Raw genomic sequence first — 55,258 nt, 5'->3', positions numbered from 1 at the left:
GGCACGGTGCCCCCGGACCTCAGCGGCGGGCCATGTACAGGCCGAAGGCCTTGTGCAGCACCTTGTTCACCGGGTAGTCCCACTCGCCGACGTACTCGGCGGCCCGCCCGCCGGTGCCGGCCTTGAAGCGGAGCAGGCCCATCAGATGGTTACTCTCGTCGAGGGTGTCGGTGATGCCGCGCAGGTCGTAGACGGCCGCGCCGCGTTCGTGCGCGTCGCTCATCATCCGCCACTGGATCGCGTTGTTCGGCTGCACCTCGCGCCGGCGGCTGGTGGAGGCGCCGTAGGAGTACCAGACGTGGGTCCCCACCGTCAGCATCGTCGCCGCGGAGAGCACCTCCCCGTCGTGGTGCGCGAGGTAGAGCCGCATCCGGTCGGGGTCCTCGGCGCGCAGTGCGGTCCACATGCGCTGGAAGTAGTCGAGCGGGCGGGGGATGAAGCGGTCGCGCACGGCCGTTTCGCGGTACAGCTCGTAGAACGCCGAGAGGTCGTCGAGGCCGCCTTCGACGACCTTGACGCCCGCCTTCTCGGCCTTCTTGATGTTGCGCCGCCACTGCTGGTTCAGCCCGCCGCGGATCTCATCGAGCGACAGCCCGGCGAAGGGCACCTGGAAGACGTAACGGGGCTGCCCGGCGCTGAAACCGTCCGTGCCGCCGTCGTCGCCCTGCTGCCAGCCGAGACCACGGAGTTGGTCCACCAGCTCGGCGGCCCCCGGCTCGATCACGTCCGGCTGCACGTCGCGCAGCCGGCGCGCGGCCGGGTCGGGGACGGCGTCCTTCACGGTCTGGGCCTCCCAGCGGCGGGCGACCACCGGCGGGCCCATCCGCACAGTGAACGCGCCCCGCGCCTTGACGTGCGCCACCAGCGGGTCCAGCCAAGGGCGCAGATCGCCCTCGTGCCAGGGGATGACCGGGCCCTCCGGCAGATAGGCCAGATACCGCTTCACGCGGGGGATCGGGCGGTACAGGACCAGCGCGGCGCCGACGATCCGCTCCGCCTCGAACCAGCCGATGCTCTCCGCCCGCCAGTCGGGTTTCACCTCGCCCCACGAAGGGACCTGCATATGGCTCACGGAACTCCGGCCGGCGACAAACGCCAGGTGCTGTTCGCGCGTGATGACCTCGACCCGCAGCGGCATGCGGTACTCCGTTCGTTGTCCGATTCGTCAGCCTAACGACGACAGGCCGGGCCGTAGTTGACCTCAACCGCGCTTGACGTCACAGGGTGGCTGGCACGGGCGCGCCACAGGGGAGCGCCGGTGAGGAGAGCAGCCATGAGCGCGCAGTTCGTGTCCCGGCCCGATTTCACCCGTGCGGACGCGGGAATCGTCAAGGCCAGTACCTGGGACGTCGGCACGCCCGAGCGGCAGCGGCAGGCCGTCGAGGCCATCCGGCGGGCCTGGGGGAGCCGTCCGTGGCCGCAACCGGGGCCGCTCTCCTACACCGTCGGCGTCGGGGAGGACGGCAGAACGCTCCTCCACTACTCGCAGTGGACGGACGAGGAGAGCTACCGGGCCTTCGTCCGGGCCGGCCGGGACGAGCGCAATTCCGATATCGACGAGGCCGTGCCGGGCATCGAGCGCATCGGACTGCATACGTACGAGCTGTACCGCTCCACCTCGCTCGACGGACCTGACACGGCCGAACCCGGATGCGTCGTGATCGTGGACGTCGAGTTCGAAGCGGCGGACAAGGCCCGGCAACGCGACTGGGTGGACGGTGTCTTCGAGGCGCTCGGCACGGACCCGGCGCCCGCGGCCGGCGGCATCGCCGGGCACTTCCATGTGAGCACCGACGGCACCCGGGTGCTCAACTACGCGGAATGGGTGAGCGTCCAGGCGCACATCGACGCGCTGGCCGCCCCGGGGAACGGGGTCGGTTCGCGGACACCGCAGTGGGAGCGGGTGCGGAACTACCCCGGGGTGACCGGCGGGGGTGTGCACCGCTACACCCCCGCGCTCAGTCTGCGACCGGGGGCCCGGGAACGTTGATCAGGCCCGGTCCCCGGCCTGCCGCCCGGGCTCCGCGGCCGGGCCGCGTACGTCCTGCCCGGGTTCCGGGCGGCGTACGGCGAAATGCGTCTACGCTTGGGCCGCCCGACCCCGTACGCGCCAGGAGCCGTGGCCCCGGCGGCGTACGCCCCGTACGTTCCTAGGAGACCTCCCTGATGTCCGCAGAGCGCCCCACCCTGCCCCCGGTACGGCTGCACACCGAGGCGGAGCTGGCACGGGACGCGCTTGCCGCGCCGCTGCTCGCCCGCGCCGCCCGGCTCGCCCGCTGGGCCGGGCCCGGCACCAGGGTCGGTGCCGGTGGCGAACTCGTCGAGGCGCAGCTGCCCGCGGCTGCCGAGCACCTCGGCCTCACCCCGGACGAGGACGGCGCTGCGGAGGCCAGCGAGGCCTGGCGGCTCGCGGTCGACACCGGGCTCGTCGAGGTCGAGGACCCGGAGGTGGACGAGGAGACGGAGCCGGGCGCGCAGGAGGAGGGCTTCGGCGAGGAGGCCGAGGGCACCGTCACCGCGGGCGAGAACCTGGCGCTGCTGACCGGCGGTTCGCCGGGGGACGTCCTGGCGATCTGGCTCGACGGCCTGGAGGCCGCGCACGCCGACGCCACCGCCCCCTTCTTCGACGACTTCGCCGACCTCGTGGGCGAGGACGGGTCGATCGACTTCGACGCCCTGGACTGGGACCCGGAGACCGAGGCCGAATTCCTCGACGGGGTGCTCGGCAACCTCTATCTGCTCACCGTCGGCGACAGCGCCGCAGGCGACGCCCCCGTGCCGCTGCCCGCGCTCGCCGCCTCGATGATCGTGCCCGACGACATGGGCGAGCCCACCGACGACATCCTGGAGCAGGTGTCGGAGGCGATGATGCGTCTCGACGAGCAGTTCCGGGTCCTGGAGCCCATCGGCATCGTCGAGTACCGGCCGGTCGACGAGGCGCTGCTGGCCGAGGAGGGCGAGCAGGCCACCCCGCCCGCCGACGACGAGGACGTCACCCGGTACGGAATGGTGAAGCTGACCCCGCTCGGGCTGTACGGCATCCGGGCCCGGATGCTGGACGCGGGCGTGGCTGCCCCGGCGGTCGGGGACCTCGCGGACAAGGGGGCCGACGCCCTGCTCGGCGGTATCGCGTACTACCCGGAGGAGGCGGCCCGCAGCGAGGTCGGGCTGTGGCTCGCCGGACGGGCCGCCGGTGGCGCCGCCACCGAGCTCCTGGACGCCGCGCGCGGCGAGGACCCGCAGGCACCGCTGCGCCGGCTGCACTGCCAGCAGGCGCTGGCCCTGGTCGGCGCGGACGCCGAACCCGCGGTGCGGGCCGTGCTCGACGACGGGGAGCTGGGCGGCCTCGCCCGGGTCTGGCTCGCGGAGCTGGGCGCCGCCGACGTGCCCGCGCCCCCGGAGTCGATGATCTTCTGGCTCGCCGTCGACACGATCGCGGCGCAGTTGGAGGCGGACGGTGATCTGGACGAGCTCCAGGGTCTGGTCGAGGGGCTGTCCGGCCAGCACAGCGGCTTCTTCGACGAGGTGTGGCGGGTGGAGCACCCGGCGACGGCGGACGTCCTGGAGGCGATCGGCCGGCTGCACAGCGACAAGAAGCAGGCGAAGGACGCCCGCAAGGCCGCCTTCAAGGCGCGGTCCCGGAGCGGCTCGGGCAACTGAGGGCGGTGGCGCCCGCCGTGTGCCGAGGCCGCGTCAGCCGCGACGAGGGCGGTAATTCGTACGAGTGATCCGGCCGGTCCGGTCCGGTATCCCCCCTGAGGGGGGCGCGGCGGTGGGCACCGGCCCGCCGGAGGCCCGGAACCGGCCGGTGCCGTCCCGTCGCACGGGCCGGTGGGGCCCTGTCGCACGGGCCGGTGGGCCGGAGCGGGCGCGCCCTGTCGGAAAGGGATAAGCGCCACATCCCGGGGGCCTCGTGGACGCCGCGCTCCGGCGCGGCGCCCTTGCCGTGAGCGGGTCGGGAGGCCCGCGGGCCGCGGAATCGCTGATTACGAATCCGGCATCAGTGGGGCCCCAGGAGCGGTCGGGCATGGCGTCGGGCGCCCCCAGGGCGCATACTCAATGTAATGAAACAGTCAGCCGGATCCCGGCGTCACCTGCCTTCCAGTCCCTTCAACCGCCCGGCCCAGGCGGCCCCACCGGTCGAATTGTTCGATGTGGGCGACAGGGTGTCGCACGACCAGTTCGGACTCGGCCGAGTCCTTGCTGTCGAGGGCGACAACGACGCAGTGCTCATCGACTTCTCGGGGCGACAGGGGAGGATCCTGAGCCCGTACTCCAAGCTGACCAAGCTCTGAGAGAAGCGACGAGCACGCGCCGCGTCCGCCGTTTCTTGTCCGCCGACGGACTTCAGGGGCACCCGAGACCAGCCGGGTGCCCCTGAAGCCGTTCGACGGTGCTAGAGCGACTGGGCGGCGGGCTTGACCATGCCGCGGACGGTGCGCGACTTCACGAAGTCACCTACGGCGGTCATCTCCCACTCGCCGGAGAACTGCCTGATCAGCTTGGCCATGATCACGCCGGTCTGCGGCTCGGCGCTCGTCAGGTCGAAGCGGACCAGCTCGTCGCCGGTGGCCGCGTCGATCAGGCGGCAGTAGGCCTTGGCCACCTCGGTGAACTTCTGGCCGGTGAACGAGTTGACCGTGAAGACCAGACCGGTGGCCTCCGGCGGGATCCGGCCCAGATCGACGACGATCACCTCGTCGTCCCCGGCGCCCTCGCCCGTGAGGTTGTCGCCCGAGTGCTTGATGGCGCCGTTCAGGATGGAGAGCTTGCCGAAGTAGCAGCTGTCCAGGTGGTCGCGGTCGGGTCCGTAGGCGATCACCGACGCGTCCAGGTCGATGTCCTTGCCCCGGAACGCGGGCTCCCAGCCGAGGCCCATCTTGACCTGGGAGAGCAGCGGGCGCCCGCCCTTGACCAGCGACACCGTCTGGTTCTTCTGCAGGTTGACGCGGCCCTTGTCCAGGTTGATCCGGCCGGTGGCGGCGGGCGGGGCCGGCGGCGCGGCGGGCGCCGGAGGGGCGGAGATCCGCGGGTCCACCGGAGCGGCGGCCGGTGCCGGGGGTGCTGCCGGCACCGGAGGCGCCACCGCGGCGGGGGCGGCGGGCTCCTCCTCGACCGAGACACCGAAGTCGGTGGCGATGCCCGCCAGGCCGTTGGCGTACCCCTGGCCGACCGCGCGGGCCTTCCACGCGCCGCCCCTGCGGTACACCTCGATGACCACGAGTGCGGTCTCCGTGCCCAGCTGGGGCGGGGTGAAGGTGGCCAGCGCGCTGCCGTCGTCCGCGTTGCGCACGGTGGCGGTGGGCTCGATGCCCTGGAAGGTCTGACCCGCTCCGTCCGGGCTCGCGGTGACGACGATCTTCTCGATGCCGGGCGGCACGGCAGCGGTGTCCACCACGATCGCGTCGGGCGCGGTGCCGCCGCCGGAGCGGTAGGTCACACCCGGGCCGATGGGCTGGTTGTAGAAGATGAAGTCGTCGTCGGAGCGCACTTTGCCGTCGACGGTGAGCAGCAGGCCCGAAACGTCGAGCCGCACCGGGGCGGCGACGTCCACCGCCACGCGGGAGGCGGTGAGAGGGATGTTCGAGCCGGGTGTCATAGCGGTCATGCACGGGGTAACGAACGACCCGGCTTTGCCGTTCCCTTACCTTCGGGCCGCTTCGCCCGTACGGCGGCGGTGCCGGCTCCGTCCGGGGATGTCAGCTCATTTCAGCGGTTTCTGGGGTGGTTGCGGGCGGTGCGCTCGTTGCCGTGCTTGTACGCCCCGGTCCAGCGGGCCATCACCAGCTGGGCATCGCCCGATCCCACCTCCGCGAGGAACTTCTCCGCCCGGCCGCCGCGCAGGGTGCCCGCGGGGCGGCCGTGGTGGGTGATGGTGACGCTGTCGTCGCCGTGCTGCTCGTACCGGAATCCGGAAGGTCTCGCCATACCCGGCATCATGCCCGGCCCGGACCGGTGCGCGGGCGGAATATTCGCCGCGCTCAGTACGGCCAGATCGGCGGTTCGGTGCAGAAGTGGCCGCCGAGGTGCGCGTGGTCCGGGTTGTCCGGGGCGAGTTCGCCCTGTTCGGCGATGAGCTTCGCCGCGTACGGCTCCGAGTCGTCCCTCGGCTCGTAGCCGAGTGAGCGCGCCGATGTCAGGTCCCACCACAGCCGGGTGTTGTCGGACGAGCCGTGGATGACGGTGTGTCCGACGTTCTCGGCGGTGAGCGCGGCGTCGAGGAGCCGGGCGCCGTCGCCGGGGCTCATCCAGACGGAGAGCATCCGTACGGATGTCGGCTCCGGGAAGCAGGAGCCGATGCGCACCGAGACCGTCTCCAGCCCGTGCCGGTCCCAGTAGAGCTGGGCGAGGTCCTCCCCGAAGGACTTGGAGAGGCCGTAGAAGGTGTCCGGGCGGCGCGGGGTGTCGATCGGGATCAGCGGATCGCCGGGCAGCGGGCGGGGCGTGAAGCCGACGGCGTGGTTGGAGGAGGCGAAGACGATCCGGCGCACGCCCTCCGCGAGCGCCGCCTCGTACAGGTTGTACGTGCCCTCGATGTTCGCCCGGAGAATCTTGTCGAACGAGGCTTCCAGGGAGATCCCCGCAAGGTGGATGATCGCGTCGACACCTCGCACGGCCTCGCGCAGTGCCTCCTTGTCGCCGAGGTCGGCGGTGATCGCGTCCGGCTCGCCCTCGACGGGCACCATGTCGAAGAGGCGGAGCTCGTAGCCGTGGGCGGGAAGCAGTCCGCGCATCAGGGTGCCGAGGCCGCCGGCGGCGCCGGTGAGCAGGACGGTGCGGGGCGCGGGCATACGCGGATCTCCTCGGTGGGGTCCTTGGATGGGGTTCACATGCGTGGACAAGCTATGGAGCTGGGTGGGGTTGCGTCAAGGGGTGGTTGCCCGGGCCCAGGGCGCGGGCCCGGTGGCGACGCTCCCGCCTTGACCCCGGTAAGCCGCTGCTTTAGCGTGAGAGCGTTCATAAGTATGGACGTCGATCAGAATTGTGCACGCCTGAACCTGCTCAGGGAGCGCCCGTGACCTCAGCCCCACTTGCCGCCCGACTCACCGCTGTCGCCGGGCCGCTCTTCTTCCCCGTCACCGCCTACGGACCGGACGGTTCCGTCGACCTCGACGCCTTCCGCGCCCATGTGCGGCGAGGCGTCGACGCCGGGGCGGCGGCCGTCTTCGCCTGCTGTGGCACCGGTGAGTTCCACGCCCTGACACCGCAGGAGTTCGGCCTCGTCGTCGCCGCGGCCGTGGAGGAGACCGCCGGCCAGGTGCCCGTCGTGGCGGGCGCGGGATACGGCACCGCCCTCGCCGTCCAGTTCGCGGAGATCGCCGAGGAGGCGGGCGCCGACGGGCTCCTCGCCATGCCGCCGTACCTGGTCCAGGCCGACCAGGAGGGGCTGCTCGCCCACTACGCGGCGCTCGCCGCCGCCACCGGCCTGGAGACGATCGTCTACCAGCGCGACAACGCCGTCTTCACCCCGCCGACCGTCGTCGCCCTGGCGCGGACGCCGGGCATCATCGGCCTCAAGGACGGCTACGGCGACCTCGACCTGATGCAGCGCATCGTCAGCGCCGTCCGCACCGAGCTGCCCGGCCGGGACTTCCTGTACTTCAACGGGCTGCCCACCGCCGAGCTCACCGGCCTCGCCTACCGGGGCATCGGCGTCACGCTCTACTCATCCGCCGTCTTCGCCTTCGCGCCCGATATCGCGCTGGCCTTCTACCGCGCCCTGGAATCGGGCGACGACGACCTCGTCAACGCGCTGCTCGACCACTTCTACCGCCCGCTCGTCGAACTGCGGGCCAAGGGCCGGGGCTACGCGGTCTCGCTGGTCAAGGCGGCCGTCCGGCTCCAGGGCCTGGACGTCGGCGAGGTGCGCAGCCCGCTCACCGAGCCGCCGGCCGCGCACATCAAGGAACTCACCGAGATCATCGCGAGCGGCCGCGCGCTGCTGGAGAGCGACGGCGCCGGCACCGGGGAGCGCGGATGAGGAGCTCCGCCTTCCTGTACCCGTGGGACGTCATCGGCGACCCGGACGCCGCCGCCCGCGTCGCCGACCTCGGCGTCCAGCAGGTGACACTCGCCTCCGCCTACCACTCCACCCGTGCGCTGACCCCGCGCCACCCCGGCCGCCGCATCGTCACGGCCGAGCACGCCGCGGTCCTCTACCCGCCGGACGCCGCCCGGTGGGCTGGGCGCGGGCTGCGCCCCTACGCGCAGACCTGGGTGGCATCGGACGACCCCTACGCCGAGGCCGCGGAGGCGCTGGCCGGTGCGGGTCTCCAGGTGCACAGCTGGGTGGTCCTCGCGCACAACTCCCGGCTGGGCTCCGAGCATCCGGAAACCTCCGTGGTCAACGCCTACGGCGACCGCTACCCGTGGGCCCCCTGCATCGCACAGCCCGCGGTCCGTGCCTGGCTGGTGGACCTGGCGGCGGAGGCGGCGGTGCGAGGTGGCACGCACGGCACCGAGCTGGAGTCCTGCGGCTGGTACGGATTCGCGCATCTGCACGCCCACGACAAGATCGCGGGCGTCACCCTCGGCGACGCGGCACAGTACCTGATGTCGCTCTGCTTCTGCCCGGACTGCCGGACCGGGTACGCCGCTCAGGGGCTGGACGCGGAGGAGCTGAGCCGGGCCGTGCGCCGGGCCCTGGAGCCGGCCTGGTCCGGTCCCGGCGCCCCGGAAGCCGGCTGGCCCGGCGTCGAGAAGCTGCTCGGCGCGGGTCTCGCGGCCGCCACCCTCCAGTGGCGCACCGAAGTGGCCCGCGGGCTCCAGGAGTCGGCCGTCGCCGCGGTCCGGGCCGCCGCCGCACCGGACTTCCAGGTGCTGCTGCACGCCGACCCCGCGTCCTACCGCAGCGGTGCGAACGTCGGCGTCGACCCGGAGCACATCCTGTCCGTCGCGGACGGCGTGGTACTGCCGTGCACCGGCGCCGACGCGGCACGCGAGGCCGTGCTCGGGCCGTTCGCCGGCCGCGAGGGGGTCCTGGCGGCCAACCTCACGGTGGTGAGCGGGATGGGCGGCAGCCTGGCGACCCTGGAGCGCGACGCGGAGCACGCGGCCTCGCTCGGCGCGAACCAACTCCGGCTGTACCACGCGGGGCTGGCCTCCGGACCGGACCTCGAAACCGTCACCGGAGCGCTCTCACGCCTCGGTCGATGAGGGGAGCGGGCGGGCCGGGGCGGGCGTCAGCCGCTCCCGCCCGCCCGTGACCAGCACCGCCGCCGTCGTCAGCGCCACCGCGGCCACCAGCGGCAGCAGCACCCGGACGTCCATCAGGGCGACCAGACCCGCGCCGAGCGCCAGCGCCACCGCGTTGGGCGCGAACATCAGGGTGTTGGCGGTCGCGGACGTGCGGCCCAGCAGCGCGTCCGGCGTCTCCCGCTGCACCGCCGTCATCGCCGCGATCAGCACACACGGCAGACCGGCCCCGATCAGTCCGCACGCCGGCAGCGCCACCGCGTCGTACGGCACCGCGCGCAGCCCCACCGCCGCCGCGAACACGGCGATCCCCGCAGCGGCGAACACCCGTTCCGGCATCCGCCGCATCAGCGGCCCGGCCAGCAGCCCCACGGTGACGGAACCGACGCCCTGCGCCATCGAGAGCACGCCCGCGAACGCGGGGGAGTGGCCGAGGGTCTTGTCCACGACGGCGTACAGCGTCGCCCCGTTGAGCCCGGCGCACAGCATCGTGACCGATCCGGCGAGCACCATCCGCCGCAGCACCGGTGACCTCCACACCTGACGCATCCCGGCGGACGGCCCGCCCGCCCCGTCCCCGCCCGCCGCGGGCTCCGGCCGTCGCACCCGCAGCAGCCCGTAGAGCCCGGCGGCCAGTGCGAAGGAGACCGCATCCAGCAGGGCCACCGACGCGCCTCCGAAGCGGGCGTACAGGGCCGCGCCGGTGAGCGGGGCCAGTAGTTTCATGCCCTCGTTCGCCATCATCCGCAGGCCGTTGAAATCGCCCAGCAGACGGGTGTCCACGGCTTGGGCGACCAGGGCCGATTCGGCCGAGTCCATCAGGACGAAGCTCGTCCCGTACACCACGAGCACCGCGAACAGGATCCAGATCCGCCCCGCCGAGTCCACCGCGGTCAGGGTGGTCAGCAGCCCGGCCATGACGATGTTCGACCAGACCAGCAGCGGCTTCCTGGGCAGCCGGTCGGCCACCGCGCCCAGGGCCGGTCCGAAGAGCACCGGCAGCCAGACGGCGAAGAGGGCGAGTGCCGCCAGACTGTCCGACCCCGTAAGGGACTTGACCCAGATCCCCGCCGCCAGTGACATCGCCGAGCTGCCGAACCCGGAGACGACGACCGCCGCCAGGAAGAGACCCGCCGTCCGGTCCCGTAGCACCCGTCCCGTCGCCGACCCCGTCATCGCACCCACCGAACCTCCCTGACCTGCGCATCCGTTAGGCGCTCAGGCTGTCCGGTAAGGCAGTTGCCGTGCATCGGGAAGATGCCGTAGCCCGCGTGGCGGGAGGGGACCGGCCGCGTGGCCGGTGTACGGCACACGTCGTAGTCCGGTGAACTTCTTCTGTCAGAAGCGTTGACGAAACATTCAAGGCGCCTCTAGCTTCATCGCGTCGTACTTCGTACGTCATATATGAGACGCGATACGCGAGATGTGAGAGCCCTTCACCCATGACCTTTGCGCCCACCCCGATTCCGTCCCGCACCCAGTACGTGCTGGAGGCGATCAAGCACGCGATCCTCACGGCGCAGCTGAGACCAGGGCAGGCGCTCGTCGAGACGGAGCTCGCCGCGCAGTTCGGGGTCTCCAAGACCCCCGTCCGTGAGGCGCTCAAGACCCTCGCCGGTACCGGGCTCGTCGTCATGAGCCAGTACAAGGGCGCGATCGTGCGGCTGGTCGACGCGACCATGGCCCGGGAGGTGTACGACGTACGACTGCTCCTCGAACCGGAGGCGCTGCGCCGCTCCATCACCCGCAAGGCCTCGCTCGACGCGGCCCAGGAGGCCCTGGAGCGGGCCGACTCGGCCGGGGACAAGGCCGACAGGTCGCTCGCCAACCGGGACTTCCACCGGGCGCTCTACCTGCCCTGCGGCAATCCGCTGCTGGCGCGGATGCTCGACGAGGTACGGGACCAGGCGGCCCTCGTGTCGACCGTGGCCTGGGCGACCATCCCGTCCTGGGAGCGGGAGGCGGCCGAGCACCGGGAGATCCTGCGGCTCGCGCTGGCCGACGACGCGGACGCGGCGGCCGGGGCCCTGCACGACCACATCGCGTCGTTCGTCAGCCGCGCCTTCCCCGACGACGAAGACGGGGGCGGGGCGGCGTGAACCACCGGCACACCGACGAAAGGCCTGCCCGCATGGACCTCACACCGCTGAAGGCGGCCCTCGCAGACGTCGTGGCGATCCCGGTGACCCCGTTCGCCGAGGACGGCACCATCGACACCGCGGCGCACCGCGCCCTGCTGCGCAGGCTGCTCGACGGCGGGGTGCGCACCCTCACCCCGAACGGCAACACCGGGGAGTTCTACGCGCTCACCCCCGATGAGCGGCGCGCCGTCACCGAGCTGACCATCGACGAGGCGGGCGGCCGGGCCACGATCCTGGTCGGGGTCGGCCACGACGTGCCGACCGCCGTCGCCGCGGCCGAGCACGCCCGGGACGCCGGGGCCGGGCTGGTGATGGTCCACCAGCCCGTGCACCCGTACGTCTCGCAGGACGGCTGGATCGACTACCACCGGGCCATCGCCGGTGCCGTCCCCGGACTCGGCGTCGTGCCCTACATCCGCAATCCGCACCTCGACGGGGAGGCCCTGGCCGTGCTCGCGGACGCCTGCCCCAACGTCATCGGCGTCAAGTACGCCGTCCCGGACGCCGCCCGCTTCGCCGCCTTCGCCCGGGACGCCGGCCTGGACCGGTTCGTCTGGATCGCCGGCCTCGCCGAGCTGTACGCCCCCTCCTACTTCTCCGCGGGCGCCACCGGATTCACCTCCGGCCTCGTCAACGTGGCCCCCGGTGTCTCGCTGGCCATGCTGGAGGCGCTGCGGGCCGGCGACCACCCGGCCGCGATGAAGGTCTGGGAGCGGATCCGCCGCTTCGAGGAACTGCGCGCCGACGGACAGTCCGCCAACAACGTGACCGTCGTCAAGGAGGCGCTGGCCTCGCTCGGCCTGTGCGGCCGCGAGGTGCGCCCGCCGAGCCGGGTGCTGCCCCAGGCGCAGCGCGCCGAGGTCGCCGACCGGATCGCGGGGTGGTCCATATGACCGCCCCGGCCGGCCGGATCGGCCCCGAGGAACTGCGCAGCCACCAGTGGTACGGCACGGACGGGCTGCGTTCCTTCAGCCACCGCGCCCGCACCCGCCAGCTCGGCTACCTCCCCGAGGAGCACATCGGCAAGCCGGTCGTCGCGATCCTCAACACCTGGTCCGACATCAACCCCTGCCACGTCCATCTGCGCGAGCGCGCCCAGGCCGTCAAGCGGGGCGTCTGGCAGGCGGGCGGTTTCCCGCTCGAATTCCCGGTCTCCACCCTCTCGGAGACGTTCCAGAAGCCGACCCCGATGCTCTACCGCAACATGCTGGCGATGGAGACGGAGGAACTGCTGCGCTCCTACCCCGTCGACGGGGCGGTGCTGCTGGGCGGCTGCGACAAGTCGACGCCCGCGCTGCTGATGGGCGCGGCCTCCGTCGACCTGCCGGCCGTCTTCGTGCCTGCCGGGCCGATGCTGCCCGGGCACTGGCGCAACGAGGTCCTCGGCTCCGGCACCGACATGTGGAAGTACTGGGACGACAAGCGCGCCGGACTCATCGGCGACTGCGAGATGGCCGAACTGGAGAACGGGCTCGCCCGCTCGCCCGGCCACTGCATGACGATGGGCACCGCCTCCACCCTGACCGCCGCGGCCGAGGCGCTCGGTGTCACCGTGCCGGGCGCCTCCTCCATCCCGGCCGTCGACTCCGGCCACGACCGGATGGCCGCCCGGTCGGGGCTCGCGATCGTCGAACTGGTGTGGCGGCAGCGGAAGCTGTCGGACATCCTCACCGCCGACGCGTACCAGGACGCCGTCGCCACCGTCCTCGCGCTCGGCGGCTCGACCAACGCGGTCATCCACCTGATCGCCATGGCGGGCCGTTCCGGCATCCGACTCACCCTCGACGACTTCGACCGCATCGCCCGCACCGTCCCGGTGCTGGCCAACCTGCGCCCCGGCGGGAAGTACCTGATGGAGGACTTCCACTTCGCGGGCGGGCTGCCCGGCTTCCTGGCCCGGCTCACCGACGTACTGCACCTGGACCGGCCCACCGTCACGCACGACACCCTGCGCACCCAGCTCGACGGCGCGCTCGTCCACGACGACGACGTCATCCGGGAGCGCGGCAACCCGCTCGCCGACGAAGGCGGCGTGGCGGTGCTGCGCGGCAACCTCTGCCCGGACGGCGCGGTCATCAAGCACATCGCCGCCGAACCGCATCTCCTGCGCCACACCGGCCCCGCGGTCGTCTTCGACGACTACAGGGAGATGCAGCGCACCATCAACGACCCGGCGCTCGCCCTCACCCCGGACCACGTCCTGGTCCTCCGCAACGCCGGGCCCAAGGGCGGCCCCGGCATGCCCGAGTACGGCATGCTGCCGATCCCCGACTACCTGCTGAAGCAGGGCGTGCGCGACATGGTGCGGCTCTCCGACGCCCGGATGAGCGGCACCAGTTACGGGGCCTGCGTGCTGCACATCGCACCCGAGTCCTACGTCGGCGGGCCCCTCGCCCTCGTCAGGACCGGCGACCGGATCACCCTGGACGTCGAGGCGCGCCGGCTCCATCTCGACGTGAACGAAGAGGAGCTGGAGCGGCGCAGGGCCGAGTGGACGCCGCCGGCCAACCGGTACGGGCGCGGATACCAGGCGCTCTACCAGGACCAGATCACCCAGGCCGACACCGGCTGCGACTTCGCCTTCCTGGCCCGGCCGGGAGAAGTGCCCGACCCGTACGCCGGCTGAACGCCCCACCGGAATTCCGCGCACCGCCCTGTTCGGTGGATCGAACGCCATGCGGCAAGCGCTTGCGCAGTACACGCATCAGCACCAGCCCGCACCCCCAGTACCTGAGAGAACGGAGACGTGTCATGGCCCAAGCCGCCGCTGTGGCCACACCGCCCAAGGTGCCCAGGCGCCGCTCCGCGAGCCCCCGCAAGCTGCCGTACCTGCTGATCGCCCCCGCGGGGCTGCTGATGCTGGGCTTCATCGCCTACCCGGTGATCAGCGTCTTCTACTACAGCCTGCAGAACTACAACGTCACCAAGCCGTGGCGGAACGGCTTCGCGGGCTTCGACAACTTCACCCGGATCTTCACCGAGGACGACCAGTTCTGGACCACGCTGGGCTTCAGCGCCCAGTGGGTGGTCACCCAGGTCGCGCTCCAGCTCACCCTCGGACTCGCCCTCGCCCTGATCGTCAACCAGACCTTCATCGGCCGCGGCATCTCCCGGGCCATGGTCTTCTCGCCGTGGGCCGTCTCCGGCGTACTCACCAGCACCATCTGGATCCTGCTCTACAACTCCTCGACGGGCTTCAGCCGTTACCTCGCGGACGCGGGGATCGGCGACTACGGCACCTCCGTGCTCTCCGACACCGGCACCGTCTTCTGGGCCGCGACCGTCGCCGAACTCTGGCGCGGAGTGCCCTTCTTCGCCATCCTCATCCTCGCCGACCTGCAGTCCGTCTCCAAGGAGCTGTACGAGGCGGCGTCCGTGGACGGCGCCGGGCGGCTGCGCCAGTTCTTCCACATCACCCTGCCGCACCTGCGGGACGCGATCATCCTCGCCACCCTGCTGCGCGGCGTCTGGGAGTTCAACAACGTCGACCTGCTCTACACCCTCACCGGGGGCGGGCCCGCGGGCGAGACCACGACCCTGCCGCTCTACGTCGCCAACACCGGCATCGAGGGCCACGACTTCGGGTACGCCTCCGCGCTCACCACCGTCGCCTTCGTGATCCTCCTCTTCTGCTCGATCGTCTATCTGCGCCTGAGCAAGTTCGGAGGCGACCACAAGTGACTGCCGCACTGGCCGAGAAGAACGGCACCGACTCCGCACGCCCGCCCGCGCCGAGCAGCCTTCCGTCCGCCGCGCACCGGCGCCTCAGACCCGGGCGTGAGCGGGCCTTCGACGACGTTCCGCGCTGGCAGATCTACGTACCGCTCGGCATCTACCTGGTCTTCACCCTCATCCCGTTCTACTGGATGTTCCTGTTCGCGGTGCGCCCCGCCGGGTCCACCTCGCTCGTGCCGTGGCCGATGACGGCGGAGCACTTCTCCAAGGTCTGGAACGAGCGCAGCTTCGCCGTCTTCTTCCAGAACAGCATGATCGTCGGCGTCTGCACCCTGGTCGCCACCACGCTCGTCGCCCTGGCCGGCGGCTACGCGCTGGCCCGGTTCAACTTCAGGATCAAGAACGCCTTCATGCTGGCGCTGCTCTGCTCGCAGTTCATCCCGGGCGCGCTGATGCTCGTACCGCTCTTCGAGATCTTCAAGAACCTGCAGATGATCAACTCCCTGGGGAGTGTGGTCATCGCCGAGACGGTCTTCCAGCTGCCGCTCTCGATCATCCTGATCAGCGGGTTCATCAAGAACGTGCCCGTCTCGCTGGAGGAGGCCGCCTGGGTGGACGGCTGCTCGCGCTTCCGTGCCTTCTGCGCGGTGGTGCTCCCGCTGCTGCGGCCGGGGCTGATCGCCGTCGGCTCGTTCGCCTTCGTGCACAGCTGGAACCACTTCCTGTTCGCCCTGATGTTCCTCAGCGAGCAGGACAAGCAGACGATCCCGGTCGGTCTGAACACCCTCATCGGCGCGGACAGCGTCGACCTGGGCGCGCTGGCCGCGGGCGGGGTGATCGCCGCGGTCCCCGTGGTGATCGTCTTCGCCTTCATCCAGAAGTGGCTGATCACCGGCTTCAGCGCCGGCGCGGTGAAGGGATGACCGGCATGTCGTCGCCGCCCACCACCGCGCCCGTCCCGATCGTCCTCGCGGGTGCCCGGGGCCACGGGCACTGGCACCTCGCCAATATCCGCCGACTCCAGGACCGGGGCCTCGTCCGGCTCGCCGGCATCTGTGAACCCGCCCCGCTCGACGAGCGCGAACTCGCCGCCTTCGCGGGTGAACTCCCGCAGCAGGGAGCCGACTTCGGGGCGCTCCTGGACTCCACCGGGGCCGTCGCCGCCGTCATCTGCACCCCTATCCAGACCCATACCGAACTGGCGCTCACCGCCGCGCGGCACGGCGTCCACCTCCTCCTGGAGAAGCCGCCCGCGGCGACCCGGGCCGACTTCGAGCGGATCCTGACCGCGGTACGGGACGCCGGCATCGCCTGCCAGGTGGGCTTTCAGTCCCTCGGCTCGCACGCCGTACCCGCCATCCGGGACCTCGTCCGCAGCGGCGCGATCGGCGCCGTGCGGGGCTACGGGGCCGCGGGTGCCTGGGTCCGCGACGACGCCTACTACCGGCGCGCTCCCTGGGCCGGACGGCGGAGGATCGGCGACACCGACGTGGTCGACGGGGTCCTGACCAACCCGCTCGCCCACGCCGTCGCCACCGCCCTCGAACTCGCCGGCAGCGGAACGGCCCAGGACGTCGCCTCCGTCGAGACCGAACTCTTCCGCGCCCACGACATCGAGGCCGACGACACCTCCTGCGTACGGATCACCACCACGTCCGGACTGCCGGTCACCGTCGCCGTCACCCTCTGCGCCGAACAGGCCGGCGAACCCTATGTGATCGTCCACGGCGACCGCGGCCGGATCACCTTCTGGTACAAGCAGGACCGGGTCCTCGTGCAACGCGCCGGCCACGGCCCACAAGAGGCGGTGCACGGCCGCACGGACCTCCTGGAGAACCTCCTCGACCACCTGCGGCAGGACGGCACCGAACTACTGGTGCCGCCACACCGCACCGGCGCCTTCATGCGGGTCGTCGAGGCCGTACGGACCGCCCCCGAACCGCTCGCCCTGCCCGCCGACGCCTGGCACACCGCCCCCGCGACCGTCGGCAACGGAACCCGCCGGGTGGTGCGCGGCGTCGACGCGGCCGTCGCGGCGGGCGCCGACACCCTCACGCTCTTCTCCGAACTCGGCGTCCCCTGGGCGCTCCCCACAGAGGTGAGTTCACCGTGACGACCACCGCACTCCTGAGCTGTGCCGGCCGCCCGGTCGGCCGCTACACCTACCTGCCGGCCCCCGGGGGCCGCCCCTACCTGCACCCGGTCACCACCCTCGGCGGCACCCCGGTCACCGAGGAGCACCCGGCCGACCACGTCCACCACCTGGGTACCTCCGTCGCCGTTCCCGACGTGGCGGGGCACAACTTCTGGGGCGGCCGCACCTTCGTCCGGGGCCGGGGCCCCACCGCGCTCGACAACCACGGGGTGCAGCGCCACCTCGGCTGGAAGCTCCGCGACCCGGACGGATTCGTCGAGGAGCTCAGCTGGGAGGCGGACGACACCGAACTGCTGCGGGAGCACCGCACCGTCGCCGCCTGCGAACTCTCCGACACCGCCTGGGCGCTGGACTTCTCCTTCTCGCTCACCAACCGCGGCACCTCGGACCTGTCGATCGGCAGCCCCGCCACGAACGGCAGACCGGGCGCCGGATACGGCGGTTTCTTCTGGCGCGCCCCCAAGGAGGCCTCGGCGCCCGCCGTGTTCAGCGACTCCGGTGACGGCGAGGACGCCGTGCACGGACACGCCGCCCACTGGGTCGCGATGAGCGGCGACGGCTGGACCCTGGTGTTCGCGGGGGCCACCGGGGCGACCCGGCGGGACCCGTGGTTCGTGCGGAGCACCGAGTACCCGGGCATCGGTTCCTCCCTCGCGGCCGCCCACCGGCTCCCCGTCCCCGCGGGCGGCACGGTCGTACGCCGGATCGTCACGGTCATCGCCGACGGCCGGCTCGACCGGGCGGCGGCCGCCGCCTACGTCCGCCGGGCGGTGACGGCGTGAGCACCGCCCGGGACAGCCGGCCCTGGACCGCCGACCTCGGCGACGGCACCTACCGCAACCCGGTGCTGAACGCCGACTGGTCCGATCCCGACGTGGTGCGGGTCGGCGACGACTTCTACCTCACCGCCTCCAGCTTCGGCCGGGTCCCCGGACTGCCGCTGCTGCACTCGCGCGACCTGGTGAACTGGTCCCTCATCGGCCATGCCCTCGACCGCATCGAACCGGCCGCGGACTTCGCCGGGCCGCGCCACGACCGCGGGGTGTGGGCACCTTCGCTGCGTCACCACGCGGGACGGTTCTGGATCTTCTGGGGCGACCCCGACCACGGCATCCAGCAGATCAGCGCCGAGGACGTCCGGGGCCCGTGGAGCGCGCCCCATCTGCTGAAGGCGGGCAAGGGGCTGATCGACGCCTGCCCGCTGTGGGACGAGGAGACCGGCGAGGCGTATCTCGTGCACGCCTGGGCCAAATCCCGTTCCGGCATCAAGAACCGGCTCACCGGACACCGGATGAGCCCGGACGGCCGGGAGCTGCTCGACGAGGGCAGGACCCTGATCGACGCCGACACGATCCCCGGCTGGTTCACCCTGGAGGGCCCCAAGCTCCACCGGCACGAGGGCGAGTTCTGGATCCTCGCCCCGGCCGGCGGGGTGGCGACGGGCTGGCAGGGCGCCTTCCGCTCCCGCGACTTCTTCGGACCGTACGAGGAGCGCGTGGTCCTCGCCCAGGGCCGTACCGGGATCAACGGGCCGCATCAGGGCGGCTGGGTCCGCACCGCGGCGGGCGAGGACTGGTTCCTGCACTTCCAGGAGCGCGGGGCGTACGGGCGGGTCGTCCACCTCCAGCCGATGCGCTGGGCCGCCGAGGACGGCGGCTGGCCGGTCATCGGCGACGCGGGCGAACCCGTCTCCGTGCACCGTAAGCCGGCCGCGCCCCCTCAGCCCGTGGAGGCACCGGCGAGCAGCGACGGCTTTCCCGGCGGCCGGTTCGGCAGGCAGTGGCAGTGGACCGCCGACCCCCGTCCCGGCTGGACCGTCGAGCACGGCGGTGACGGGCTGCGGCTCAGCTGCGTACGGACGGCCTACGCACACGATCTGCGGGCCCTGCCCAACGTGCTGGTCCAGCGGCTGCCCGCGGAGACGTTCACCACCGAGGTCGAGGCAGCCCTCGGCAGCGACGTGCCGGGCGCCAAGGCGGGTCTCGCCGTGCTCGGGGACGCGTTCAGCTGGATCGGGCTGGAGCGGGCCCGGGACGGCGGCGTACGGCTCGTGCACCGGTACGCGGAGCCGGTCGCCGAACACGAACGGGACGCCGAGCACAGCAGGGCGGCCCCCGACGGGCGGGCCCGGCTGCGCATCGAGACCGGGCCGGGAGCGCGCTGCCGCTTCTTCGCCGACACCGGGGACGGGACCGGCTTCAGGCCGTCGGGCCAGGTCTTCGCCGCGACACCGTGGCGCTGGGTCGGCGCCCTGCTCGGACTGTTCGCCACCGCACCCGCCGGAACGGGGCCGGCCGGGACGGCCTGTTTCACCGGATTCCGCACCAGCGCCTGACCGCACGCACCGACCGCACGAAGTGACCGTTCGGACACCCCCCATGCAGAGCGACCCGTCACACGGACAACCGACAGAGAAGAGCCGACCATGAAGATCTCGAAGACGCAGCGGGGGCGTGCCGCGGCAGCGGTGTCCGTCGCGGCGGTGCTCGCACTGACCGCCACCGCCTGCGGTGACGACGGCAGCGACAGCGGCACCGAGGGCAGTGGCAAGGGCGAAATCACCTTCTGGGACAACAACGGCGGTCCGCGCACCGCCATCTGGACCGAGATCATCAAGGATTTCGAGAAGGAGAACCCGGACATCAAGGTCAAGTACGTGCCGATCCCGATCGCCGACGTGCAGTCCAAGTACGACACGGCCATCGCGGGCGGCGGGCTGCCCGACGTGGGCGGTGTGGGCACGGCCTATCTGGCCAACATGGTCTCGCAGGAGGCCCTCGACCCGCTCACCGACCGGATCAAGGGCTCCTCGCTGAAGGGCAAGCTCGTCGAGGGCATGGTCGAGAGCGTCAAGGACGCGGGCGGCCGGGGCGACGACCTGTACTCGGTGCCGACCTCCGCCAACAACGGCGCGATCTGGTACCGCACGGACCTGTTCAAGGCGGCGGGTCTCGAAGCGCCCACCACCTGGGCCGACTTCTACAAGGCGGCCGACAAGCTCACCGACGGCAAGCACAACAAGTTCGGCTACACCATCCGCGGCGGCGCGGGCTCCATCGCGCAGGCCATGGACGCGGCGTACGGCCAGTCCGGCATCACGGAGTTCTGGAACGGCGACAGAACGACCCTCAACGACCCGAAGAACGTCGCCGCGCTGGAGAAGTACGTCGCGCTCTACAAGAAGTCGACACCCGCCGCCGACGTCAACAACGACTTCACCAAGATGGTCGCCCAGTGGGACACCGGCACCATCGGGATGCTCAGCCACAACCTGGGTTCCTACCAGGACCACCTGAAGGCACTGGGCAAGGAGAAGTTCGCCGGGATACCCAACCCGATCGGGGACGGCGGCACCCGGGTCCAGGTCTCCAACCCGGTCGACGGCCTCGGCCTGTTCCGGTCGAGCAAGAACAAGACGGCCGCCTGGAAGTTCATCGAGTTCGCCGCCTCGCACGAGTCGAACAGCAAGTGGAACGAGTCCGCGGGCGCCATCCCGGCCAACACCGAGGCCGCCAAGGACCCGTGGATCAGCGGGACGGAGCCGACCGAGCTGGCCGCGAAGGCCCTCACCGACGGCTCCACCAAGATCGTGCAACTGCCGTACTACCTGCCCGACTGGAACAACATCAGCAAGGCGGACAACGAGCCGGAGTTCCAGAAGCTGCTGCTCGGCAAGGTCACGTCCAAGGCCTTCCTGGACAAGATCGCCGAAGAGCTGAACAAGGCCCAGGCGGAGTGGAAGGAGATCGGCAACGGCTGAGCCGGCCCCGACACCCCGGTGACCGGGGGCCGGCGGCGGCGCGGGTCGCACCCGCCGTCGGCCCCCCTCCTCCCGTACTCCGTACCGCAGTTACGTCCCGCACGTATCCGTACGTCCCACGAGAGAGGCAGTTCCACCGTGTCACTCACCCGTAGACGCACCGCGGCCGCGCTGCTCGCGCTGCCCCTCGGCCTGGCCGCCACCCCCGCCGTCGCGCACGGGCCGGGCGGGCGCCGCCGCACCGTGCACATCGCGGGCGATTCGACGGCCGCCCAGAAGTACGCGGACGTGGCGCCCGAGACCGGCTGGGGGATGGCCCTGCCGTTCTTCCTGGCCCCTTCCCTCGCGGTCTCCAACCACGCGATGAACGGCCGTAGTTCGAAGAGCTTCATCGACGAGGGGCTGCTCGCGGCCCTGCTGGGGGAGGTGCGTGCGGGCGACCTCCTGCTGATCCAGTTCGGGCACAACGACGAGAAGACCGAGGACCCGGCCCGCGGCACCGACCCGTACACCACCTACCAGGACCATCTGCGCCAGTACGTGCGCGGCGCCCGGGTGCGCCGGGCGCGGCCGGTCCTGCTCACCCCGGTGGAGCGCCGCCGCTTCGCCGCCGACGGCACCGCGACGCCCAGCCACGGCGACTACCCGGACGCGATGCGCGCGCTGGCCGCCGAGGAGCGCGTCCCCCTGCTCGACCTCCAGGCCCGCACGCTCGCCCGCTGGCAGGAACTGGGTCCGGACGGCACGCGGGAGTACTTCAACTGGCTGGAGCCGGGGCAGTCGCCCAACTATCCCGACGGGCAGCAGGACAACACGCACTTCCGGCCCCGCGGCGCCATCGAGGCCGCCCGGCTGGTCACCCGCTCACTGCTGGACGAGCGCGTCCTCGCCCCGCGCGACGTGCGCCCCGCCGGCTCCCCGGTCCCCACCGAGTGGATCACCTGGCCACAGGCCTGACCGCTCCCCACAGCCCCACAGCACGACTCCGACACCCACCGACCCACCCCGAAGGAACCGCCATGCCCGCACGCATGTGTCATGCACGCGCCATAGCCCTGGTGATGGGCTGCGCCTCACTGGCCCTCGCCGTCTCCGTGCCCGCCCAGGCCACCGGACACCGGCCCGCCCCCCGCCACAGCAGCGGCATCGAGCGCGCCGTCCTCCCCGAGGGCGACGGCTGGGCCGCCGCCGAGGGCTCCACCACCGGCGGCGCCGCAGCCACCCCCGATCACGTCTACACCGTGAGCAACCGGGCCGAACTCGTCGCCGCCTTCGCTGACGCGGGCGACGCACCGAAGATCGTCAGGATCGACGGCACCATCCACGGGAACTCCGACGCCGAGGGCACCCCGGTCGGCTGCGAGGAGTACGAGACCGACGGCTACACCCTGGACAAGTACCTCGCCGCCTACGACCCGGACACCTGGGGCCGCAGCGAGGTCCCGTCCGGCCCCCTGGAGGACGCCCGGCTCGCCTCGGCCAAGCTGCAGAAGGCGGCCGTGAACGTCTACGTCCCGTCCAACACCACACTGATCGGCGTCGGCGGGAACGCCACGGTCATCGGCGCCGGCCTCCAGATCCAGAACGTATCCAACGTCATCGTCCGCAACATCGGCTTCGAGGACACCTACGACTGCTTCCCCCAGTGGGACCCCACCGACGGGGACACCGGGCACTGGAACTCCGAGTACGACAACCTCGTCGTCCACGGTTCCGACCACGTCTGGGTCGACCACAACACCTTCAGCGACGGGGACCACCCGGACGCCGGCCAGCCCCGCTACTTCGACGAGCTGTACCAGCAGCACGACGGGCTCTTCGACATCGTCAAGGGCGCCGACCTGGTCACCGCCTCCTGGAACGTCCTGGAGGACCACGACAAGACGATGCTCATCGGCAACAGCGACGGCGCCGGGGACACCGACCGCGGAAAGCTCCGGGTCACGCTGCACCACAACCTCTTCAAGGACCTGAACGAGCGCGCCCCCCGGGTCCGCTTCGGCCAGGTCGACTCGTACAACAACCACTTCGTCGCCACCAGGGGCAGCGTCTACGGCTACTCGTACGGCATCGGCGCCGAGTCCCATCTCGTCGCCGAGCACAACGCGTTCACCCTGTCCGGCGGGTTCGACCGGGCGAAGATCCTCAAGAAGTGGTCCGAGTCCTCGCTCACCGCCGCGGACAACTACGTCAACGGCCGCCGGACCGATCTGATCGCCGTCCACAACGCGGGCGTCCCCGAGGAGCAGCTCACCGCGGGCGCCGGCTGGACACCCGCCCTGCGCACCGGAGTCGTCCACCCGCTGCTCGTCCCGCTGCTCGTGGACCTGGGGGCGGGCGTGGGCCGGATTCCAGGCGCCTGACCACCGACCGCCCCGAGCCCCGCCGGCGCCCCAGTGGCGCCGGCGGACCCGCCCGGCCCCCGTCGCGCCCCGCGCGTAAGGAAGTCACACCCATGCCCAGCAGACGCAGTGCCCTGACCCTGCTCGCGGGCGGCAGCGCCGCCCTCGCGCTCGGAGCGGCCCCGGCCGCACACGCCCACGACCGGCCCGTCGGCCACCGCCCCTTCGGACGCCACGGCTCACCGTCCCACCGCCCCGACACCGCGACGCTCTACGTCGACGCCCACGGCAGGGGCGACCACACCACCGTCCAGGCCGCCGTGGACGCGGCGACCGGCAGCGGCAGGACCCTGGTGATCGCCCCGGGCACCTACCGCGAGACGGTCGACATCCCGGCCGACCGGACCGGCCTCACCCTCATCGGCGCGAGCGGCGACCCGCACGACACCGTCATCGTGTACGCCAACGCCAACGAAACGCCCCTGCCCGACGGTTCGGGCACGCACGGCACCAGCGGATCAGCCACCGTCACCGCCCGGCCCGCCGGTCTCACCGCACACGCGCTGACCTTCGCCAACGACTGGCTGCGCGCCGACCACCCCGCGTACGCCGGGACCCAGGCCGTCGCCATCAAGGTGCAGGGCGACCGTTCGGCGTTCTACGACTGCCGCTTCCTGGGACACCAGGACACCCTCTACGCCGACTCCGCCGCCCTCACCGACTTCGCCCGCCAGTACTACCGCGACTGCTACGTCGAAGGAGACGTCGACTTCGTCTTCGGCCGCGCCACCGCCGTCCTGGACCGCTGTCACTTCCGCACCCTGAACCGCACCGACCTGGCTGCCCCGCCGTACGGCTTCGTCTTCGCGCCCAGCACCGCAGGCGCCAACGCGCACGGCTTTCTCGTGCTGCGCTCCCGGGTCACCGGCACGGCGCCGGACGGTTACTTCAAGCTGGCGCGCCCCTGGGTGCCCTCCTCCGACCTCACCGCACACCCGATGCTGACCGTGCGCGAGTGCCGGCTCGGCGCGGGAATCGACACCGACGAACCGTACGGAACCATGTCCGCGGGCTTCCCCTGGCAGGAGCAGCGCTTCGCCGAGTACCGCAACACGGGGCCGGGCGCGCGCGTCACCGTACCCGCCAACCGCCCCCTTCTCACCGCTCCCGAGGCGCGCCTGCACACCCCGGCCGGCTGGTTCGGCGACTGGCGTCCGCACCGGTGAGGAGCCGCCACCGCGCGACGGGCGCCCCGCCGGACGGCTCCGGCGGGGCGCCCGGCACCGTAGCTCAGTCGTAGCTGAGGTCGGAGCTGCTGTACTTGCAGTACGTGCCGTCCGGCCCGCTGCCCGTCTCCGGCGGCTCGGCGCCGGTGTCGTTGCCGGTGTAGCGGACGCACGGCTTGATCTTCTTGCTGCTGTCGCCGTGGATGCGGACGGACCTCAGGGTCGCGGTGTCCCCGTAGTTCGTGTTGATCCCCACCAGGGCCTTGCCCGGAGCCGTCACATCCACGTCGCTGACCGTGATCGTGCGCTTGTACTGCTTGGAGCAGTTTCCGCAGGAGCGCACCAGCTTGCCGAAGTCCGAGACCTGGAAGCCGCTCACGGTCAGGCTGCCCGCGCCGTTGAACTGGAAGACCTTGTCGTCGGCGCCCCTGGCACCGCCGCCGGTCACCTTGTACACGGCCCCGGACGAACCGCCCTTGAAGGAGGCAGCGTCCTCGCCGACATCCTCCCACCACACGTTCTGCAGCGTGCAACTGCCCAGGCAGTGAATGCCGTCGGCGGCCGGGGAGCCCACGACGACGTTCTTCAGGACCGCACCGTCGGCCAGCTCGAAGACCGGGTCCTGGTCCTCGTCCTGCCCGCCGTCGCCCAGGTCCCCGCTGCCGTAGAAGCGCTTCAACGCGCCGTCGTACGTACCGGATACCTCGATGGTCGCCGGTACGGCCTGCGAACCCACGGGGGTGGGCCAGGCCGCCGCGGCGGCGGGCGTGGGGGAGGCGTCGGCCGACTGGACCAGCAGACCAGTGGCGAGCGCGGCGCCGGTGAGGGCCAGTGCGGTCGTCGACGTGGCGATCGTGCGACGCCGGCCGGAGCGCCGTGCGTGGCTGCCGCGGAGTGCGGCTTGCTTCTTCATGTCGGTGTCCCGTTCCTCGATGGTGGGGGGAGCGTTGCTCTCCTTGGTCGCCACCACCGGGTCGGGGGTTGCCGGGTACCGCCGCTCTTTTTCTCCCCCGCGCCACACAGGGTGAAGACCAAGTCAGGGACCGGTCAGTGAGCGCGGCCGAAGGAGTCGCCCACCGAAGCCCGTTGACCCGTGACCCGCACCGCGTGCGCCGTCACGTAGTCGCCCGCCGGGTTCCGTTCGCCCTCGGCGTGGTCGTACTGCCCGGCGAAGGTGTGCGTACCGGCCGGGACACTCCGTCCGGGCTTCAGCACCCACCGGTACACGAGGAAACCGCCGTCCTCGGTCGCCGACACGGTGAAGTCCCGCTCCGGCAGCGAACGCCAGGAACCGGTGCTGGTCACGCCGCCGGTGAGCACGATCCGCAGCTCCACGGTCAAGGAGGAGAGCGGCTCCGTAGTCCGCAGCGTCACATTGCTCTGCGCCCAGTACGCGTTGCTGTGCGGGTCGACGACGCCGTCCGTCCACAGCGGGCCGTCCTCGGTCCGCAGCGTGCCGCCGGGTGCGGCCGGAGCGGTGACCGGGCCCGGCGTACCGGTCGCCGACGGCGGACCCGCCACCGGCTCACCGCGCTGCCCGTCCCCGCCGGCGGAGGTGACGGCGAACGCGCCGACGGCCAGCACCCCGCAGACCGCCGCCGTCGCTCCCGCGACCCGCAGCCACGGCATCGCGGCGCGCGGCGGGCCCGCCGGCCGGGCCCGGGGGCGGTCCTCGGCCATCCCGCGCTCGACCCGGGCCAGTATCCGCTCCCGGTCCGGCCGGTGCGCCTCGGCGGCGACCCGCAGCCGCCGGGGCAACTCCTCGTTCCTCACTGACTTCCTCCGGTGCGCTGCGCCGCGACGGCCACCTGTACGTGCGCGGCGGGCGTGTCGGGACCGAGCAGCCGCTGCAGTTCCGCGACGGCGCGCGAGGTCTGGCTCTTCACCGTACCCACCGAGATCCCGAGCACCAGCGAGGTGTCCCGCTCCGAGAGGTCGAAGGCGTGCCGCAGCACCACACAGGCGCGCTTGCGGAACGGCAGCCGGCGCAGCGCCCCCTGGACGTCCACCACCGCCGACACGTCCGGATCCTCGACGGCGTACCCGTCCCCGCCGCCGCGCGGCGCCCAGAACAGCGCGATGCGGCGGCGCTCGCGCACCGCGCTCCTGATCCGGGTCCTGGCCAGGTTGGCGACCACCCCGCGCGCGTACGCCACCGGGTGATCGGCGCTCCTGACCCGGTCCCAGCGGTGCCACAGGGCCAGCAGGGCATCGGCGGCCAGATCGTCCGCGGCATCGGCCTCACCGGTCAACAGGTGTGCGAGCCGGGCGAGTTCGGCGTAATGGGCCTCGAAGAAGGCATGGAACTCGGCGGCAGCGGCATCGGTGTCCTCGACGGATGTGCCCACAGCTACCCCATCCCCGCGATCGAATCCCGCACCTGCCGGTCCCGGCCGTGTACGTTCCCGGAGCCGCCCGCGGTGTGCGGGCGGGGCGAGAGCGTACCGCGCACCCCGCAAGCGCTTCGACACGGGTGCGTATCCAAGTAAGGCGTAACACGGCGAAAACCTGAAGGGCCCGGGACACAGCGAACGCCCCGGCGCCCCGAAAAGGGGCCCCGGGGCGCCGGGTCCGTCCATCCGCCGGTTACCCGCGGTGCGTCACCGCTGGAGCGCGGCCTTCATCATCTTCTGGGCGATCGGGGCCGCGAGACCGTTGCCGCTGACCTCGGAGGCGGCCGAACCCGAGTCCTCCACGATCACCGCGACCGCGACCTCCTGGCCGCTGGAGCCGTCCTTCGCGTACGAGGTGAACCAGGCGTACGGGGTGTTGCTGTTGCCCACGCCGTTCTCCGCGGTCCCCGTCTTGCCGCCCACCTCCGCCCCGCCGATCCGGGCGTTGGTGCCGGTCCCCTTCTCCACGACGGTCACCATCGCGCTGCGCAGCTCCTTGGCGGTGGCCGCGGAGACGACGCGCTTCATGTCACCGTCCGCGTAGTCCTCCAGGGTGCCGCCCTTGGAGTCCGTCACCTTGGACACCATGTGCGGGGCGGCCAGCTCACCGCCGTTGGCGAGCGCCGCCGAGACCATCGCCATCTGGAGCGGTGTCGCGGTGACCTCGAACTGGCCGATGCCCGTCAGCGCCGTCTGCGCGTCGTCCATGTCGGAGGGGTAGAGGCTCTCAGCGGCCCGGACCGGTACGTCGAGCTTCTCCGTGTTGAAGCCGAACTTCTCCGCCATCGCCCGCACCTTGTCCTGGCCGAGGTCGGCGGCGACCTTGCCGAAGACGTTGTTGCACGAGTACTGGAGCGCCACGCGCAGCGTCGCGTTCTCGCAGGGGGCGGAGGCGCTCTCGTTCCTCAGGGGGGTGCTGCTGCCGGGCAGGGTGTACGGGCTGGGGCTCTTGGTGGGCTCGTCGACCGAGCTGTAGAGACCGTCCTCCAGCGCGGCGGACGCCACTACCAGCTTGAACGTCGAACCGGGTGCCAGCGGCTGCCGCATCGCACGGTTGACCAGCGGCTTGTCCGGGTCGGCGAGCAGCTTCTTCCAGGTGTCGCCGTCGGTCGTCCCGCTGATGTCGGAGGGGTCGTAGGACGGCGAGGAGACCATCCCCAGGATCTGTCCGCTCTTCGGGTCGATCGCCACGGCCGCGCCCTTGTCGTCGCCGAGCGCGTCGTACGCCGCCTTCTGCACGTCCGGATCGATCGTCGTCAGCACGCTGCCTGGCTCGGTCTGCTTGCCGGTCAGCGCGTCCAGCGGGTTCTTCAGCCGGTCGTCGGTGCCGTCCAGCACATGGCTGTAGATGCCTTCGAGCTGGGTGGAGCCGTAGGCCTGCGAGCCGTATCCGGTGACGGCGGCGTAGAGGTCGCCCTGTTTGTAGGTGCGCTTGTACGCGAGGTCGCTGCCCTCCGTCCTCTTCGATCCGGTGACCGGGGAGCCGGCCACGATGATGTCGCCGAGCGGCTGCGCGTACTGCGCGATGATGTTCCGCCGGTTGTGGTCGTCGTCTGCGAGCGCCCGGGCCTGGTACGCCTGCACCCAGGTCGCCCGCCCCAGCAGGGCGAGCACCAGCAGCAGCGAGAAGACCGAGGCGCGCCTTATCGTCTTGTTCATTCCGTACAGGGGACGTACGGGACGGGGCGCACCGTTCCCCGTTGTGCGGCTTCTCACCCATTCCTCATCGTCACCCGGCCGTCGCCGCGGTGCCCGCGGGCTCAGCCCGGGGTGATGAACCCCGACTCGTACGCCGCGATGACCGCCTGCGTACGGTCCCGGGCGCCGGTCTTCGCGAGGACGGCCGCCACATGGGTCTTCGCCGTCGCCGGACCGACCCGCAGCCGCGCCGCGATCTCCGCGTTGGTGAGTCCGGCCGCCATCAGCCGCAGGACGTCCGCCTCCCGGCCGGTGAGCCGGGCGGCCCAGGCGGGTGCGGCGGACGGCCTGCGCCGCCCGTACTCGGCCGCCAGTCCCCGCACCGCCGCGGGGAAGAGCAGCGAATCGCTGCGGGCCACCAGCCGCACCGCCTGCACCAGGTCCTCGGCCGCCGCCCGTTTGAGCAGGAAGCCCGCGGCTCCGGCGCACAGCGCGTCGTACACGTAGGAGTCGTGTTCGAAGGTGGTGACGACGACGATGCGGGGGGCCGGGTCGAGCGTGGCCAGGATCTGCTCGGTGGCCCGGATGCCGTCGGTCTCCGGCATCCGCACGTCCATCAGCACCACGTCGGGGCGCAGTTCACGGACCACGGAGACGGCCTCGGCGCCGGTGGAGGCCTCGCCGACGACCTCCAGCCCGCTCTCGGCGTCCAGGATGACCCGCAGAGCGGTGCGGACCATGCGTTCGTCGTCGGCGACGACGATCCGGACCGTCGTACTCATGACCGTTCCCTTCCGGGGGTGTGCAGGGGGAGGCAGGCGGTCAGCCGCCACTCGTCGTCGTGCGGTCCGGCCTCGGTACGGCCGCCGAGCAGGACCGCCCGCTCGGCGATGCCGCGCAGCCCGCGGCCACCGTCGGGCCGTACCGGGGGCGGCCGTTCGGGCAGCGGACTGGCCATGACGATCTCCAGCTCCTCCGGGCGCACCGCGATCCGCAGCCGGACCGGCCCGCCCCGCCCGCCGTGCCGCAGCGCGTTGCTCAGCCCTTCCTGCACGATCCGGTACGCCTGGCGTGCCACGGCGTCGGGCACCGCGCCCTGGTCGCCGTCGGCGGTGTACGAGACGGGGACCCCGCAGTGCGCCAGCAGTCCGTCCAGCGCGTCGAGCCCCGGGCCGGGCGCCGCGTCCTGTTCCCCGTCGCCGTCCTTGCGCAGCAGCCCCAGCACGGTGTCGAGTTCACCGACCGTGCGCCGTGTCGTCTCCTCGATCGCGGTCAGCGCCTCGCGGACGAACTCCGGGTCGCTGTCCAGGACCCGGCGTGCCGCGCCCGCCTGGAGGGTGACGGCGCTGAGCGCGTGGCCGACCGAATCGTGCAGCTCCCGGGCCAGCCGGTTGCGTACCGCGAGGTCGGCCGCCCGGCGCTCGGCGGCGGCCAGCCGGTCGTCGGGGGTGGGCCCCAGCAGCACCGGTGCCCGGTCCGCCAGCAGCGCCCCGGCCGCCGCGGCGCAGCCGGCCAGCGCCGCCAGCATCGCGATCCCGGCGAGGGGCATCAGGACCAGCGGCCAGGGCCCGTCCAGGGCCGCCGGCAGACGCATCACCCGGGAGTCCCGCACGGCCTGGACGAACGGAAGCACCGTCACACCGACCGCGAACGGGATCAGTGCCAGCGTCATGCCGCTGACGATGCCGCCGAGTCCCACGTGCAGGGTGTACCAGAGCGCCGCGCGGACCCGCGCCTGCCGGGTCCTGGCCGGTCCGTCGGCGAGCGGCCGGTCCGGCGGCAGACCGCACAGTGCACGGGCGGCGGCCACCGACAGCGGCCGGGCGAGCGGGAAGAGCGCGGTCACCGCGGCCATCGGCAGCGCGAAGCCGAACGCGGCCAGCTGGTCGACCGGCGAGGTGAACACGTTCGCGTCCGGCCGGTACGAGCCGACGATCACCGTGCCGACCAGGAAGTACGGCATCAACAGGGCGCCGCCGACTACCAGATGCAGCCAGCGCAACCGGGCCCGCTGCCCGACCAGCGGCGTCACGCCGGGCGGCCGGACGGCGGCCGGGCCGCTGCCGCGCGCTCCACCAGGAAGTACGTACCCAGGGTCATCACCAGCATCCCGACCAGCATCTGCACAGCGTAGACGAGCACCACCGCGGCGGTGGGCCGGTGGGCCACGTCGTTGACACCGCTCAGCTGGGCGAGGCCCATCCAGGCGCCCCAGCAGGCCGTCGCCCCGGATCCGCCCCACGCCAGGGCGAGCGGTACCCGCAGCGGCAGGGCGGAGCTCCGGCGGAAGGCGAGGAGCAGGACCCCGGCGACGGCGACGACGGCGAAGAGGCCGTGGACGGCGTCGACGACGTGCGAGTCGCTGTCGCTCTCCGCGATCTGGGCCGCGTTGAGCCCAGCGGTCGACCCGGCGGCCCAGAGCAGATGCATGGCGCCGGGTATCAGGGCGGTCAGCGTGACGGCTACGGCCGTGACCCGCAGGGCGGGGGCCGTGGGGCTGAGGGGCAGATCGCGCAGCGTGCCTTGCCAGAGGTGGCCCCAGCGGTCCCTGGCGTACAGCACGAAGAGGGTGCCCAGCGCCAGGCCCTGGATGATGAAACCGGTGTAGACGACGCCGAAGACCCATTCGTCCAGGAAGGGCCGTGCGGAGTCGCCGCCGCCGGCGATCCCTCCGCCCAGGGCCTTGACCAGTAGTTGCAGTGGATAGCCGGCCATGATCGGCAGCAGCAGACCCGTCGCCGCCCACACCGGCAGGACGAGCAGCCAGGCGGGCACGCGCCGGCCCCAGGCCTGGGTGAGCAGCAGGGCGATGACCACGACCGCGCTGTCCATCAGGACCGAGCCGCCGTTGGCGACGATCATCGCGGCGCGGTGCTCCAGGAGCGGGCTCCCGGCCGGGATCCCGAGGTGACTGCCCGCGACCCAGGCGGCCTTGAGCACGATGTACGGCAGGCAGGCGATGATGGAGAGGGTCCGCAGTGCGGTGCGCAACCGGGTGGTGACCGGTGCGGGGGCCGGTGCGAGCGGTGTCTGTGTCATGCGGTCAACGTTTCCGTGCGGGCGGCGCGCGCACGTCCTGCCCGGCGACGATCCGTCTCCGCCGCACGGCGGAGACGGATCGCGGACATGTCATCCAGTGAGGGTGAACAGCAGTTCGTCGGTCTCCTCGCCGCGGGCGTGCGCGTAGCCGTGGTCCTGGCCCGTCACGGTGAACCCGCACTTCTCCAGTACCCGCCGCGACCCCGTGTTGTCGGCCGCCGCGCGCGCGTACAACGGGCGCTCCGGCACCGTGTCGAGCAGCGCCCGCAGTGCGGCGGTGGCCAGACCGCGGCCCCACCGCGCCCTGTCCATCCAGTAGGTGACCTCACGGTCGTCCGGCGGCCCGTAGACCCCGGCGCTGCCGACCACCACACCGTCGGCGAGCACCGTACGCATCACCACCGAACCGTCGGCCAGGATGCGCTTCCAGTGGGCGTCGAACGCGTGCCGGTCCGTGGGGTCCTCGCTGGTGAAGGCGGCCGTGTGGACCGCCACGGGGTCGGCCATCCAGGCGAAGAACAGCGGCAGATCACCGTCGCGCACCGGGCGCAGGGAAACGTCCATGGTCAGAGCCTCCTGGTGGCGAGCGTCAGCCGGTCACGGGCGTCGAACAGCGCGTCCTTGACCATCTGCTCGTGGGCGGGCGTCAGCCGGGCGACCGGCACCGAGCAGCTGATGGCGTCCCTGGCCGGGGTGCGGTACGGGATCGCGACGCCGAAGCAGCGCAGCCCCAGGGTGTTCTCCTCGCGGTCGACCGCGTACCCCTGCTCGCGGATCAGGTGCAGCTCCTCGATGAGCCTCTCCCGGTCGGTGAGGGTGTGCTCGGTCAGCGCGGGCAGCGTCTCGGGCAGCATCTTGCGCACCTGCTCGTCGCTGTGGGTGGCCAGCAGCGCCTTGCCGAGCGAGGTGGAGTGCGCGGGCAGCCTGCGACCGACGCGGGTGAACGGGCGCAGGTAGTGCTGGGACTGGCGGGTGGCGAGGTACACCACGTTCGTCCCGTCGAGCCGGGCCAGGTGGATGGTCTCCGTCGTGTCGTCGGAGAGCCGGTCCAGGGTGGGGCGGGCGGACGCGACCACCTCGTCGCCGTCGATGTACGAGGTGCCGACCAGCAGCGCCCGTACACCGATCCCGTACCGCGTCCCGGTCGCGTCCGTCTCCACCCAGCCGAGCTCGACCAGGGTGCGCAACAGCATGTAGAGGCTGGACTTGGGGTATCCGACCGCCTCCTGCACCGCCGCGAGCGAGTGCATGCCGGGCCGCCCCGCGAAGTACTCCAGCAGTTCCACCGTCCGTACCGCGGACTTGACCTGTGCCCCACCAGACTCGGCAACCGACATCGCCCTACGCCCCTTCCAGCCCACTTACGAAACCTGCGACTTCTTGCCAACACCGAACGCCCGGAAATAGAGTCGCTTCATATTCACGATCAGGAACTCTGTTCAGAATACCGAACAACTTCTGATGTGTGGCAGTGGAGCGGAAGGAAACACGGTGGCAGCAGCACCAGTCTGGAGCGTCGACCCCCGCACCGGGAACCCGCGTGAGCAGGTTGCGGTGGAGGCTACAGCGGAGGAGGTCGACCGGGCGGTCCGGGCCGCCCATGCCGCACGTGCCTCGCTCGCCGACCGCACCGTGCGCGCCGCGTTCCTGCGGACCGCGGCCGATCTGCTCACCGAGGCCGGCGAGCACGTCATCGAGGCCGCCGACGCCGAGACGGCCCTCGGCCCGGCCCGGCTCACCGGTGAACTCGCGCGCACCGCAGCTCAGTTGCGGGCCTTCGCCGAAGTCGTCGACGAGGGCGCCTTCCTCGACATCCACATCGACCACGAGGACGCCACCCGCACCCCGCCGTGGCCCGATCTGCGCCGCTACAAGATCCCGCTCGGCGTCGTCGCCGTCTACGCGGCCAGTAACTTCCCGCTCGCCTTCTCCGTGCCGGGCGGCGACACCGCCAGCGCCCTCGCGGCCGGCTGCCCGGTCGTCGTCAAGGCGCACCCCGACCACCCCGCGACCTCCGAGCTCTGCGCCTCCGTGCTGCGACGCGCCGCCGCCCGGTCCGGACTGCCCGAGGACGTCGTCGTCCTGGTGCACGGCTTCGAGGCGGGCGTCGAGCTGGTCAGGCACCCGCTCGTCGGCGCCGCCGGCTTCACCGGCTCGGTGCGCGGCGGACGCGCCCTCTTCGACGCGGCGGCGGCCCGGCCCGCTCCCATCCCCTTCCACGGCGAGCTCGGCTCCCTCAACCCCGTCGTCGTCACCGAAGCCGCCGCCGCCGAGCGCGGCGAGCAGATCGGCGCCGGGCTCGCGGGCTCGATGACCATGGGCGCGGGCCAGTTCTGCACCAAGCCCGGATTCGTCCTCGCCCCGGCCGGCGAGAGCGGCGACCGCCTGCTGAAGTCCCTCACCGAGGCGGTCAGCGACACCGAGGCCGGAGTGCTGCTCGACCACCGGATGCGCGAGGCCTTCCTCGACGGAGTGCGCGAGCGCGCCGCACTCCCGGACGTGGACGCCCCGGTCACCCCCGGCGCGGGCGGCGAACACACCGTCGCCGCGGGCTTCCTGACCGTACCGGCGCGACTGCTCACCACCGAGGGCCCGCACGACGCGCTCCTGGAGGAGTGCTTCGGCCCGGTCACCGTCGTCGCCCGCTACGCCTCCGAGGACGAGATCACCGCCGTCCTGTCCCGGCTGCCCGGCAACCTCACGGCCACCCTCCAGATCGCCACCGACGAGGCCGACGGCAGCGCCGCCGGACTCCTCGCCGAGCTCACCGCGCTGGCCGGGCGCGTGCTGGTCAACGGCTGGCCCACCGGCGTCGCCGTCGCCCCCGCCCAGCACCACGGTGGCCCCTACCCGGCCACCACATCGACCTCCACCTCGGTCGGCGCCACCGCGATCGAGCGCTGGCTGCGCCCGGTCAGCTACCAGACCACCCCCGAGGCCCTGCTCCCGCCGGAACTCCGCGAGGACAACCCGCAGAGCCTGCCCCGCCGCGTGGACGGACGCCCCGCATGACCCTGCGACTGCCCGAACTCCCCTTCGCCCTGGAGCCGTTCGGCCCCGCGACGGAATGGGCCCACGAGGGCGGCGTACTGACCGGCCGCGCGGGCGCCCGGCAGGACCGCTTCGTCCCGCCGGGCGGCGAGAGCCTGGAATCCGTGAGCGACGCGCCCCGGCTGCTGGGTACCGCCCCCGAGGGCGACTTCCAGCTGATCGCCCGGGTGAAGGTCGGTTTCGCCGCCGCCTTCGACGCGGGGGTCCTCTACCTCCACGTCGGCGACCGGGAGTGGGCCAAGATCTGCCTGGAGCTCTCCCCGGACCGCCCCACCCTCTGCACGGTCGTCACCCGCGGCCACTCCGACGACGTCAACTCCTTCACCGTGGACGGCGACACCTACTGGCTGCGGCTGACCCGCACGGGCCGCTCCTTCGCCTGCCACGCCTCGCCCGACGGCGAGAAGTGGACCTTCGTCCGCGTCTTCGCCCTGGGCACCCCGGAGCAGTCGGCCGCCGCGTCCGTCGGCTTCCTGGTCCAGTCGCCGACGGGGGAGGGCTGCGAGGCCTCCTTCGACCACATCACCTACCGCCCGACCGGCCTCGCCGACCTCCGCGACGGCAGCTGACCCCCTTACGCGGCCCCGTGCCCCCGACCTCCGGTCACGGAGAGCGGGGGCACGCGCCCGCCCTGCCGTACCCTGCCGGGACCGCGTCCCTCCAGCCGTCGACCGGGAGCCCCGCGTGAACGATCAGCCTGGCCGGCAGGGCAAGAAGAGCGGGCAGAGCGAGAAGAGCCGGCAGAGCAAGGAGAGTGGGCAGAGCATGAGGCCCTTCCTGTACGTCGTCGTGTGCGCGGCCGGAATCGCCGCCGACGTCGGCAAGCTCATCACCGCGGCCCAGCGGGCGAACTGGGACGTGGGCGTCGTCGCCACCCCACAGGGCCTCGGCTTCATCGACGCCACGGCGGTGGAGACCATGACCGGTTATCCGATCCGTTCCGCCTGGCGCCGGCCCGGCGACCCACGGCCGCTCCCGCCCGCCGACGCGATCGCGGTGGCCCCGGCCACGTTCAACACGATCAACAAGTGGGCGGCAGGCATCTCCGACACCCTGGCCGTGGGCATCCTGTGCGAGGCCTACGGCTCCGGCATCCCCACCGCCGCCCTCCCGTACCTGAACGCGGCCCAGGCCGCCCACCCCGCCTACCGGCAGAGCCTGGACCGGCTGCGCGGCATGGGCGTCATGATCGGATCGCACGAACCCCACGAGCCGAAGGCCGCGGGCGCGGCCGACGGCTTCCGCTGGGAGGAAGCGCTGGAGCTGCTGACACCGAGGCTGCCGGGACCGGCCTGACGCGCTGGGCAGTGGCCTCGTACTCCGGGACGACGAGCCGCGGAGCGCCTGAGGCGCAGGACCTGCGCCCGGCGACCGGCGGACCCGGGAGGGCGAGGACGTCGGCTACTGGATCTTCGCGGTGATGGTCCGGACGAACTCGGGGAGCACATCGTCCCGCCAGACGAAAGGTGCTGGGGCCGGTGTGCCCTTGAAGGTCACGGTGGTCTGCCCGCCCACGGTGAACAGCAGCGGGCCCTTGCGGCAGTTCCAGTTGCCCTCGGCGAGGCCGGTGACGAGACAGCGATCCGCGCCCCCCGCACCTTCGGTGATCTTGGTCCCCCGCGCGACGCGACCGGCGTAGCGGACGATCAACTCGGGGTCGGCCACGGCCTCGATGCGGAACCAGAACTGGGTGGCGCTGTAGGTCTCACCCGGAAGGCGCATGCTGTAGAGGCATTGGCCGGCCTCGGACCTGTCGCTCTCTTTCCACGAAGGGTCCGCGGCGAACTCCTTGACCGACAAGGCGTTGACCGGGCTGCTCTCCTGCGCGATGTCCTTGGCGCCGGGCAGGATGGCCTCGACCTCCTCCCGGCCCACGAACGAGCATGCGTCCGGCCACCGGTTCGGGGCCAGGACCGCCCCGTCCTTGAGCGCGGGAAAGGTGACGGTCGTATCCCGGGGGGCGGCCTTGCCTATCGCGACATCGTCCTCGAAGAGCGCGTTCGTACTGAGCAGGAACGCCAGCAGGACGATATTCGAGACCAGCAGAATGCCCACCAGGGTGAGCACTGCGGCTCTGTTCTTCAGCATGGCGGCCGATTCTTCACGAGGCGCGAGCCGGTTGTCGACCGCATTGGCCGCACCGGGCACGCGTATGTGTCGACTTCCCTGCGCAGCACGGCCTTGACGGTGGTGGCGCCCGGATCCCCTCGCCCGGTGGTGCGGCAGCGCGGAGCTTCGGAGATTACGGCCCCGACCCGGCAACCCCCGGGCTCCCGGCGGCGACAACCGAGGGACAGCGGCTCGCACGCGGACGCCTCGCGCCGCGCACACAGCCGCTCAGTACCGCACCCTCCCCGCACCTCGTCGTACCGAAGGGACATCATGCGCACCCACCTCCGCAGTCGCAGTCGCGGTCTCGCCGCCCTCGCCGCCGGAACAGCCGCCGTCGTCGCCGTCGCCGTGCTTCCGGGCTCCGCCGGGGCCGCCGAAACATCTCCCGTGGGATACGGGGCCGGTACGACCGGTGGCGGCAGCTCCTCCGCCGTGACGGTCACCAGCCTCTCCGCCTTCAAGACGGCCGTGACGGGCACCGCCGCCAAGACGGTGAAGGTCAGCGGGATCATCTCGCTGAGCGGCCAGGTCGACATCGGCTCCAACACCACCGTGCTCGGCGTCGGTTCGTCCTCCGGGTTCACCGGGGGAGGGCTGCGGCTGAAGAACTCGACGAACATCGTGATCCGCAACCTCAACATCAGCAAGCCGGTCGCCCCCGCCGACGGGATCACCGTGCAGAAGTCGACCAGGGTGTGGATCGACCACAACACCTTCTCCGCGGACCGCGACCACGACAAGGACTACTACGACGGTCTGCTCGACATCACCCACGCCTCCGACCAGGTCACCGTCTCCTGGAACACCTTCAAGGACCACTACAAGGGCAGCCTGGTCGGCCACAGTGACAGCAATGCGAGCGAGGACACCGGGCACCTCCACGTGACCTATCACCACAACTACTTCAACAACGTCAACTCCCGTATCCCCAGCCTCCGTTTCGGCACCGGGCACTTCTACGACAACTACGTCGTGGGCGCCTCGACGGCCGTGCACTCGCGGATGGGGGCGCAGATGCTGGTGGAGAACAACGTCTTCCGCAGCACCGGGGTCGCCATCACCACCATCCGGGACAGCGACGACGACGGTTACGTCGTGGAGCGCGGCAACGACCTCGGCGGCGCGGCCACCGAGATCTCGCAGGTCGGTTCGTTCACTCAGGCGCCGTACTCGTACACCGCCGAACCGGCCTCGTCCGTCGTCTCCTCGGTGACCGGCGGGGCGGGCGCCGGCAAGATCTAGCGGGTCCGCACCCGTGGGCCGTGTCCCCGCCCCCGCAGGGCAGGGGCACGGCTCGCCCAGCCGGGTGGCGGGAGCCGCAACCCCCGGCTGACCGGACGCGTCCCCATCACCATGATCCGAACTGCGACGCCCGCCGATCTCGACGCGATAGTCCGCCTGCACACCGAGGCACGCGCCACCTACTACCGGGGCCATCTGCCCCAGGAGGAGTACGCGGGCGAGGAGGAGGTCGGTCGCAGCCGGGGCGGCTGGGCCCGCGCCATCGACCGGGACGACGCCACCGTGCTCTGCGCCGAGCGGGACGGTGTCCTCACCGGGATCGCGGCCCACTCGGCCCGCGATGGCATCACACACCTCAGCCAGCTCCATGTGGCACCGGCCCACTGGCGTGAGGGTGTCGGCACGGAGCTGCACGACGCGTGTGTGGCGGCCTGGCAGCGGGACGGGGTGGTGGAGGCCCGCCTGGAGGTGTTCGTCCACAACACCCGCGCCCAGTCGTTCTACGCGGCCCGCGGCTGGACCCAGGATCCGGACCACCCCCGCGCGGGCACCCATCTGGTGCTGCGGCTGGAGGTGCCGGCCGGTCCCCGCCGCGACGTGTAGGGGCGCCGCTCGTTCGCCGGCTCCGGGGAATGACCTGCCCCGGACACGCGTTCCCAGGGAGCGGAGGGTGCCTCCGTGCCGTGCGAGCGGCCGCCCGAGAGCTGGAGAGAAGAAGAGTCATGCGCGTCGAGATCTGGAGCGACATCGCCTGCCCGTGGTGCTACATCGGCAAGGCCCGTTTCGAGAAGGGCCTGGCAGGGTTCGCCCACCGCGACGAGGTCGAGGTGGTGCACCGTTCCTTCGAGCTCGACCCGGGGCGCGCCAAGGGCGACAACGGGCAGGTCATCGACATGCTGGCGCAGAAGTACGGGCGCACCCGTGAGGAAGCGCGGGCCATGGAGGCGAACGTCGCGGCCAACGCGCAGGCCGAGGGGCTCGGCTACCTCACGGAGGGGCGCGACTACGGCAGCACCTTCGACATCCACCGGCTGCTGCACCTTGCCAAGGCCCGCGGCCGTCAGGACGAGCTGTTGGGCCTCGCCTACCGGGCCAACTTCGCCGAGGAGCGGTCCGTCTACGACGGGGACGTGCTGATCGAGCTGGCCGCCGAGGCGGGGCTGGACGCCGACGAGGCGCGGGCGGTGCTCGCCGACCCGGAGGCGTACGCGGACGAGGTGCGTGCCGATGAGCGGGAGGCCTCCGAGCTGGGCGCCAACGCGGTGCCGTTCTTCGTGCTCGACCGGCGGTACGGGATCTCCGGCGGCCAGCCCGCCGAGGTCTTCGCACAGGCGCTTGAGCAGGCGTGGCAGGAGCGCCCGCTGACCACGGTCGGCCAGGACGACGCCGCGGCGTGCGACGCCGACGGCGCGTGCGAGGTCCCCCCGGCCGACGGCAAGGGCTGATACGCGGCCCGGCCCGACGCAAGGGTTGATCGGCGACCGTCCGCACACATAAGCATTTCTTGGGGATGCCCCTTAACTATTGGTAATTGACTATGGGTTGAGGGGCCCTCAGGCTGGACGCATGATGATCTCTTCGCTCAGCCGTGCGGTCGACGCCGAGTTCGCGCCGGAGACCGCCTACCTCAACACCTCCAGCTGCGGGCTGCTGCCCCGCCGGACCGTCGACGCGGTGAAGGCCCTCGCCGAGGAGAACGCCACGGGCCGCCGGGAGGGCGCGGGCGATTTCGGGGCGGCGGACAGCGCCCGGGACGGTTTCGCGCGGATCGCCGGTGTCGGTCCCGGGCGGGTCGCACTCGGCAGCTCGGTCGCCGTGCACGTCGGCCTGATCGCCTGCTCGCTACCGGCCGGGTCCGAAGTGCTGGTGCCCGAAGGTGAGTTCAGCTCGGTCGTCAGCCCGTTCGCGGTCCGTGGCGATCTCCGGATGCGGTACGTCCCGCTGACGGAGCTGGCCGACGCGGTACGCCCTTCCACCGCGCTCGTCGCCTTCTCCTCCGTCCAGTCGGCCGACGGCCGGCTCGTCGCTCTGGACGCGGTACGGGCCGCGGCGGCCGCCCACGGCGCCCGTACGCTGCTGGACGCCACCCAGTCGGCGGGCTGGCTCCCGCTGGACGCCGGGGCGTACGACTACACGGTCACCGCCGGCTTCAAGTTCCTGCTCTGCCCGCGTGGCGCCTCCTTCCTCACCGTGACGGAGGAGGCGCAGCAGTCCCTGCCCGCCGCACACGCCGGCTGGCTCGCGGGGGAGGACCGGTGGGGCGGCACCTACGGGCCGGTCGGGAAGCTCGCGTCCGACGCCCGCCGCTACGACGAGTCGCCCGTGTTCCTCGCCTATCACGGCGCCGAGCACTCCCTCGCGCTGCTGAACGAGATCGGTATCGGTGCCGTCCACGAGCACGCCACCGGGCTCGCGGCCCGCTTCCGGTCCGGTCTGGCCGGGCTGGGGCGCGAGGCGGTGCCGGGGGAGACTGCCGTGGTCGCGGTGCCCGGACTCGGGGGCCGGGCTGCGGAGCTGGCGCGCGCCGGAGTGGTGGTCTCCGACCGGGCGGGCAATCTCCGGGCGGCCTTCCACCTCTACAACACCGAGGCCGATGTGGACCGCGCGCTGGACGTGCTGGCGGGCTGAGCCGGCTCGCGGGCGGGTGCGGGGGCCCGCGCGGTCAGCGGCTCTCCGGGCAGTCCGCCGTCTCCCGGCAGAGGTTCTCCTCGACCTTGGCCAGCAGCCGGGCCAGCTCCTCGCGCTCGCCGCCGTCCAGCCCCGCGAGGGTGTGCTCCTCCAGATCCGTCCAGGCCCGCTCCACCTCGGAGAGCAGGGCGCAGCTGTTGTCGGTGGCCTCGACCAGGACGGCCCGGCGGTCGGCCGGGTCGGGGCTGCGGCGGACGTGTCCGGACTGCTCCAGGCGCTGGAGCATCTTGGTGACCGTGGACGGATCGAGGTCGACCGCCTTGATCACCTCCGACTGGCGGACCGCGCCCGCGTCCCAGAGGTACATCATCAGGAACTCCTGGCCCGGGTAGAGGCCCGCGCTCTTGAGCAGCTTGCCCGCCGTGATCCGGTGGAGCCGTGCGACCCGTGAGACGGCATGGCTGACGGGGCCGCCCCGGGCGGCGCTCGGCAGCTCGGTACAGGCGGGTTCGGACTTCATCGGGACTCCTCGGGGCGGTGCGCGGTGGGCCCCGGCCGGCTCCACCGCCGGCCCGGAGGGCTGACCCACGACTTTACCTTGGCCGGCCAAGTAATGAGTTACAGTGGCACACGTCGCAGATACTTGGCCGACCACATAAGTTTCCGGGAGCTTCTCATGACCACCGCATTCGACCCGTTCGATCTGGCCGGTACACAGCTCGCCAACCGCATCGCCCTGGCGCCGATGACCCGTAGCCGGGCGGGCGATGCCGGCATACCGACGGAGCTGACCGCGGAGTACTACGCGCAGCGCGCCTCGGCCGGGCTGGTCATCACCGAGGGCGTCCAGCCCTCGGCCGTCGGCCAGGGCTACCCCAGCACCCCCGGTCTGCACAGCGAGGCGCAGGTGGCCGGCTGGCGCAGGGTCACCGACGCCGTGCACGCCAAGGGCGGCACGATCTTCGCCCAGCTCATGCACGCCGGCCGTATCGGCCACCCGGTCCTGCTGCCCGACGGTCTCACCCCGGTCGGCGCCTCCCCGGTCGCGGCGGCGGGGCAGGTCTTCACCCAGGAGGGCGCGAAGGACTTCGTCACCCCGCGCGAGCTGACCGGCGCCGAGGTCCGCGCGACGATCGCCGATTTCGCCACCGCCGCGCGCAACGCGGTGGACGCCGGGTTCGACGGGGTGGAGCTGCACGGCGCCAACGGCTATCTGATCCACCAGTTCCTGGCGCCCAACTCCAACCTGCGCACCGACGAATGGGGCGGCTCAGTGGAGGGCCGCATCCGGTTCGCCGTCGAGACCGTGCGCGCCGTCGCCGCCGAGATCGGCGCCGCGCGCACCGGAATCCGGATCTCGCCCGGAAACGCGTTCAACGACATCGACGAGCCCGCACCCGATGCCACCTACAGCGCACTGGTGCGGGCCATCGAACCGGTCGGACTCGCCTATCTGCACATCGTCGAGGCCAAGGCCGCGGACCGGGCGCTGACCGCCACCCTGAGCAAGGAGTTCAACGGCACGATCGTGCTCAACCCGGCGACCGACGGCTCCACCGGACCCGAGTCGCTCGCCCTGGTCGAGGAGGGCGTGGCCGACATCGTCTCCTACGGCGCGCTGTTCCTGGCCAACCCGGACCTGCCGGACCGGCTGCGGGCGGGCGGCCCGTACAACACCGCGGACCGGGCGACCTTCTACGGGGGCGACCACCGCGGCTACACCGACTACCCCGCGCTGGAGGTGTGAGAACCGGCCGTCCGGCCCCGGTCCCCGGCCCCCCGCCTCCCGGCGCCGGGGGCCGGACCACCGGCCCTCACGCCGATTCGCGGCGGACCAGCTCGGTGGGCAGTATCACGGCGGCCGGGTCGTCCCCGCCGATCTGGGCCAGCAGCACCCGGACCATCTCGGCGCTGATCCGGTCCCACGGCTGACGGATCGTCGTCAGCGCGGGCCGGGAGGCGAGCGCGGCGGGGGAGTCGTCGAACCCGCCCACCGCGACATCGTGCGGCACGTCGCGCCCCGCCTTCTCCAGCGCGGCCAGCACCCCCTGCGCCATCAGGTCCGAGGCGACGAACACCGCGTCCAGGTCCGGGGCCCGCTCCAGCAGCAGCGCGGCGGCCGTCTCGCCGCCCGACCGGCTGTAGTCGCCCGGCACGATCAGCGCGTCGTCGACGGGCAGTCCGCAGTCGGCCAGCATCTCGCGGTAGCCGGCCAGCCGCTCCACACCGCCCGGGGTGTCCAGCGGGCCGCTGACCGTACCGATCCGCCGGCGCCCCGACTCGTACAGGAAACGCACCATGTCCCGGGCGCCGTCCCGGTCGTCGGCCGCCACGTAGCTGACCTTCGAGCCCTGGCCGAGCGGTTTCCCGCAGGCGACCAGGGGCACCCCGGCCTCGTGCAGCTGGGCGGCGACCGGATCGCCGGAGTGACTGGAGACCAGCAGGACCCCGTCCACATGGCTTGCGATGTACCGCATGTTGCGGCGGCGCTCCGCCTCCGTACCGGCGATCATCAGCAACAGCGGGATGTCGTGCGCGGCGAGCGCGCTGGTGCAGCCCCGCAGCAGCACATTGAAGTTCGGGTCCTCGAAGAACCGTTCCTGGGGCTCGGTGAGCAGGAACGCCACCGAGTCGGAGCGGCCCGTGATCAGCGACCTGGCGTGCCGGTTCACCGTGTAACCGGTCTTGCGGATGGCGGAGTTCACCGCATCGAGCGCGGCCGGGCTGACGTTGTGACCGCCGTTGAGCACCCGGGAGACCGTGCCGCGCGAGACCCCGGCCTCCCGCGCCACGTCGTGGATCGTCGGCGGCCGGCGGCGTCCCGTACCGGTCTGTTCTGTGCGGCTCATGGTGCGTGATCTTTCGTCAAGTGACGTCCTGGCGGGGCCCGTCAGGACTTTACGGCGCCGGAGAGCAGGTCGAGGCTCCAGAAACGCTGAATGACCAGGAACAGAGCGATCAGCGGGACGATCGCCAGCAGCGCCCCCGTGATCACCAGGGTATAGAGGGCCGGAGTGGTGGAGCCCTGCTGGAGGAGGGTGTAGAGCCCGAGCGTGACCGGGAACTTCTCGTCGTCGCCGAGCATGATGTACGGCAGCAGGAAGTTGTTCCAGACCGCGACGAACTGGAAGAGGAAGACGGTCACCAGGCCGGGCAGCATCATCGGCAGCGCGATCGTCCGGAAGATGCGCCACTCGCTGCCGCCGTCCATCCGCCCGGCCTCGATCACGTCGCCCGGCACGGCGGCCGCCGCGTAGATCCGGGCGAGGTAGACCCCGTACGGGGAGAGGATCACCGGCAGCAGGACCGAGAGGTAGGAGTCGGTCAGGTCGGCCTCGGCCAGCAGCAGGTACTGCGGTACGGCGAGGATCACCGGCGGCATCAGCACACCGGCCAGCAGGATGTTGAAGACGCTCTCCTTGCCGCGGAAGCGGTACACGGCGAGCGCGTACCCCGACACCGCGGAGACCGCTGTCGACAGCAGCGCGCCCACACCGGCGTAGAAGGCCGAGTTGGCCATCCACTTCCAGTACACGCCGTCCCGGTACGCGGAGAGCTCGGAGACGTTGTCCGCGAAGCCGGAGCCGGGCAGGAAGGTGAAGGTGGAGAACAGCTCGCTGCCGGACTTGGTCGAGGCGACCAGGACCCAGGCGACGGGCAGCAGGCAGTAGAGGGCGCCGAGCAGCAGGGCCGCCGTCGGCACCACGGAGAACCGGCGGGGGCCGGCCGGCAGCGGCCGGACGATCTGCGTGCTCACTGGGGGTCCCCCTGCTTCGTACGGGAGTTGGCCGCCCGGAGGAAGCCGAAGGACAGGGCCAGGGTGGCGACGGCGATGATGACCGCCTGCGCGGCCGCCGCGTAGATGTCGTTGTTGACGAAGGCGTCCTGATAGACCTTCATCAGCGGACTCCAGGTGGTGGAGAGGGAGTTGGTGAGCGGCTTCAGCGTGGTCGGTTCGTTGAACACCTGGAGCGTGGCGATGATCGAGAAGAAGAACGTCAGCACCAGCGAGGGCGCCACCATCGGGATCTTGATCCGGAACGCGATCTGCCACTGCGAGCAGCCGTCCAGGCGGGCCGCCTCGAAGATCTCGGCGGGGATCGCCCGCAGCGAGGTGTAGATCACGATCATGTTGAAGCCCGTGCCGCCCCAGACCGCGATGTTGGCCAGGGCGAGATAGAGCGGTCCGCCGTCGAGCAGATCGGGCTGCGGCAGACCGGCCCTGTCCAGCAGGAAGTAGAACGGACTGACGTCCGGCAGGTAGAGGAAGCCCCACATCAGGGCGGCGACCACACCCGGGATCGCGTACGGGAGGAAGATCGCCAGCCGGGTGAAGCCGCGCAGCCGGATCCGTTCGGTGTCCAGGAGCAGCGCGAACAGCAGGGCCAGGCCCAGCATCACCGGGACGACGATCGCCCCGTAGCCGAGGATGCGCAGCGCGCCGTGCAGCAGCTCGGAGTCGGAGAGCGCGCCGGTGTAGTTGGCGAGGCCGGCCCAGATCTCCTTGCGGGCGCCCTTGCCCAGACCGAGTCCGCTGACCTCGGTCCGGCGGAAGCTCAGATAGAGCGCGTACCCGATGGGCAGGGCGAAGAAGAGCAGGAAGAGCGCGGTGGCGGGGAGCAGGAAGGCGTACGGGGCGCTCTTGACCCCGTACGGCCTCCGGCGGCGGGCGCGTGTCACTCGGAGACTCCGAAGCCCTGCTTCTTCAGGTCGGCGACCGTGGCGTCCTGCATGGCGGTCAGGGCCGGGCCGAAGCCGGACCTGCTCTTGGCAGCCCCGGCGAAGTTGTCCTTGAAGGCGGTGTACGCGACGTTCACGTTCGGGCCCCAGGCGGCGGGCGCGGTGCCCTTGGCTATCTTGGCGGCCTCGGTGTAGAAGTCGGGCTGGTTGGCGAAGTACGCCGGGGGCTTCGCCAGCGCGCCACCGGTCTGGGCGGCGGTCGCGGCGGGGTAGATGCCGCTCTCCTTCACCAGGGCGCCGAGCGCGGCGGTGTCGGTGTTCAGCCACTTCGCGAACGTGGCCGCCGCCTCCTTGTGCTTCGAGTCGTTGGTGACCGCGGTGGAGGAACCGCCCCAGCTGCCGGTGACGCTCTCGCCGGACTTCCACTGGGGGAGCGGGGCCATGGCCCACTTGCCCGCGGTGTCGGGGGCCGCGGTCGTCAGGGTGCCCGGCGCCCAGACGGCGCTGACCCAGGCGATCTGCTTGCCGGTGTTGAGCGCCTTGTTCCAGGCCGGGGTGTACATCGGCTGGTTGTCGATGGCGCCCTCCTTGACCAGACCGCCCCAGAAGTCCGCGACCTTCCGCGTGCCCGGCTCGTCGATGGCGACCTTCCACTTGTCGCCCGCGGTGGTCCACCACTGCGCACCGGCCTGCTGGGCGAGGCCCGCGAAGAGACCGGAGTCGTTGGACGAGAAGGTGGTGAGGTCCTTGTCCGGGGCCTTCTTCTTCAGCGCACGGGCGGTCGCGGCGAACTCGTCCCAGGTGGTGGGCACCGACAGGCCGTACTTCTTGAACAGGTCCTGGCGGTAGTAGAACATCAGCGGACCGGAGTCCTGCGGCAGCGCGTACAGGGCGTCCGAGCCCAGCGTCGTCTGCTGCCAGATGCCGTCGGCGAACTCGTCCTCGGCGTCGCCCGCCTCCTCGGAGATGTCGGCGAGCACGTCGTTGGAGACCAGGGTGGGGAGCGCCTGGTACTCGGCCTGCACCAGGTCGGGGGCCTTGTGCGCCTTCGCCGCGGTGATGATCTTGGTGACCAGGTCGTCGCCGGAGGCCTGCTTCTTCACGGTGACCGTGATGCCGGCCTTCTTGCCCTCGCCCTTGTTCCAGATGTCCGCGACCTTGTCGAGACCGGGGGCCCAGGCCCAGTAGGTGAGCGACACGGGCCCGGAGGCGGCCGGACCGTCCCCGCTGCTGTCGTCGTCCGACGAGCCGCAGCCCGTGAGCAGGGCGGTGGCGGCGAGCGACGCGGCCGCGGACACCGCGACGATGCGGTACTTCATGGATTTCTCCCCTGACGAGAAGCGAGGGTGCAGCGCCGGCATGCGCTGTGAGCGTTCACAGTAGAGAAACGAATCCGACACTTGTCAATGGTTGATGCTGTGCGCTTATGTTGGCTCAGCGCCACCGAGAGTGTGTGTGCACGTTCCCAGAAGTTGTACCGAAGAGCCCAGGAGACGCCCATGCCGCACACCCCTCGCGCTACTGCCCCGCAGGGTCTGCACCAGCTGGCCTTCGGCGGCGACTACAACCCCGAGCAGTGGCCCGAGGAGGTCTGGCACGAGGACGTACGCCTCATGCGGGAGGCCGGGGTGACCATGGTCAGCGTCGGGATCTTCTCCTGGGCGCTGCTCGAACCCGAGCCGGGCACATACGACTTCGGCTGGCTCGACCGGCTCCTGGACCTGCTGCACGTCAACGGCGTCCGCGCCGACCTGGGCACCCCCACGGTCGCACCGCCCGCCTGGTTCTACCGCGCCCACCCCGAGGCCCTGCCGGTCAGCCGGGACGGCGTCCGGTACGCCTTCGGATCACGTGGTGCGATCTGCCACAGCAACCCCGACTACCGCGCCGCCGCGGCAAACATCACCGAACAGCTCGCCCGCCGCTACGGGAAGCACCCCGCGCTCGCCATGTGGCACGTCCACAACGAGTACGGCGTCCCCGTGAGCGCCTGCTACTGCGACAGCTGTGCCGGCCACTTCCGCCGCTGGCTCACCGGCCGGCACGGTGGCGTCGACGCCGTCAACGAGGCCTGGGGCACCGCCTTCTGGGGCCAGCGCTACCGAAGCCTCGACGAGATCGACCCGCCGCGCACCACCCCGACCGTCGGCAACCCGGCCCAGCAGCTCGACTACGCCCGCTTCGCGGACGCCACCATGCGCGAGAACTTCCGCGCCGAACGCGACATCCTGCACCGGCTCGCCCCCGGCGCCCCCGTCACCACCAACTTCATGACCGCGCTCAGCCAGTGCGACTCGGTGGACTACTGGGCCTGGGGCCGGGAGGTCGACCTCGTCACCAACGACCACTACCTGATCACCGACGGCCGCCGCACCCACGTCAACCTCGCCATGGCCGCCGACCTGACGCGCTCGGTGGCGGGTGGCGCGCCCTGGCTGCTGCTCGAACACTCCGCCGGTGGCGTCAACTGGCAGCCCCGCAACCCCGCCAAGCGCCCCGGCGAGTTGGCCCGCAACAGTCTGGCCCACGTCGCCCGCGGCTCCGACGGCGCGATGTTCTTCCAGTGGCGGCAGTCGCGGCGCGGCGCCGAGAAGTTCCACTCGGCGATGCTCCCGCACGCCGGGACGGACTCCCGCATCTGGCGCGAGGTCTCCCGGCTCGGGGCCGATCTCGGCCTGCTGAACGGGATCCGCTCCACCCGGACCGTCGCCGACGCCGCCCTGGTCTGGGACTGGCAGTCCTGGTGGGCGCAGTCCCTGGAGTGGCGCCCGAGCCAGGACCACGACGCCCGCGAGCGCGCCGACGCGTTCTACGCCTCGCTCTTCGACCGCCACCTCACCGTGGACTTCGCCCACCCCGACGCCGATCTGTCCGGCTACCCCCTCGTCGTCGTCCCGGCCCTCTACCTCGCCACCGAGGAGTCCGGCCGCAATCTGCGCCGTTACGTGGAGGGCGGGGGCACGCTCGTGGTCTCGTACTTCTCCGGCATCGTGGACGCGGACGACGCCGTGCACCCGGGGCCGTACCCGGGCGCCCTGCGGGACGTACTCGGCCTCACGGTCGAGGAGTTCTCCCCGCTCGCCGAGGGCGGCACCGTCCGCCTCATCACCCCGGAGGGCGCACCCGATGGGCCCGAGCTGACCGGTGACCTCTGGTCGGACGTGGTGATCCCGCGCGGCGCGGAGACGGTCTGGTCCTACGCCGACGGGCTCGCCGCCGGGCGGCCCGCCGTCACCCGCCACCGCCTGGGCGACGGCACGGCCTGGTACGTCTCCACCCGGCTGACCGGAGGCGGCCTGGACACGGTGCTCGACCGGGCCTGCGACGACGCGGGCATCGCGCCCCGCACGGAGCTTGCGCGCGATGTCGAGGTCGTGCGCCGGGCGGGGGAGGGCGGTACGTACGTCTTCGCGATCAACCACACGGAGACGGAGGCGAAGGTGCCGTTGGAGGCGGCCGGTACGGAGCTCCTCACCGGCGAGACGGCCGAGCGGCACGTCGTGGTGCCGGCGGGGGCGGTGCGCGTGGTCCGGGTGGGGGGTTAGGCGCGGACGTGTACGACCACACCCACGACGTGCTCGACGCCCTCGAGGCACAGGGCGCCGCGGCCGACATGGTCCAGATCGGCAATGAGATCAACGCCGGGATGCTCCGTGTACTGGGAGCCCGCCCGGACCGCCGTCAGCGGCGGCGGCTGGGACCCGGCCGAACCGGCGTCCGGCAACGCGTGGGAGAACCAGGCGCTGTTCGGATACGACACGAAGCTGCTCCCGGCGGCGAGCTGGTTCTCCCACCGGTGGACGCCGAGGACTGTTCCGTAGTCCCGCGTGCTTGCCAGGGGTTACGGGACAGCCCTCAGGCCTCTTCCAGCGGGGCCCCGTGCCACCTCCACGAGGTCACGCGCTCACGGCCCGGCAGATCCGCACGGCCGGTGGACCACAGCAGCACGGTCCACCGGTCGCCGTCCTCCGGGGCGTCCGGGAAGAGCCGCGCGAGCACCCGGTCGCACAGGTCCCCGGACGGCGTCCAGGCGATGCCCAGGCCCTCGGCGAGGTCATGGGTGTGCACCAGGGTCTCCACGATGCCCATGGCCGCGAAGCCCTCCGCGTCCGACACCCCGAACCCGTGGTACGAGCGGACGTCCGGAGCCGTCGTGCGCACCATCGCCGCCAGCAGCGCGCCGCTGGCCTCCAGGGTCTGGAGCAGTCCGGCCGTACCGGCCGCCGGGTCCGCGAAGATCGCGTTGTGCGGGCCGCCCGCGCGCCGCGGCTTCCAGTCGTACGGCACCTCGTTCGCCAACGGCGGTGACTGCGGGCCGAGTTGAGCCGCGTAGGCGAAGAGGTCGTCGCTCAGGTGCTCCACGGTCTCCCAGCAGTCCCAGTCGAGCGTCCCGGCCGGAATGTGCCAGTCCTGCTCCGGGGACGCCCCGAGCGCGGCGACCGCGAGCCGCACCGCCGACGTGACGTCGTCCGCGGTGACCGGGGACCGCGTACCCGTCAGCGCGGCCCGCTCGCGCGCACCGCACTCCACGCAGAACTCGTTGCCCTCGGGGTCGGCCAGCGTCACCCAGCCGCGCCCGTCCGCCCGGCGGTGATCGCCGACGAGGGTGGCACCGAGCGCGAGCAGCCGTTCGACCTCCTCGTCCCGGGTGCGGTCGTCCGGCTGGATGTCGAAGTGGACGCGGTTCTTGGCGCCCTTGGGCTCCGGCACGGTGACGAACAGCAGGGCGGTACCGGGGGTCCTGACCAGTGCCTCGGGGTCGCCCGGGAAGTCGTCGTCGGCCAGGGAAGCGCCCAGCGCGGCGGCCCAGAACGAGCCCAGCGCGTAGGCGTCGGCGCAGTCGACGGTGACGTGGTGTACGTGTGAAGTCATGGACCTCACTCTCACCCGCGGCCCGCACGGGGTCCAGCGGGTTATGACGGCGGCGGGGGCGAAACGGCGTACCGTTCCACCCCCGCCGCGTCCCGAGCGTCTACTTCACCGGTGTGAAGTCCCGCGCCCCGATGAACTCCGGGCGGCGGATCGGAGCCGCGAAGGGCTCCTGGGCCGAGTTCTCCACGCTGTTGAACACGATGAAGACGTTGCTGCGCGCGTACGGGGTGATGTTGTCCCCCGAGCCGTGCATGCAGTTGCAGTCGAACCAGGTCGCCGAACCCGCCCGGCCCGTGAAGAGCTTGATGCCGTGCCGGTCGGCCATCTTCGTCAGCGCCTCGTCGGACGGGGTGCCCGCGTCCTGCATCTGGAGCGACTTCTTGTAGTTGTCCTTCGGCGTCTCACCGGCGCACCCGAGGAACGACTTGTGCGAGCCGGGCATGATCATCAGCCCGCCGTTGGTGTCGTAGTTCTCGGTCAGTGCGATCGAGACGGACACCGCCCGCATGTTCGGGAGACCGTCCTCGGCGTGCCAGGTCTCGAAGTCCGAGTGCCAGTAGAACCCGGAGGCACCGAAGCCCGGCTTGACGTTGATCCGGGACTGGTGGACGTAGACGTCCGAACCGAGGATCTGCCGGGCCCGGCCCACCACACGCTCGTCGCTGACCAGCCGGGCGAACACCTCGCTGAGCCGGTGGACCTCGAAGACCGACCGTACGTCCTGGGACTTCGGTTCGATGATCGAGCGCTCGTCGGCCCGTACCGCCGGATCGGCGATCAGCCGCTCCAGCTCGGCGTGGTAGCCGGCCACTTCGTCCGGGGTGATCAGCTGGTCGACGGTGAGGAAACCGTCGCGCTCGAAACCCTGGAGGTCCTTCGCGGCGACCGGACCCGGTGCGCCGGGCGCGGACCAGATGACCGGGTCCTGGCGGGGAGTGGTCATCTCGGCGGCGCCGCGCGATGGGTACAGGTCGGCGCGTACATCAGTGGTCATGGTGCTCAGCCCTCCTCGGTCAGCAGCGGGTAGACGCCGTTCTCGTCGTGGTCCTCCCGTCCGGTGACGGGGGGGTTGAAGACGCACACGCAGCGGAAGTCCGTCTTGGGACGCAGCGTGTGGTGCTCGTGCCCGTTCAACAGGTACATCGTGCCGGGGGCGATCCAGTGCTTCTCACCGGTCTCGTCGTTGGTGAGCTCTGCCTCACCCTCCGTGCAGAGCACGGCCTCGATGTGGTTGGCGTACCACATCGACGTCTCGGTGCCGGCGTACAGCACGGTCTCGTGGAGTGAGAAGCCGACCTTCTCCTTGGCGAGCACGATGCGCTTGCTCTCCCAGGTTCCTGAGGCGGACTTCACATGCCGGTCGGTGTTCTCGATGTCACTGAACGATCGGACGATCACGGTGGGTCGGTGCCTTTCTCTCTGCAGCGGTGTATCTCATCGGGCCCGCCCGGGGCGGCCCCGGGTCAGGCGGTCTCGCGGACGCATCGGGCCAGCGTGCGCAGGCCCTCGTCCAGTTCCTCGGGGGTGATGGTCAGTGGCGGCAGCAGCTTGACGACCTCGCTCTGCGGGCCGGACGTCTCCAGGAGCAGCCCCAGCTCGAACGCGCGGGCGCAGACGGCCGACGCACGCGCCGGGTCGTTGAACTCCAGGCCCCACACCAGTCCGCGGCCGCGGAACTGCGCGGTCGGCTCCTCGCCGCAGATCGCCAGCATCGTCTGCTCGATCTGCTCGCCGCGGGCCAGCGTCTGCTTCTCCATCTGGCCGTCCGCCCAGTAGGCGTCGAGCGCGGCGGCTGCGGTGACGAACGCCGGGTTGTTGCCGCGGAAGGTGCCGTTGTGCTCGCCGGGCTCCCAGATGTCCAGCTCGCCCTTGAAGAGGCAGAGCGACATCGGCAGGCCGTAGCCGCTGATGGACTTCGACAGCGTGACGATGTCCGGGACGATGCCGGCCTCCTCGAAGGAGAAGAAGCCGCCGGTGCGGCCGCAGCCCATCTGGATGTCGTCGACGATCAGGAGCATGTCCTGGCGGTGGCACAGTTCCTGGAGCGCGCGCAGCCACTCGGCACGGGCGACGTTGATGCCGCCCTCGCCCTGGACCGTCTCCACGATCACGGCGGCGGGCTTGTTGAGCCCGGAGCCCTGGTCCTCAAGGAGCCGCTCGAACCAGATGAAGTCGGGGACCTGGCCGTCGAAGTAGTTGTCGAACGGCATCGGCGTGCCGTGCACCAGCGGGATACCGGCGCCGGCGCGCTTGAAGGCGTTGCCGGTGACGGCCAGCGAGCCGAGCGACATGCCGTGGAAGGCGTTGGTGAACGAGACCACGGACTCGCGGCCCTTGACCTTGCGGGCCAGCTTCAGGGCCGACTCGACGGCGTTGGTGCCCGTCGGGCCGGGGAACATCACCTTGTACGGCAGGTCGCGCGGGCGCAGGATGACGTTCTGGAAGGTCTCCAGGAAGGCCCGCTTGGCGGTGGTCGCCATGTCGAGGCCGTGGGTGATGCCGTCGCGCTCGATGTAGTCGATCAGCGCGCGTTTCAGCACCGGGTTGTTGTGGCCGTAGTTGAGTGAACCGGCTCCGGCGAAGAAGTCGAGGTAGGAGTGGCCGTCCTCGTCCGTCAGACGGGCGCCCTGCGCGCGGTCGAACACGGCGGGCCAGCCGCGGCAGTAGCTACGTACCTCGGACTCAAGGGTCTCGAAGACACTCAGGGCGGGCGGGGTGATGGTCACAGCGGGTCTCCTGCGTGAGGGGGTGTGACGTGCGGCGGTAGAAGGGGACTGCGACGGGCCGCGGGGCCGCGTCGGCGCAAGTGCGCGCTCAGGCGTGGAAGGGGCCTATGCGGTAGAGCACTTCCGGCAGATGAGTGCCCTCCGGGAACAGGCCGCCGTCGAAGAGCACCTCGTGTTCCAGTGCCACGTCGTGGCGCTGGGCGTAGGAGGTGAACAGGCGGTCCGATGCGGTGTTGTCCGGCGTGATCGTCGTCTCGACCGAGGCGAGGCCCTGGTTCGCGGCGACCCGTGAGGTCAGCGCGTCCAGCAGCTTCGCTGCCAGGCCGGTGCCGCGGTGGCCGTGGTCGACGGCCACCTGCCAGACGACGAGCGTCTCGGGGCGGTCGGGCCTGATGTACCCCGTCACGAAGGCGACCGGGCTGCCGGTCTCGTCGCGGGCGACCACGGAGGTCGCCGCGAAGTCACGGCACCACAGCAGGTAGCTGTACGAGGAGTTGAGGTCCAGGACCTTGGAGTCGCGGGCTATGCGCCAGATCGCGGCTCCGTCCTCCACTCGTGGGGCGTCGATGGTGATGAATTCGCTTCGGGCACTTGCAAAATCTGCTGGTGCGGCGGTCATGGGAATTCAATTTACCTAGCAAATTTCGAAATTGCATCGAGGAGAGGGGTTGGGTGAAGCGCCCTTCTGTGCTATCACGCGGGTGCGCGCCCCAGCGTGAATCGGCTCCACTTTCTTCCTATTTGACCCACATTTATCGGGCAAAACGACCTCGGTGTGGAGTCGGTCACAACGTCGTAACTCTCCTGAGACGTGATCGAATTCGTGCGAAGCGCCCGCTGAAAACTGGGGTGTTTAGCCCTGGGGAAAGCGGGCAGAAGAATGCGGGGAGCTGTTCTCGATAAGAGAGCTCCCCGCATTCTTGGATGGTGCCTGAATTTATTCGCTGGGCCAGGTTTCCGAGACCGCCTTGCGGGCAGCTTCGAAATCGACCTGCCGGCCGTCATCGGCCAGCGCCGACCCCAGAGCCGCGAGCGAGGAGAGCACCGCGCCCCGCGTCGCATCCACCCCGTAGTGATTGACCCGGATCATCTCCCCGGCCAGCGCGCCCCCGCCCGCGATCAGCGGCAGCGACGGGTCCGCGGCGAGCGCCCGCGCGACCAGCCCCGCGGCGTCCACGCCCTCCGGAGCGCGCAGTGTGGTCGCCACCGGCGCCGCGTCCCTCGCCTCGTGCACGTACGGGGTCAGTCCGCCGCCCAGCGCGAGCGCGCCCGCCCGGGTGGCCGCGGCAGCCGCGGTGTGCCGCCCCGTGAGGGCGTCCAGCCCCTCCGCCTCGATCCGCTCCGTACACGCCTCCAGCGCCAGCATCTCCAGCTGGGCCGGCGCGTGCGGCAGCGCCTTGCGGCCACCGTCGATCCAGCGCTCCTTCCAGTCCAGCAGCGACAGGTAGGAGCGGCGCGGGGCCTGCGGGTTGGCGGCGAGCCGCTCCCAGGCGCGGGCGCTCACCGAGACGGCGGACACCCCGGCCGGGCCGCCCATCGCCTTCTGCGCGCCGATCACGCACAGGTCGACGCCCCACGCGTCGGGCAGCAGCGGCTCGGCGCCCACCGATGCGACGGCGTCCAGCATGAACAGCGCCCCGTGCGCGCGTACGACCTCGCCGATCTCCGCGACCGGGTTGGTGTTGCCGGTCGCCGCCTCGGCGTGGACCAGCGAGACGAAGTCGATCTCCGGGTGGGCGGCCAGCGCGTCGGCGACCTGGGCGGCGGTGACCGCCGTGTGGAAGGGCACATCGAGGTCGACGACCTCGGCGCCGCAGTCGCGCAGCCAGTTGCCGAAGGTCTGGCCATAAGGACCCGTGACCACGTTCAGCGCGGTGGACCCGGGGCGGGCGCCGCCCCGGATGCAGCCTTCGAGGGGGAGCAGCGCCTCGCCCTGCATGATGACGACGTCCTGCTCGGTGGCGAGGAGACCGGCCACCCGCCGCTCGATCGCCGCGAACTGCGCGGGTGTGAGCGGAGCGAGGTCGAGGAAGGGGTGCGTCACGGTGGTGCTCTCTTCGGGATCGGATCGGTGTGCGGCCGGGCCTGCGGACCCGGCCCGCACCGAGGGTACCCAGCACCTCGCGGACGGTCCTCGGGGTGCCTCGTACAGTGCTGCCCATGAGTGATCACGAGGCGCCGCGGGTGCTGCATGTGAAGGGGCGGGTGCTCGTCGGCCCCGAGGACGTCAGAGATGAGCTCTGGGCGGTCGACGGCCGCGTCACGTACGCGCGGCCCGCCGGCGCGGACGCGGCGACGGTCGTCACCGGGTGGGCGCTGCCGGGACTGGTGGACGCCCACTGCCACGTCGGGCTCGACCACCACGGGGCCGTCGACACGGCGA

Annotated in this window: 52 protein-coding genes and 2 pseudogenes; 28 read left to right on the top strand and 26 right to left on the bottom strand. The window is 71.6% G+C overall.

The genetic code is table 11. The features are described from left to right. Window positions 1–19: 19 nt before the first annotated feature. Window positions 20–1,138: a lipid II:glycine glycyltransferase FemX gene (locus tag ACFVJX_RS12615; RefSeq protein ID WP_384133250.1), complete on the bottom strand. Its 1,119-nt coding sequence runs from the start codon at window positions 1,136–1,138 to the stop codon at window positions 20–22. A 135-nt stretch (window positions 1,139–1,273) separates the two neighbouring features. Here ACFVJX_RS12615 and ACFVJX_RS12610 point away from each other — a divergent pair, with 135 nt between their 5' ends. From ACFVJX_RS12610 to ACFVJX_RS12600, 3 genes are all read left to right on the top strand, one after another. After that, window positions 1,274–1,990: an antibiotic biosynthesis monooxygenase gene (locus ACFVJX_RS12610; protein ID WP_384133253.1), complete on the top strand. Its 717-nt coding sequence runs from the start codon at window positions 1,274–1,276 to the stop codon at window positions 1,988–1,990. Between the two features lie 176 nt (window positions 1,991–2,166). Next, on the top strand, window positions 2,167–3,660 hold the full coding sequence (locus tag ACFVJX_RS12605) for a hypothetical protein (RefSeq protein ID WP_384133256.1): 1,494 nt from the start codon (window positions 2,167–2,169) through the stop codon (window positions 3,658–3,660). 404 nt (window positions 3,661–4,064) lie between these two features. After that, on the top strand, window positions 4,065–4,295 hold the full coding sequence (locus ACFVJX_RS12600) for a hypothetical protein (protein ID WP_037711258.1): 231 nt from the start codon (window positions 4,065–4,067) through the stop codon (window positions 4,293–4,295). 101 nt (window positions 4,296–4,396) lie between these two features. On the opposite strand, the gene ACFVJX_RS12595 is transcribed toward ACFVJX_RS12600, so the two are convergent. The 3 genes from ACFVJX_RS12595 to ACFVJX_RS12585 all read right to left on the bottom strand — a co-directional run bounded on the left by ACFVJX_RS12595 (window position 4,397) and on the right by ACFVJX_RS12585 (window position 6,791). Beyond that, window positions 4,397–5,608, bottom strand: a complete 1,212-nt coding sequence (locus tag ACFVJX_RS12595) for a TerD family protein (RefSeq protein WP_384133259.1) — start codon at window positions 5,606–5,608, stop codon at window positions 4,397–4,399. Window positions 5,609–5,709: 101 nt separating this feature from the next. After that, complete coding sequence (locus ACFVJX_RS12590; protein WP_250970425.1) at window positions 5,710–5,928, bottom strand: hypothetical protein; 219 nt, start codon at window positions 5,926–5,928, stop codon at window positions 5,710–5,712. A 53-nt stretch (window positions 5,929–5,981) separates the two neighbouring features. Next, the gene (locus ACFVJX_RS12585) at window positions 5,982–6,791 is read right to left on the bottom strand and encodes an NAD-dependent epimerase/dehydratase family protein (RefSeq protein ID WP_384133262.1); all 810 of its coding nucleotides are present in this window, start codon (window positions 6,789–6,791) and stop codon (window positions 5,982–5,984) included. Between the two features lie 224 nt (window positions 6,792–7,015). Between ACFVJX_RS12585 and ACFVJX_RS12580 the strand changes: the two genes are divergently transcribed. Together ACFVJX_RS12580 and ACFVJX_RS12575 are read left to right on the top strand one after the other, a co-directional pair. Further along, window positions 7,016–7,981 (top strand): 5-dehydro-4-deoxyglucarate dehydratase, encoded by a 966-nt coding sequence (locus ACFVJX_RS12580; protein ID WP_384133265.1) that lies wholly within the window; start codon window positions 7,016–7,018, stop codon window positions 7,979–7,981. Beyond that, a complete protein-coding gene (locus tag ACFVJX_RS12575; RefSeq protein WP_384133268.1) occupies window positions 7,978–9,156 on the top strand; it encodes a hypothetical protein in 1,179 nt (392 codons plus the stop codon). Before ACFVJX_RS12580 ends, ACFVJX_RS12575 begins: the two co-directional genes overlap by 4 nt. Here ACFVJX_RS12575 and ACFVJX_RS12570 read toward each other — a convergent pair. After that, window positions 9,139–10,371, bottom strand: coding sequence for an MFS transporter (locus ACFVJX_RS12570; protein ID WP_384133307.1), 1,233 nt, complete (start codon window positions 10,369–10,371; stop codon window positions 9,139–9,141). The genes ACFVJX_RS12575 and ACFVJX_RS12570 overlap by 18 nt on opposite strands. Window positions 10,372–10,637: 266 nt before the next feature. On the opposite strand from ACFVJX_RS12570, the gene ACFVJX_RS12565 reads away from it, so the two are divergent. The 12 genes from ACFVJX_RS12565 (at window position 10,638) to ACFVJX_RS12510 (ending at window position 24,494) form a co-directional block, all read left to right on the top strand. Continuing rightward, window positions 10,638–11,294 (top strand): GntR family transcriptional regulator, encoded by a 657-nt coding sequence (locus ACFVJX_RS12565; protein WP_384133272.1) that lies wholly within the window; start codon window positions 10,638–10,640, stop codon window positions 11,292–11,294. A 32-nt stretch (window positions 11,295–11,326) separates the two neighbouring features. Beyond that, window positions 11,327–12,229 (top strand): dihydrodipicolinate synthase family protein, encoded by a 903-nt coding sequence (locus ACFVJX_RS12560; RefSeq protein ID WP_384133274.1) that lies wholly within the window; start codon window positions 11,327–11,329, stop codon window positions 12,227–12,229. Further along, window positions 12,226–13,962: an L-arabinonate dehydratase gene (gene araD, locus ACFVJX_RS12555; protein WP_384133277.1), complete on the top strand. Its 1,737-nt coding sequence runs from the start codon at window positions 12,226–12,228 to the stop codon at window positions 13,960–13,962. Before ACFVJX_RS12560 ends, araD begins: the two co-directional genes overlap by 4 nt. Before the next feature lie 125 nt (window positions 13,963–14,087). After that, window positions 14,088–15,017 carry a carbohydrate ABC transporter permease gene (locus ACFVJX_RS12550; protein ID WP_384133280.1) on the top strand — a complete coding sequence of 310 codons (930 nt, stop codon included), beginning with the start codon at window positions 14,088–14,090 and terminating at the stop codon, window positions 15,015–15,017. After that, the gene (locus ACFVJX_RS12545; protein ID WP_384133284.1) at window positions 15,014–15,934 is read left to right on the top strand and encodes a carbohydrate ABC transporter permease; all 921 of its coding nucleotides are present in this window, start codon (window positions 15,014–15,016) and stop codon (window positions 15,932–15,934) included. The genes ACFVJX_RS12550 and ACFVJX_RS12545 overlap by 4 nt, the downstream gene beginning before the upstream one ends. Then, window positions 15,931–17,124 carry a Gfo/Idh/MocA family protein gene (locus tag ACFVJX_RS12540; RefSeq protein WP_384133286.1) on the top strand — a complete coding sequence of 398 codons (1,194 nt, stop codon included), beginning with the start codon at window positions 15,931–15,933 and terminating at the stop codon, window positions 17,122–17,124. The genes ACFVJX_RS12545 and ACFVJX_RS12540 overlap by 4 nt, the downstream gene beginning before the upstream one ends. Beyond that, a complete protein-coding gene (locus ACFVJX_RS12535) occupies window positions 17,121–17,948 on the top strand; it encodes a PmoA family protein (RefSeq protein WP_384133289.1) in 828 nt (275 codons plus the stop codon). The genes ACFVJX_RS12540 and ACFVJX_RS12535 overlap by 4 nt, the downstream gene beginning before the upstream one ends. After that, entirely contained in the window at window positions 17,945–19,501 is a 1,557-nt protein-coding gene (locus ACFVJX_RS12530; protein ID WP_384133292.1) for a family 43 glycosylhydrolase, read from the top strand. The genes ACFVJX_RS12535 and ACFVJX_RS12530 overlap by 4 nt, the downstream gene beginning before the upstream one ends. Window positions 19,502–19,591: 90 nt before the next feature. Beyond that, window positions 19,592–20,926, top strand: coding sequence for an ABC transporter substrate-binding protein (locus ACFVJX_RS12525; RefSeq protein ID WP_384133295.1), 1,335 nt, complete (start codon window positions 19,592–19,594; stop codon window positions 20,924–20,926). Window positions 20,927–21,064: 138 nt separating this feature from the next. Next, on the top strand, window positions 21,065–21,883 hold the full coding sequence (locus tag ACFVJX_RS12520; RefSeq protein WP_384133298.1) for a rhamnogalacturonan acetylesterase: 819 nt from the start codon (window positions 21,065–21,067) through the stop codon (window positions 21,881–21,883). Between the two features lie 62 nt (window positions 21,884–21,945). After that, entirely contained in the window at window positions 21,946–23,289 is a 1,344-nt protein-coding gene (locus ACFVJX_RS12515; protein ID WP_384133301.1) for a polysaccharide lyase family 1 protein, read from the top strand. A gap of 92 nt (window positions 23,290–23,381) precedes the next feature. Next, a complete protein-coding gene (locus ACFVJX_RS12510; RefSeq protein WP_384130994.1) occupies window positions 23,382–24,494 on the top strand; it encodes a pectinesterase family protein in 1,113 nt (370 codons plus the stop codon). A gap of 64 nt (window positions 24,495–24,558) precedes the next feature. Here ACFVJX_RS12510 and ACFVJX_RS12505 read toward each other — a convergent pair whose 3' ends face one another. The 9 genes from ACFVJX_RS12505 to ACFVJX_RS12465 all read right to left on the bottom strand — a co-directional run bounded on the left by ACFVJX_RS12505 (window position 24,559) and on the right by ACFVJX_RS12465 (window position 32,901). Then, window positions 24,559–25,407, bottom strand: a complete 849-nt coding sequence (locus tag ACFVJX_RS12505; RefSeq protein WP_384131002.1) for a pectate lyase — start codon at window positions 25,405–25,407, stop codon at window positions 24,559–24,561. A 134-nt stretch (window positions 25,408–25,541) separates the two neighbouring features. Next, window positions 25,542–26,267, bottom strand: coding sequence for a hypothetical protein (locus ACFVJX_RS12500; protein WP_384130991.1), 726 nt, complete (start codon window positions 26,265–26,267; stop codon window positions 25,542–25,544). Then, window positions 26,264–26,842, bottom strand: coding sequence for a SigE family RNA polymerase sigma factor (locus ACFVJX_RS12495; protein WP_384130989.1), 579 nt, complete (start codon window positions 26,840–26,842; stop codon window positions 26,264–26,266). Before ACFVJX_RS12495 ends, ACFVJX_RS12500 begins: the two co-directional genes overlap by 4 nt. A gap of 252 nt (window positions 26,843–27,094) precedes the next feature. Then, the gene (locus ACFVJX_RS12490; protein ID WP_384130987.1) at window positions 27,095–28,546 is read right to left on the bottom strand and encodes a peptidoglycan D,D-transpeptidase FtsI family protein; all 1,452 of its coding nucleotides are present in this window, start codon (window positions 28,544–28,546) and stop codon (window positions 27,095–27,097) included. A 101-nt stretch (window positions 28,547–28,647) separates the two neighbouring features. Continuing rightward, on the bottom strand, window positions 28,648–29,307 hold the full coding sequence (locus ACFVJX_RS12485; protein ID WP_384130983.1) for a response regulator: 660 nt from the start codon (window positions 29,305–29,307) through the stop codon (window positions 28,648–28,650). After that, window positions 29,304–30,557, bottom strand: coding sequence for a sensor histidine kinase (locus ACFVJX_RS12480; protein WP_384130980.1), 1,254 nt, complete (start codon window positions 30,555–30,557; stop codon window positions 29,304–29,306). The genes ACFVJX_RS12485 and ACFVJX_RS12480 overlap by 4 nt, the downstream gene beginning before the upstream one ends. Beyond that, entirely contained in the window at window positions 30,554–31,564 is a 1,011-nt protein-coding gene (locus ACFVJX_RS12475) for a hypothetical protein (protein ID WP_384130978.1), read from the bottom strand. The genes ACFVJX_RS12480 and ACFVJX_RS12475 overlap by 4 nt, the downstream gene beginning before the upstream one ends. 90 nt (window positions 31,565–31,654) lie before the next feature. Beyond that, a complete protein-coding gene (locus ACFVJX_RS12470; protein WP_384130975.1) occupies window positions 31,655–32,128 on the bottom strand; it encodes a GNAT family N-acetyltransferase in 474 nt (157 codons plus the stop codon). Window positions 32,129–32,130: 2 nt separating this feature from the next. After that, on the bottom strand, window positions 32,131–32,901 hold the full coding sequence (locus tag ACFVJX_RS12465) for an IclR family transcriptional regulator (protein WP_384130972.1): 771 nt from the start codon (window positions 32,899–32,901) through the stop codon (window positions 32,131–32,133). Window positions 32,902–33,055: 154 nt separating this feature from the next. On the opposite strand from ACFVJX_RS12465, the gene ACFVJX_RS12460 reads away from it, so the two are divergent. From ACFVJX_RS12460 to ACFVJX_RS12450, 3 genes are all read left to right on the top strand, one after another. Continuing rightward, window positions 33,056–34,576 carry an aldehyde dehydrogenase (NADP(+)) gene (locus ACFVJX_RS12460; protein WP_384130969.1) on the top strand — a complete coding sequence of 507 codons (1,521 nt, stop codon included), beginning with the start codon at window positions 33,056–33,058 and terminating at the stop codon, window positions 34,574–34,576. Then, the gene (locus tag ACFVJX_RS12455) at window positions 34,573–35,184 is read left to right on the top strand and encodes a DUF1349 domain-containing protein (RefSeq protein WP_384130966.1); all 612 of its coding nucleotides are present in this window, start codon (window positions 34,573–34,575) and stop codon (window positions 35,182–35,184) included. The genes ACFVJX_RS12460 and ACFVJX_RS12455 overlap by 4 nt, the downstream gene beginning before the upstream one ends. A 196-nt stretch (window positions 35,185–35,380) precedes the next feature. After that, the gene (locus ACFVJX_RS12450; protein WP_384131000.1) at window positions 35,381–35,911 is read left to right on the top strand and encodes a flavoprotein; all 531 of its coding nucleotides are present in this window, start codon (window positions 35,381–35,383) and stop codon (window positions 35,909–35,911) included. Between the two features lie 105 nt (window positions 35,912–36,016). Here the strand turns inward: ACFVJX_RS12450 and ACFVJX_RS12445 are convergent, their stop codons facing one another. Then, window positions 36,017–36,703, bottom strand: a complete 687-nt coding sequence (locus ACFVJX_RS12445; protein ID WP_384130964.1) for a hypothetical protein — start codon at window positions 36,701–36,703, stop codon at window positions 36,017–36,019. A gap of 294 nt (window positions 36,704–36,997) precedes the next feature. On the opposite strand from ACFVJX_RS12445, the gene ACFVJX_RS12440 reads away from it, so the two are divergent. From ACFVJX_RS12440 to ACFVJX_RS12425, 4 genes are all read left to right on the top strand, one after another. Further along, complete coding sequence (locus tag ACFVJX_RS12440) at window positions 36,998–37,969, top strand: polysaccharide lyase family 1 protein (protein ID WP_384130961.1); 972 nt, start codon at window positions 36,998–37,000, stop codon at window positions 37,967–37,969. A gap of 111 nt (window positions 37,970–38,080) precedes the next feature. Continuing rightward, window positions 38,081–38,572 carry a GNAT family N-acetyltransferase gene (locus tag ACFVJX_RS12435; RefSeq protein WP_384130959.1) on the top strand — a complete coding sequence of 164 codons (492 nt, stop codon included), beginning with the start codon at window positions 38,081–38,083 and terminating at the stop codon, window positions 38,570–38,572. Window positions 38,573–38,691: 119 nt separating this feature from the next. Beyond that, window positions 38,692–39,414, top strand: a complete 723-nt coding sequence (locus ACFVJX_RS12430) for a DsbA family oxidoreductase (protein WP_384130956.1) — start codon at window positions 38,692–38,694, stop codon at window positions 39,412–39,414. Window positions 39,415–39,535: 121 nt separating this feature from the next. After that, on the top strand, window positions 39,536–40,597 hold the full coding sequence (locus ACFVJX_RS12425; protein ID WP_384130953.1) for an aminotransferase class V-fold PLP-dependent enzyme: 1,062 nt from the start codon (window positions 39,536–39,538) through the stop codon (window positions 40,595–40,597). Between the two features lie 34 nt (window positions 40,598–40,631). Here ACFVJX_RS12425 and ACFVJX_RS12420 read toward each other — a convergent pair whose 3' ends face one another. Next, complete coding sequence (locus ACFVJX_RS12420) at window positions 40,632–41,117, bottom strand: MarR family winged helix-turn-helix transcriptional regulator (RefSeq protein WP_384130950.1); 486 nt, start codon at window positions 41,115–41,117, stop codon at window positions 40,632–40,634. Between the two features lie 156 nt (window positions 41,118–41,273). Here ACFVJX_RS12420 and ACFVJX_RS12415 point away from each other — a divergent pair, with 156 nt between their 5' ends. Continuing rightward, complete coding sequence (locus tag ACFVJX_RS12415; protein ID WP_384130948.1) at window positions 41,274–42,344, top strand: alkene reductase; 1,071 nt, start codon at window positions 41,274–41,276, stop codon at window positions 42,342–42,344. A 67-nt stretch (window positions 42,345–42,411) separates the two neighbouring features. Here the strand turns inward: ACFVJX_RS12415 and ACFVJX_RS12410 are convergent, their stop codons facing one another. Genes ACFVJX_RS12410 through ACFVJX_RS12395 form a run of 4 tightly spaced genes read right to left on the bottom strand, consistent with a single transcriptional unit; the run spans window position 42,412 to window position 46,596 of the window. Continuing rightward, the gene (locus tag ACFVJX_RS12410; protein ID WP_384130945.1) at window positions 42,412–43,446 is read right to left on the bottom strand and encodes a LacI family DNA-binding transcriptional regulator; all 1,035 of its coding nucleotides are present in this window, start codon (window positions 43,444–43,446) and stop codon (window positions 42,412–42,414) included. 41 nt (window positions 43,447–43,487) lie between these two features. Beyond that, the gene (locus tag ACFVJX_RS12405) at window positions 43,488–44,354 is read right to left on the bottom strand and encodes a carbohydrate ABC transporter permease (RefSeq protein WP_384130942.1); all 867 of its coding nucleotides are present in this window, start codon (window positions 44,352–44,354) and stop codon (window positions 43,488–43,490) included. Continuing rightward, a complete protein-coding gene (locus tag ACFVJX_RS12400) occupies window positions 44,351–45,277 on the bottom strand; it encodes a carbohydrate ABC transporter permease (RefSeq protein WP_384130939.1) in 927 nt (308 codons plus the stop codon). The genes ACFVJX_RS12405 and ACFVJX_RS12400 overlap by 4 nt, the downstream gene beginning before the upstream one ends. After that, the gene (locus tag ACFVJX_RS12395; RefSeq protein ID WP_384130936.1) at window positions 45,274–46,596 is read right to left on the bottom strand and encodes an ABC transporter substrate-binding protein; all 1,323 of its coding nucleotides are present in this window, start codon (window positions 46,594–46,596) and stop codon (window positions 45,274–45,276) included. Before ACFVJX_RS12395 ends, ACFVJX_RS12400 begins: the two co-directional genes overlap by 4 nt. 180 nt (window positions 46,597–46,776) lie before the next feature. Here ACFVJX_RS12395 and ACFVJX_RS12390 point away from each other — a divergent pair, with 180 nt between their 5' ends. Both ACFVJX_RS12390 and ACFVJX_RS12385 read left to right on the top strand, forming a co-directional pair. Then, entirely contained in the window at window positions 46,777–48,822 is a 2,046-nt protein-coding gene (locus tag ACFVJX_RS12390) for a beta-galactosidase (protein ID WP_384130933.1), read from the top strand. Further along, window positions 48,819–49,098 (top strand): annotated as a pseudogene (locus tag ACFVJX_RS12385) (glycosyl hydrolase 53 family protein); the annotation flags it as partial. The gene ACFVJX_RS12390 and the pseudogene ACFVJX_RS12385, both read left to right, overlap by 4 nt. A 34-nt stretch (window positions 49,099–49,132) precedes the next feature. Here ACFVJX_RS12385 and ACFVJX_RS12380 read toward each other — a convergent pair. The 6 genes from ACFVJX_RS12380 to ACFVJX_RS12355 all read right to left on the bottom strand — a co-directional run bounded on the left by ACFVJX_RS12380 (window position 49,133) and on the right by ACFVJX_RS12355 (window position 54,919). Next, the gene (locus ACFVJX_RS12380) at window positions 49,133–50,149 is read right to left on the bottom strand and encodes a VOC family protein (protein ID WP_384130930.1); all 1,017 of its coding nucleotides are present in this window, start codon (window positions 50,147–50,149) and stop codon (window positions 49,133–49,135) included. Window positions 50,150–50,249: 100 nt separating this feature from the next. Continuing rightward, entirely contained in the window at window positions 50,250–51,143 is an 894-nt protein-coding gene (thpD, locus tag ACFVJX_RS12375) for an ectoine hydroxylase (protein WP_384130927.1), read from the bottom strand. A 5-nt stretch (window positions 51,144–51,148) separates the two neighbouring features. After that, window positions 51,149–51,547, bottom strand: coding sequence for an ectoine synthase (locus tag ACFVJX_RS12370; protein ID WP_326595736.1), 399 nt, complete (start codon window positions 51,545–51,547; stop codon window positions 51,149–51,151). Between the two features lie 65 nt (window positions 51,548–51,612). Next, the gene (ectB, locus tag ACFVJX_RS12365; protein WP_384130923.1) at window positions 51,613–52,875 is read right to left on the bottom strand and encodes a diaminobutyrate--2-oxoglutarate transaminase; all 1,263 of its coding nucleotides are present in this window, start codon (window positions 52,873–52,875) and stop codon (window positions 51,613–51,615) included. A gap of 88 nt (window positions 52,876–52,963) precedes the next feature. Then, window positions 52,964–53,494 (bottom strand): diaminobutyrate acetyltransferase, encoded by a 531-nt coding sequence (ectA, locus tag ACFVJX_RS12360; RefSeq protein WP_384130921.1) that lies wholly within the window; start codon window positions 53,492–53,494, stop codon window positions 52,964–52,966. A 318-nt stretch (window positions 53,495–53,812) separates the two neighbouring features. Then, entirely contained in the window at window positions 53,813–54,919 is a 1,107-nt protein-coding gene (locus tag ACFVJX_RS12355) for a pyridoxal-phosphate-dependent aminotransferase family protein (RefSeq protein WP_384130918.1), read from the bottom strand. 116 nt (window positions 54,920–55,035) lie between these two features. Here ACFVJX_RS12355 and ACFVJX_RS12350 point away from each other — a divergent pair. Continuing rightward, a pseudogene (locus ACFVJX_RS12350) lies at window positions 55,036–55,258 on the top strand (amidohydrolase); the annotation flags it as partial.

It is taken from the genome of Streptomyces sp. NPDC127177 (assembly GCF_042672475.1).
Classification (GTDB): Bacteria; Actinomycetota; Actinomycetes; order Streptomycetales; family Streptomycetaceae; genus Streptomyces.
Note: the sequence above shows the minus strand (reverse complement) of the source record. Positions and strands in the feature narration are given on the sequence as shown.

Excerpts from the sequence above, each read along its gene's own strand:
- araD (WP_384133277.1), top strand. The coding sequence starts at position 12,226 with ATGACCGCCCCGGCCGGCCGGATCGGCCCCGAGGAACTGCGCAGCCAC.
- ACFVJX_RS12465 (WP_384130972.1), bottom strand. The coding sequence starts at position 32,901 with ATGTCGGTTGCCGAGTCTGGTGGGGCACAGGTCAAGTCCGCGGTACGG.
- ACFVJX_RS12445 (WP_384130964.1), bottom strand. The coding sequence starts at position 36,703 with ATGCTGAAGAACAGAGCCGCAGTGCTCACCCTGGTGGGCATTCTGCTG.
- ACFVJX_RS12605 (WP_384133256.1), top strand. The coding sequence starts at position 2,167 with ATGTCCGCAGAGCGCCCCACCCTGCCCCCGGTACGGCTGCACACCGAG.
- ACFVJX_RS12410 (WP_384130945.1), bottom strand. The coding sequence starts at position 43,446 with ATGAGCCGCACAGAACAGACCGGTACGGGACGCCGCCGGCCGCCGACG.
- ACFVJX_RS12490 (WP_384130987.1), bottom strand. The coding sequence starts at position 28,546 with ATGAACAAGACGATAAGGCGCGCCTCGGTCTTCTCGCTGCTGCTGGTG.
- ACFVJX_RS12450 (WP_384131000.1), top strand. The coding sequence starts at position 35,381 with ATGAGGCCCTTCCTGTACGTCGTCGTGTGCGCGGCCGGAATCGCCGCC.
- ACFVJX_RS12505 (WP_384131002.1), bottom strand. The coding sequence starts at position 25,407 with ATGAAGAAGCAAGCCGCACTCCGCGGCAGCCACGCACGGCGCTCCGGC.
- ACFVJX_RS12430 (WP_384130956.1), top strand. The coding sequence starts at position 38,692 with ATGCGCGTCGAGATCTGGAGCGACATCGCCTGCCCGTGGTGCTACATC.
- ACFVJX_RS12470 (WP_384130975.1), bottom strand. The coding sequence starts at position 32,128 with ATGGACGTTTCCCTGCGCCCGGTGCGCGACGGTGATCTGCCGCTGTTC.
- ACFVJX_RS12435 (WP_384130959.1), top strand. The coding sequence starts at position 38,081 with ATGATCCGAACTGCGACGCCCGCCGATCTCGACGCGATAGTCCGCCTG.
- ACFVJX_RS12600 (WP_037711258.1), top strand. The coding sequence starts at position 4,065 with ATGAAACAGTCAGCCGGATCCCGGCGTCACCTGCCTTCCAGTCCCTTC.
- ACFVJX_RS12560 (WP_384133274.1), top strand. The coding sequence starts at position 11,327 with ATGGACCTCACACCGCTGAAGGCGGCCCTCGCAGACGTCGTGGCGATC.
- ACFVJX_RS12425 (WP_384130953.1), top strand. The coding sequence starts at position 39,536 with ATGATGATCTCTTCGCTCAGCCGTGCGGTCGACGCCGAGTTCGCGCCG.
- ACFVJX_RS12575 (WP_384133268.1), top strand. The coding sequence starts at position 7,978 with ATGAGGAGCTCCGCCTTCCTGTACCCGTGGGACGTCATCGGCGACCCG.
- ACFVJX_RS12380 (WP_384130930.1), bottom strand. The coding sequence starts at position 50,149 with ATGACTTCACACGTACACCACGTCACCGTCGACTGCGCCGACGCCTAC.
- thpD (WP_384130927.1), bottom strand. The coding sequence starts at position 51,143 with ATGACCACTGATGTACGCGCCGACCTGTACCCATCGCGCGGCGCCGCC.
- ACFVJX_RS12455 (WP_384130966.1), top strand. The coding sequence starts at position 34,573 with ATGACCCTGCGACTGCCCGAACTCCCCTTCGCCCTGGAGCCGTTCGGC.
- ACFVJX_RS12615 (WP_384133250.1), bottom strand. The coding sequence starts at position 1,138 with ATGCCGCTGCGGGTCGAGGTCATCACGCGCGAACAGCACCTGGCGTTT.
- ACFVJX_RS12485 (WP_384130983.1), bottom strand. The coding sequence starts at position 29,307 with ATGAGTACGACGGTCCGGATCGTCGTCGCCGACGACGAACGCATGGTC.
- ACFVJX_RS12475 (WP_384130978.1), bottom strand. The coding sequence starts at position 31,564 with ATGACACAGACACCGCTCGCACCGGCCCCCGCACCGGTCACCACCCGG.
- ACFVJX_RS12515 (WP_384133301.1), top strand. The coding sequence starts at position 21,946 with ATGCCCGCACGCATGTGTCATGCACGCGCCATAGCCCTGGTGATGGGC.
- ACFVJX_RS12565 (WP_384133272.1), top strand. The coding sequence starts at position 10,638 with ATGACCTTTGCGCCCACCCCGATTCCGTCCCGCACCCAGTACGTGCTG.
- ACFVJX_RS12585 (WP_384133262.1), bottom strand. The coding sequence starts at position 6,791 with ATGCCCGCGCCCCGCACCGTCCTGCTCACCGGCGCCGCCGGCGGCCTC.
- ACFVJX_RS12540 (WP_384133286.1), top strand. The coding sequence starts at position 15,931 with ATGACCGGCATGTCGTCGCCGCCCACCACCGCGCCCGTCCCGATCGTC.
- ACFVJX_RS12390 (WP_384130933.1), top strand. The coding sequence starts at position 46,777 with ATGCCGCACACCCCTCGCGCTACTGCCCCGCAGGGTCTGCACCAGCTG.
- ACFVJX_RS12510 (WP_384130994.1), top strand. The coding sequence starts at position 23,382 with ATGCCCAGCAGACGCAGTGCCCTGACCCTGCTCGCGGGCGGCAGCGCC.
- ACFVJX_RS12590 (WP_250970425.1), bottom strand. The coding sequence starts at position 5,928 with ATGGCGAGACCTTCCGGATTCCGGTACGAGCAGCACGGCGACGACAGC.
- ectA (WP_384130921.1), bottom strand. The coding sequence starts at position 53,494 with ATGACCGCCGCACCAGCAGATTTTGCAAGTGCCCGAAGCGAATTCATC.
- ACFVJX_RS12415 (WP_384130948.1), top strand. The coding sequence starts at position 41,274 with ATGACCACCGCATTCGACCCGTTCGATCTGGCCGGTACACAGCTCGCC.
- ACFVJX_RS12420 (WP_384130950.1), bottom strand. The coding sequence starts at position 41,117 with ATGAAGTCCGAACCCGCCTGTACCGAGCTGCCGAGCGCCGCCCGGGGC.
- ACFVJX_RS12440 (WP_384130961.1), top strand. The coding sequence starts at position 36,998 with ATGCGCACCCACCTCCGCAGTCGCAGTCGCGGTCTCGCCGCCCTCGCC.
- ACFVJX_RS12570 (WP_384133307.1), bottom strand. The coding sequence starts at position 10,371 with ATGACGGGGTCGGCGACGGGACGGGTGCTACGGGACCGGACGGCGGGT.
- ACFVJX_RS12525 (WP_384133295.1), top strand. The coding sequence starts at position 19,592 with ATGAAGATCTCGAAGACGCAGCGGGGGCGTGCCGCGGCAGCGGTGTCC.
- ACFVJX_RS12595 (WP_384133259.1), bottom strand. The coding sequence starts at position 5,608 with ATGACCGCTATGACACCCGGCTCGAACATCCCTCTCACCGCCTCCCGC.
- ACFVJX_RS12610 (WP_384133253.1), top strand. The coding sequence starts at position 1,274 with ATGAGCGCGCAGTTCGTGTCCCGGCCCGATTTCACCCGTGCGGACGCG.
- ACFVJX_RS12550 (WP_384133280.1), top strand. The coding sequence starts at position 14,088 with ATGGCCCAAGCCGCCGCTGTGGCCACACCGCCCAAGGTGCCCAGGCGC.
- ACFVJX_RS12395 (WP_384130936.1), bottom strand. The coding sequence starts at position 46,596 with ATGAAGTACCGCATCGTCGCGGTGTCCGCGGCCGCGTCGCTCGCCGCC.